The 56,743-nt window shown below is 40.2% G+C and carries 75 protein-coding genes, 1 tRNA gene and 1 pseudogene (1 of these 77 cut by a window edge); 66 read left to right on the top strand and 11 right to left on the bottom strand.

Annotation, left to right across the window (positions count from 1 at the left end):
• The 16 genes from smc to BQ2683_RS02555 all read left to right on the top strand — a co-directional run.
• A protein-coding gene (gene smc / locus BQ2683_RS02630) for a chromosome segregation protein SMC (protein ID WP_069987215.1) crosses the window boundary here: on the top strand, positions 1-1,615 show its 3' end. Its footprint begins 1,958 nt before the window's first position; the window shows 1,615 of its 3,573 coding nt (coding positions 1,959-3,573); its start codon lies off the left edge, out of view; it ends in the stop codon at positions 1,613-1,615.
• 13 nt (positions 1,616-1,628) lie between these two features.
• Positions 1,629-2,537, top strand: coding sequence for a signal recognition particle-docking protein FtsY (gene ftsY / locus BQ2683_RS02625; RefSeq protein WP_069987214.1), 909 nt, complete (start codon positions 1,629-1,631; stop codon positions 2,535-2,537).
• Positions 2,538-2,548: 11 nt separating this feature from the next.
• Complete coding sequence (gene rdgB / locus BQ2683_RS02620) at positions 2,549-3,151, top strand: RdgB/HAM1 family non-canonical purine NTP pyrophosphatase (RefSeq protein WP_069987213.1); 603 nt, start codon at positions 2,549-2,551, stop codon at positions 3,149-3,151.
• Positions 3,138-3,425 carry a YhbY family RNA-binding protein gene (locus BQ2683_RS02615; protein ID WP_069987212.1) on the top strand — a complete coding sequence of 96 codons (288 nt, stop codon included), beginning with the start codon at positions 3,138-3,140 and terminating at the stop codon, positions 3,423-3,425. The genes rdgB and BQ2683_RS02615 overlap by 14 nt, the downstream gene beginning before the upstream one ends.
• Positions 3,425-4,600 (top strand): nicotinate (nicotinamide) nucleotide adenylyltransferase, encoded by a 1,176-nt coding sequence (gene nadD / locus BQ2683_RS02610; RefSeq protein WP_069987211.1) that lies wholly within the window; start codon positions 3,425-3,427, stop codon positions 4,598-4,600. Before BQ2683_RS02615 ends, nadD begins: the two co-directional genes overlap by 1 nt.
• Positions 4,600-5,754: an LCP family protein gene (locus BQ2683_RS02605; protein ID WP_069987210.1), complete on the top strand. Its 1,155-nt coding sequence runs from the start codon at positions 4,600-4,602 to the stop codon at positions 5,752-5,754. The genes nadD and BQ2683_RS02605 overlap by 1 nt, the downstream gene beginning before the upstream one ends.
• Entirely contained in the window at positions 5,751-6,116 is a 366-nt protein-coding gene (gene rsfS / locus BQ2683_RS02600; protein ID WP_069987209.1) for a ribosome silencing factor, read from the top strand. Before BQ2683_RS02605 ends, rsfS begins: the two co-directional genes overlap by 4 nt.
• A 48-nt stretch (positions 6,117-6,164) precedes the next feature.
• The gene (leuS, locus tag BQ2683_RS02595) at positions 6,165-8,570 is read left to right on the top strand and encodes a leucine--tRNA ligase (protein WP_069987208.1); all 2,406 of its coding nucleotides are present in this window, start codon (positions 6,165-6,167) and stop codon (positions 8,568-8,570) included.
• A gap of 161 nt (positions 8,571-8,731) precedes the next feature.
• Positions 8,732-8,908, top strand: coding sequence for a 30S ribosomal protein S21 (rpsU, locus tag BQ2683_RS02590; protein ID WP_069987207.1), 177 nt, complete (start codon positions 8,732-8,734; stop codon positions 8,906-8,908).
• A 155-nt stretch (positions 8,909-9,063) separates the two neighbouring features.
• The gene (locus tag BQ2683_RS02585; protein WP_069987206.1) at positions 9,064-9,561 is read left to right on the top strand and encodes a YqeG family HAD IIIA-type phosphatase; all 498 of its coding nucleotides are present in this window, start codon (positions 9,064-9,066) and stop codon (positions 9,559-9,561) included.
• Between the two features lie 3 nt (positions 9,562-9,564).
• The gene (locus BQ2683_RS02580; protein ID WP_069987205.1) at positions 9,565-10,422 is read left to right on the top strand and encodes a TIM barrel protein; all 858 of its coding nucleotides are present in this window, start codon (positions 9,565-9,567) and stop codon (positions 10,420-10,422) included.
• A 17-nt stretch (positions 10,423-10,439) separates the two neighbouring features.
• A complete protein-coding gene (aroQ, locus tag BQ2683_RS02575; RefSeq protein WP_069987204.1) occupies positions 10,440-10,874 on the top strand; it encodes a type II 3-dehydroquinate dehydratase in 435 nt (144 codons plus the stop codon).
• Between the two features lie 13 nt (positions 10,875-10,887).
• Positions 10,888-11,955: a M24 family metallopeptidase gene (locus BQ2683_RS02570; RefSeq protein WP_069987203.1), complete on the top strand. Its 1,068-nt coding sequence runs from the start codon at positions 10,888-10,890 to the stop codon at positions 11,953-11,955.
• A 68-nt stretch (positions 11,956-12,023) separates the two neighbouring features.
• Positions 12,024-12,581 (top strand): elongation factor P, encoded by a 558-nt coding sequence (gene efp / locus BQ2683_RS02565; RefSeq protein WP_069987202.1) that lies wholly within the window; start codon positions 12,024-12,026, stop codon positions 12,579-12,581.
• A gap of 107 nt (positions 12,582-12,688) precedes the next feature.
• Positions 12,689-13,120 carry a CD1247 N-terminal domain-containing protein gene (locus BQ2683_RS02560; protein ID WP_069987201.1) on the top strand — a complete coding sequence of 144 codons (432 nt, stop codon included), beginning with the start codon at positions 12,689-12,691 and terminating at the stop codon, positions 13,118-13,120.
• Positions 13,121-13,803: 683 nt separating this feature from the next.
• Positions 13,804-18,417 (top strand): family 78 glycoside hydrolase catalytic domain, encoded by a 4,614-nt coding sequence (locus tag BQ2683_RS02555; RefSeq protein ID WP_069987200.1) that lies wholly within the window; start codon positions 13,804-13,806, stop codon positions 18,415-18,417.
• A 301-nt stretch (positions 18,418-18,718) separates the two neighbouring features.
• Here BQ2683_RS02555 and BQ2683_RS02550 read toward each other — a convergent pair whose 3' ends face one another.
• The 8 genes from BQ2683_RS02550 to BQ2683_RS02515 form a co-directional block, all read right to left on the bottom strand.
• Positions 18,719-19,123 (bottom strand): RES family NAD+ phosphorylase, encoded by a 405-nt coding sequence (locus BQ2683_RS02550; protein WP_069987199.1) that lies wholly within the window; start codon positions 19,121-19,123, stop codon positions 18,719-18,721.
• Positions 19,124-19,149: 26 nt separating this feature from the next.
• The gene (locus BQ2683_RS02545) at positions 19,150-19,470 is read right to left on the bottom strand and encodes a hypothetical protein (RefSeq protein WP_069987198.1); all 321 of its coding nucleotides are present in this window, start codon (positions 19,468-19,470) and stop codon (positions 19,150-19,152) included.
• Between the two features lie 253 nt (positions 19,471-19,723).
• Positions 19,724-19,915, bottom strand: coding sequence for a hypothetical protein (locus BQ2683_RS02540; protein ID WP_069987197.1), 192 nt, complete (start codon positions 19,913-19,915; stop codon positions 19,724-19,726).
• Positions 19,916-20,080: 165 nt separating this feature from the next.
• Complete coding sequence (locus BQ2683_RS02535) at positions 20,081-21,139, bottom strand: site-specific integrase (protein ID WP_069987196.1); 1,059 nt, start codon at positions 21,137-21,139, stop codon at positions 20,081-20,083.
• 114 nt (positions 21,140-21,253) lie between these two features.
• Positions 21,254-21,646, bottom strand: a complete 393-nt coding sequence (locus BQ2683_RS02530; RefSeq protein WP_069987195.1) for a hypothetical protein — start codon at positions 21,644-21,646, stop codon at positions 21,254-21,256.
• A 193-nt stretch (positions 21,647-21,839) separates the two neighbouring features.
• Positions 21,840-22,052, bottom strand: coding sequence for a hypothetical protein (locus tag BQ2683_RS02525; RefSeq protein ID WP_069987194.1), 213 nt, complete (start codon positions 22,050-22,052; stop codon positions 21,840-21,842).
• Positions 22,053-22,065: 13 nt separating this feature from the next.
• Positions 22,066-22,863, bottom strand: coding sequence for a hypothetical protein (locus BQ2683_RS02520; protein ID WP_069987193.1), 798 nt, complete (start codon positions 22,861-22,863; stop codon positions 22,066-22,068).
• A gap of 453 nt (positions 22,864-23,316) precedes the next feature.
• Complete coding sequence (locus BQ2683_RS02515; RefSeq protein WP_069987192.1) at positions 23,317-23,739, bottom strand: helix-turn-helix domain-containing protein; 423 nt, start codon at positions 23,737-23,739, stop codon at positions 23,317-23,319.
• Positions 23,740-23,883: 144 nt separating this feature from the next.
• Between BQ2683_RS02515 and BQ2683_RS02510 the strand changes: the two genes are divergently transcribed.
• A complete protein-coding gene (locus BQ2683_RS02510; RefSeq protein WP_069987191.1) occupies positions 23,884-24,066 on the top strand; it encodes a hypothetical protein in 183 nt (60 codons plus the stop codon).
• Between the two features lie 9 nt (positions 24,067-24,075).
• Positions 24,076-24,246 carry a hypothetical protein gene (locus BQ2683_RS13335; RefSeq protein ID WP_159427343.1) on the top strand — a complete coding sequence of 57 codons (171 nt, stop codon included), beginning with the start codon at positions 24,076-24,078 and terminating at the stop codon, positions 24,244-24,246.
• Between the two features lie 143 nt (positions 24,247-24,389).
• Here BQ2683_RS13335 and BQ2683_RS02505 read toward each other — a convergent pair whose 3' ends face one another.
• Complete coding sequence (locus BQ2683_RS02505) at positions 24,390-24,650, bottom strand: hypothetical protein (protein WP_069987190.1); 261 nt, start codon at positions 24,648-24,650, stop codon at positions 24,390-24,392.
• A 101-nt stretch (positions 24,651-24,751) separates the two neighbouring features.
• On the opposite strand from BQ2683_RS02505, the gene BQ2683_RS02500 reads away from it, so the two are divergent.
• Positions 24,752-24,946, top strand: a complete 195-nt coding sequence (locus tag BQ2683_RS02500) for a helix-turn-helix domain-containing protein (RefSeq protein WP_069987189.1) — start codon at positions 24,752-24,754, stop codon at positions 24,944-24,946.
• A 155-nt stretch (positions 24,947-25,101) separates the two neighbouring features.
• Here BQ2683_RS02500 and BQ2683_RS12800 read toward each other — a convergent pair whose 3' ends face one another.
• Entirely contained in the window at positions 25,102-25,317 is a 216-nt protein-coding gene (locus tag BQ2683_RS12800; RefSeq protein ID WP_243132043.1) for a YjzC family protein, read from the bottom strand.
• A 120-nt stretch (positions 25,318-25,437) separates the two neighbouring features.
• Between BQ2683_RS12800 and BQ2683_RS02495 the strand changes: the two genes are divergently transcribed.
• The 17 genes and pseudogenes from BQ2683_RS02495 to BQ2683_RS13885 all read left to right on the top strand — a co-directional run.
• Entirely contained in the window at positions 25,438-25,671 is a 234-nt protein-coding gene (locus BQ2683_RS02495; protein ID WP_069987188.1) for a helix-turn-helix domain-containing protein, read from the top strand.
• A 9-nt stretch (positions 25,672-25,680) separates the two neighbouring features.
• A complete protein-coding gene (locus BQ2683_RS02490) occupies positions 25,681-25,890 on the top strand; it encodes a helix-turn-helix domain-containing protein (protein WP_069987187.1) in 210 nt (69 codons plus the stop codon).
• A 232-nt stretch (positions 25,891-26,122) separates the two neighbouring features.
• A complete protein-coding gene (locus BQ2683_RS02480; protein ID WP_069987185.1) occupies positions 26,123-26,356 on the top strand; it encodes a hypothetical protein in 234 nt (77 codons plus the stop codon).
• A gap of 90 nt (positions 26,357-26,446) precedes the next feature.
• Positions 26,447-26,593, top strand: coding sequence for a hypothetical protein (locus BQ2683_RS13330; protein WP_159427342.1), 147 nt, complete (start codon positions 26,447-26,449; stop codon positions 26,591-26,593).
• On the top strand, positions 26,580-27,509 hold the full coding sequence (locus BQ2683_RS02475; RefSeq protein WP_083256340.1) for a YqaJ viral recombinase family nuclease: 930 nt from the start codon (positions 26,580-26,582) through the stop codon (positions 27,507-27,509). The genes BQ2683_RS13330 and BQ2683_RS02475 overlap by 14 nt, the downstream gene beginning before the upstream one ends.
• A complete protein-coding gene (locus BQ2683_RS02470) occupies positions 27,510-28,355 on the top strand; it encodes a recombinase RecT (RefSeq protein ID WP_069987184.1) in 846 nt (281 codons plus the stop codon).
• Positions 28,348-28,806: a single-stranded DNA-binding protein gene (locus BQ2683_RS02465; RefSeq protein WP_069987183.1), complete on the top strand. Its 459-nt coding sequence runs from the start codon at positions 28,348-28,350 to the stop codon at positions 28,804-28,806. Before BQ2683_RS02470 ends, BQ2683_RS02465 begins: the two co-directional genes overlap by 8 nt.
• Before the next feature lie 11 nt (positions 28,807-28,817).
• Positions 28,818-29,561 carry a DUF6291 domain-containing protein gene (locus BQ2683_RS02460; protein WP_069987182.1) on the top strand — a complete coding sequence of 248 codons (744 nt, stop codon included), beginning with the start codon at positions 28,818-28,820 and terminating at the stop codon, positions 29,559-29,561.
• Positions 29,545-29,907, top strand: a complete 363-nt coding sequence (locus BQ2683_RS02455) for a RusA family crossover junction endodeoxyribonuclease (protein ID WP_069987181.1) — start codon at positions 29,545-29,547, stop codon at positions 29,905-29,907. Before BQ2683_RS02460 ends, BQ2683_RS02455 begins: the two co-directional genes overlap by 17 nt.
• Positions 29,908-29,916: 9 nt before the next feature.
• Positions 29,917-30,429 carry a DUF2829 domain-containing protein gene (locus BQ2683_RS02450; protein WP_069987180.1) on the top strand — a complete coding sequence of 171 codons (513 nt, stop codon included), beginning with the start codon at positions 29,917-29,919 and terminating at the stop codon, positions 30,427-30,429.
• The gene (locus BQ2683_RS13325) at positions 30,419-30,583 is read left to right on the top strand and encodes a hypothetical protein (protein WP_159427341.1); all 165 of its coding nucleotides are present in this window, start codon (positions 30,419-30,421) and stop codon (positions 30,581-30,583) included. The genes BQ2683_RS02450 and BQ2683_RS13325 overlap by 11 nt, the downstream gene beginning before the upstream one ends.
• Positions 30,567-30,974 carry an RNA polymerase sigma factor gene (locus BQ2683_RS02445; RefSeq protein WP_069987179.1) on the top strand — a complete coding sequence of 136 codons (408 nt, stop codon included), beginning with the start codon at positions 30,567-30,569 and terminating at the stop codon, positions 30,972-30,974. Before BQ2683_RS13325 ends, BQ2683_RS02445 begins: the two co-directional genes overlap by 17 nt.
• 136 nt (positions 30,975-31,110) lie before the next feature.
• A tRNA-Ile gene (locus BQ2683_RS02440) sits at positions 31,111-31,187 on the top strand.
• Positions 31,188-31,507: 320 nt separating this feature from the next.
• Positions 31,508-31,999: a terminase small subunit gene (locus tag BQ2683_RS02435; RefSeq protein WP_069987178.1), complete on the top strand. Its 492-nt coding sequence runs from the start codon at positions 31,508-31,510 to the stop codon at positions 31,997-31,999.
• Positions 31,983-33,242: a PBSX family phage terminase large subunit gene (locus BQ2683_RS02430; protein ID WP_069987177.1), complete on the top strand. Its 1,260-nt coding sequence runs from the start codon at positions 31,983-31,985 to the stop codon at positions 33,240-33,242. Before BQ2683_RS02435 ends, BQ2683_RS02430 begins: the two co-directional genes overlap by 17 nt.
• Positions 33,243-34,601, top strand: a complete 1,359-nt coding sequence (locus BQ2683_RS02425) for a phage portal protein (protein WP_069987176.1) — start codon at positions 33,243-33,245, stop codon at positions 34,599-34,601.
• A 173-nt stretch (positions 34,602-34,774) separates the two neighbouring features.
• Positions 34,775-35,617, top strand: a pseudogene (locus BQ2683_RS13885) (minor capsid protein); the annotation flags it as partial.
• Positions 35,618-35,689: 72 nt separating this feature from the next.
• Here BQ2683_RS13885 and BQ2683_RS13880 read toward each other — a convergent pair.
• Positions 35,690-36,385, bottom strand: coding sequence for a helix-turn-helix domain-containing protein (locus BQ2683_RS13880; protein ID WP_420806768.1), 696 nt, complete (start codon positions 36,383-36,385; stop codon positions 35,690-35,692).
• A gap of 105 nt (positions 36,386-36,490) precedes the next feature.
• On the opposite strand from BQ2683_RS13880, the gene BQ2683_RS13875 reads away from it, so the two are divergent.
• From BQ2683_RS13875 to BQ2683_RS02280, 30 genes are all read left to right on the top strand, one after another.
• Complete coding sequence (locus BQ2683_RS13875; RefSeq protein ID WP_420806767.1) at positions 36,491-37,006, top strand: ADP-ribosyltransferase; 516 nt, start codon at positions 36,491-36,493, stop codon at positions 37,004-37,006.
• Positions 36,981-37,163 carry a hypothetical protein gene (locus BQ2683_RS02415; protein WP_069987174.1) on the top strand — a complete coding sequence of 61 codons (183 nt, stop codon included), beginning with the start codon at positions 36,981-36,983 and terminating at the stop codon, positions 37,161-37,163. The genes BQ2683_RS13875 and BQ2683_RS02415 overlap by 26 nt, the downstream gene beginning before the upstream one ends.
• A 48-nt stretch (positions 37,164-37,211) precedes the next feature.
• On the top strand, positions 37,212-37,394 hold the full coding sequence (locus BQ2683_RS02410; RefSeq protein ID WP_069987173.1) for a hypothetical protein: 183 nt from the start codon (positions 37,212-37,214) through the stop codon (positions 37,392-37,394).
• Between the two features lie 132 nt (positions 37,395-37,526).
• Positions 37,527-37,703, top strand: a complete 177-nt coding sequence (locus BQ2683_RS13155) for a CopG family transcriptional regulator (protein ID WP_141720169.1) — start codon at positions 37,527-37,529, stop codon at positions 37,701-37,703.
• A 126-nt stretch (positions 37,704-37,829) separates the two neighbouring features.
• Entirely contained in the window at positions 37,830-38,117 is a 288-nt protein-coding gene (locus BQ2683_RS02405; protein ID WP_069987172.1) for a hypothetical protein, read from the top strand.
• Positions 38,114-38,890, top strand: a complete 777-nt coding sequence (locus tag BQ2683_RS02400) for a BRO family protein (protein ID WP_069987171.1) — start codon at positions 38,114-38,116, stop codon at positions 38,888-38,890. The genes BQ2683_RS02405 and BQ2683_RS02400 overlap by 4 nt, the downstream gene beginning before the upstream one ends.
• Before the next feature lie 65 nt (positions 38,891-38,955).
• Complete coding sequence (locus tag BQ2683_RS02395) at positions 38,956-39,210, top strand: thioredoxin family protein (protein WP_069987170.1); 255 nt, start codon at positions 38,956-38,958, stop codon at positions 39,208-39,210.
• 11 nt (positions 39,211-39,221) lie between these two features.
• Positions 39,222-39,554: a hypothetical protein gene (locus BQ2683_RS02390; RefSeq protein ID WP_069987169.1), complete on the top strand. Its 333-nt coding sequence runs from the start codon at positions 39,222-39,224 to the stop codon at positions 39,552-39,554.
• Positions 39,551-39,847 carry a ribosomal-processing cysteine protease Prp gene (locus BQ2683_RS02385; protein WP_069987168.1) on the top strand — a complete coding sequence of 99 codons (297 nt, stop codon included), beginning with the start codon at positions 39,551-39,553 and terminating at the stop codon, positions 39,845-39,847. Before BQ2683_RS02390 ends, BQ2683_RS02385 begins: the two co-directional genes overlap by 4 nt.
• Before the next feature lie 54 nt (positions 39,848-39,901).
• Entirely contained in the window at positions 39,902-40,552 is a 651-nt protein-coding gene (locus BQ2683_RS02380; RefSeq protein WP_083256338.1) for a DUF4355 domain-containing protein, read from the top strand.
• Between the two features lie 10 nt (positions 40,553-40,562).
• Positions 40,563-41,762, top strand: coding sequence for a hypothetical protein (locus BQ2683_RS02375; RefSeq protein ID WP_069987167.1), 1,200 nt, complete (start codon positions 40,563-40,565; stop codon positions 41,760-41,762).
• Between the two features lie 2 nt (positions 41,763-41,764).
• Positions 41,765-42,106, top strand: coding sequence for a hypothetical protein (locus BQ2683_RS02370; protein WP_069987166.1), 342 nt, complete (start codon positions 41,765-41,767; stop codon positions 42,104-42,106).
• Positions 42,103-42,414, top strand: a complete 312-nt coding sequence (locus BQ2683_RS02365) for a hypothetical protein (protein ID WP_069987165.1) — start codon at positions 42,103-42,105, stop codon at positions 42,412-42,414. Before BQ2683_RS02370 ends, BQ2683_RS02365 begins: the two co-directional genes overlap by 4 nt.
• Before the next feature lie 4 nt (positions 42,415-42,418).
• Entirely contained in the window at positions 42,419-42,766 is a 348-nt protein-coding gene (locus BQ2683_RS02360; protein ID WP_069987164.1) for an HK97 gp10 family phage protein, read from the top strand.
• Positions 42,767-42,768: 2 nt separating this feature from the next.
• Positions 42,769-43,179, top strand: coding sequence for a DUF5072 family protein (locus BQ2683_RS02355; protein WP_069987163.1), 411 nt, complete (start codon positions 42,769-42,771; stop codon positions 43,177-43,179).
• Positions 43,180-43,189: 10 nt separating this feature from the next.
• Positions 43,190-43,996 carry a phage major tail protein, TP901-1 family gene (locus tag BQ2683_RS13775; RefSeq protein ID WP_069987162.1) on the top strand — a complete coding sequence of 269 codons (807 nt, stop codon included), beginning with the start codon at positions 43,190-43,192 and terminating at the stop codon, positions 43,994-43,996.
• Between the two features lie 12 nt (positions 43,997-44,008).
• The gene (locus BQ2683_RS02345; protein WP_069987161.1) at positions 44,009-44,317 is read left to right on the top strand and encodes a hypothetical protein; all 309 of its coding nucleotides are present in this window, start codon (positions 44,009-44,011) and stop codon (positions 44,315-44,317) included.
• On the top strand, positions 44,302-44,736 hold the full coding sequence (locus BQ2683_RS02340; protein ID WP_235843878.1) for a hypothetical protein: 435 nt from the start codon (positions 44,302-44,304) through the stop codon (positions 44,734-44,736). The genes BQ2683_RS02345 and BQ2683_RS02340 overlap by 16 nt, the downstream gene beginning before the upstream one ends.
• A complete protein-coding gene (locus tag BQ2683_RS02335) occupies positions 44,737-47,679 on the top strand; it encodes a phage tail tape measure protein (RefSeq protein WP_069987160.1) in 2,943 nt (980 codons plus the stop codon). It begins immediately after the preceding gene.
• A 2-nt stretch (positions 47,680-47,681) separates the two neighbouring features.
• On the top strand, positions 47,682-48,533 hold the full coding sequence (locus tag BQ2683_RS02330; RefSeq protein WP_069987159.1) for a hypothetical protein: 852 nt from the start codon (positions 47,682-47,684) through the stop codon (positions 48,531-48,533).
• Entirely contained in the window at positions 48,524-49,495 is a 972-nt protein-coding gene (locus BQ2683_RS02325) for a hypothetical protein (RefSeq protein ID WP_069987158.1), read from the top strand. Before BQ2683_RS02330 ends, BQ2683_RS02325 begins: the two co-directional genes overlap by 10 nt.
• Before the next feature lies 1 nt (position 49,496).
• Positions 49,497-50,330: a hypothetical protein gene (locus tag BQ2683_RS02320; RefSeq protein WP_069987157.1), complete on the top strand. Its 834-nt coding sequence runs from the start codon at positions 49,497-49,499 to the stop codon at positions 50,328-50,330.
• Between the two features lie 2 nt (positions 50,331-50,332).
• Positions 50,333-52,543: a BppU family phage baseplate upper protein gene (locus BQ2683_RS02315; protein WP_069987156.1), complete on the top strand. Its 2,211-nt coding sequence runs from the start codon at positions 50,333-50,335 to the stop codon at positions 52,541-52,543.
• Between the two features lie 10 nt (positions 52,544-52,553).
• Positions 52,554-53,213 carry a hypothetical protein gene (locus BQ2683_RS02310; RefSeq protein ID WP_069986655.1) on the top strand — a complete coding sequence of 220 codons (660 nt, stop codon included), beginning with the start codon at positions 52,554-52,556 and terminating at the stop codon, positions 53,211-53,213.
• A gap of 10 nt (positions 53,214-53,223) precedes the next feature.
• The gene (locus tag BQ2683_RS02305) at positions 53,224-53,451 is read left to right on the top strand and encodes a hypothetical protein (protein WP_069986657.1); all 228 of its coding nucleotides are present in this window, start codon (positions 53,224-53,226) and stop codon (positions 53,449-53,451) included.
• A complete protein-coding gene (locus BQ2683_RS02300) occupies positions 53,426-54,526 on the top strand; it encodes a right-handed parallel beta-helix repeat-containing protein (RefSeq protein WP_069986659.1) in 1,101 nt (366 codons plus the stop codon). The genes BQ2683_RS02305 and BQ2683_RS02300 overlap by 26 nt, the downstream gene beginning before the upstream one ends.
• Positions 54,523-55,227, top strand: a complete 705-nt coding sequence (locus BQ2683_RS13600) for a hypothetical protein (RefSeq protein WP_235843866.1) — start codon at positions 54,523-54,525, stop codon at positions 55,225-55,227. The genes BQ2683_RS02300 and BQ2683_RS13600 overlap by 4 nt, the downstream gene beginning before the upstream one ends.
• Complete coding sequence (locus BQ2683_RS13955; RefSeq protein ID WP_069986660.1) at positions 55,228-55,566, top strand: hypothetical protein; 339 nt, start codon at positions 55,228-55,230, stop codon at positions 55,564-55,566.
• Entirely contained in the window at positions 55,556-55,831 is a 276-nt protein-coding gene (locus BQ2683_RS02285) for a phage holin (RefSeq protein ID WP_083256300.1), read from the top strand. The genes BQ2683_RS13955 and BQ2683_RS02285 overlap by 11 nt, the downstream gene beginning before the upstream one ends.
• Positions 55,832-55,846: 15 nt before the next feature.
• A partial coding sequence (locus BQ2683_RS02280; protein WP_069987155.1) for a glycoside hydrolase family 25 protein occupies positions 55,847-56,743 on the top strand: 897 nt, incomplete at its 3' end.

The raw sequence follows: 56,743 nt of genomic DNA, 5'->3' as shown, positions 1-56,743 counted from the left end.
ATTGGTAAACGCAGGCGGTTCATTTACAGGCGGTTCCCAAAACAAAAACGCAGGCTTGCTCAATCGAAAAAATGAAATTTCAGAGCTGCAACAAGGGGTAAAACGTTTGGTTGAAAAACAGGAAAGTTATCAAGGGACCAAACAGCAGTTAGATTCCCAGGTGTCCCAACTGGAAGCACAGCTACAGGGCATTGACAGTGAAATGACCGTCTTGAATGAGGATATGATCCGTTATACTGGGGAGCAAAAACGTCTTTCTCAATTGGAGGAACAACAACAACAGCGTTTGCGGGACATACAATCACAAACTGATCGGTGTGCTTTGGAAATCGAACGTTTCCAGCAGGAAATCAAGCAGGCGGAGCAGGTTGTGGAACAGTCGGAAACCGAGATGAAAGCGGTGGAACAGGAGCTTTCTGGCTTGAAGGAATCCCGTGATGACCTGGTCGGACAACGAAAAGAACTGGATGACCAGATGAACCAATTGCGGATTCAACGTGCGGAACGTGGAAAAGAGCTGGAAAACGCCCAGATGTTTTTGCAGGAGTTGGAAAACCGTTCCCGTTCTGCTCAGGACCGTTTAGGGGATTTAGAGCAAAACATCCAAACCCACCAACAGCAAATCAAACAGTTAGAGCAGCAAATTGTCCTGTTGGAAGAAGAATCCAACAATTTTACAGAACAGCAGGCTATTTTAACCGCTAAAATCGAACAGTCTATTCTGAATAAAAATCAATTGGAACAACAGACAACCGAGTTGCGTCGGAAAGAGCAAGAACAAACCTCTTCCCGTGAAAAAATCGGACAAAATCTAGCACGCTTAGAGGAACGGAAAACTTCTATGCAAAAAGAGTATGATTCGATTATTTCTAGGATGTGGGAGGAATATCAGGTTGCCCCAACAGAAGCACAAGAAATCGCGGTGTCATTTGATGACCCATTCCAATTCCAAAAAGAACTGAATTTGGTAAAATCGAAAATTAAAGGGTTGGGTTCAGTCAATGTTGGCGCGATTGAAGAATATCAGGAAGTATCAGAACGGTATGAATTTATGAACAGCCAAGTTCAGGATGTGGAACATTCCAAACAGGAACTGGAACGTTTAATCCGGGATTTGACTAGCGATATGACCATGATGTTCCGGGCTACCTTTGACCAAATCAACCATCATTTTCGTGAAATTTTTGTAGAATTATTTGGTGGCGGTACAGCTAGTTTAAACCTAGATGATGAGGAAAATATTCTGGAATGTGGGATCGAGATTCAGGTACAACCTCCAGGGAAGATTATTAAAAATCTATCTGCTCTATCCGGTGGTGAAAAGGCGTTGGTAGCGATTGCTATTTACTTTGCCATCCTGAAAGTAAATCCATCTCCATTCTGTATTTTGGATGAGATTGAAGCGGCACTGGATGATGTTAACGTTGCAAAATTTGCGTCCTATTTAAAAACAATAGATGATAAAACCCAATTTATTGTTATTACCCACCGTCGTGGTACTATGGAACAGGCTGATGTTTTATATGGCGTTACCATGCAGGAGCAGGGGGTTTCTAAATTGCTGGAGTTAAAAGTGACAGAGATTGAACAAAAAATGCAGTTGCAGAATGCTTAGGAGGGATATTTCCGTGGGCTTTTTTGATAAGATTAAAAACGGATTAAAAAAGACAAAAGAGAACATGGTAAAACAGATGGAACATGTTTTCCATTCTTTTACCAAGATTGATGAAGAACTATTTGAAGAACTGGAAGAAATTTTGATCATGTCCGATGTTGGGGTAAATACCTCTATGCGGATTTGTGAACAACTCCGCAAAACCGTAAAAGAACGTGGAATAAAAGACCCTGCACAAGTAAGGGAGCTGTTAAAAGAAATTATGATTGATATGCTTTCCGGTGGGGAAGAATTGAATATTTCCACACAGCCATCCATGATATTAGTCATTGGTGTAAACGGGGTAGGCAAAACAACAACGATTGGTAAATTGGCAGCCCATTTAAAATCACAGGGGAAAAAGGTAATTTTAGGTGCAGCAGATACTTTCCGTGCAGCAGCTATCGACCAGTTAGAAATCTGGGCGGAACGCAGTGGGGTGCAAATGGTGCGCCATGATGAAGGATCTGACCCAGCAGCTGTGGTATTTGATACTATTGCAGCAGCGAAAAGCAGAAATATGGATGTTGCCATTTGTGATACTGCTGGGAGGTTGCATAACAAGAAAAATTTGATGAACGAGCTGAACAAAATCTCCCGTGTCATTGAGAGGGAAGCAGAAGGCTGCGATAAAGAAGTATTGCTGGTAGTAGATGCTACTACAGGACAAAATGGTGTCAACCAGGCAAGGGAATTTAAAGAAGCAGCTGGTATCACTGGAATTATTTTGACCAAACTGGATGGTACCGCAAAAGGCGGCGTAGTGATTGCCATCAAAGAAGACCTTGGCTTGCCGATTAAATACATTGGCGTTGGGGAGCAACTGGATGATTTACAGCCGTTTAATCCGACTGATTTTGTTAACGCACTGTTTGAAGAATAGGAGGGCTGGCTGTGAAAGTAATTATTGCAACAGGAAATCCAGGAAAGTTACGGGAATTTTCCCGTATTTTAAACCCATTGGGGTTTGAAGTTTGTTCCCAATCCGAAGCGGGTTTTACCGGTTCGGTAGAAGAAACGGGTACAACTTTTGCAGAAAACGCTTATTTAAAGGCGGACGCTATTTACCAACAATTCCACTGCCCGACCATTGCGGATGATAGCGGATTAGAAGTAACAGCTTTGGATAACCGCCCAGGCGTCTATTCCGCCAGATATTCAGGGGAACACGCTACCGATGAACAGAACAATGATAAATTGTTGGAAGAATTACAGGGAAAATCTAACCGTGAAGCCCAGTATGTCTGCTGCATCTGTTACCTTGACCAACAAGGACAAGCCCATTATTTTACTGGAACCTGTAAGGGAGAAATCGGCTTTGAACGGAAAGGGACGGAAGGATTTGGTTATGATCCTCTGTTTATGATTGGAGACCGTAGCTTCGGCCAATATACGGCGGAAGAAAAAGACGCTATTAGCCACCGTGGTAAAGCATTGCGGGCAATGGCGAAATATATCCAACAAAGTGAAAAGGAGAACCATTATGCTGACAAGTAAACAACGAGCAAAATTACGGGGAATGGCAAACCAGCTGCCAACCTTGTTCCAAATTGGAAAAAACGGTATTACTCCAGAGGTAGTGGCACAAGTAGAAGAAGCGCTATTGCCAAAAGAGCTGATTAAGCTGAGTGTGTTGGAAACTGCCCCTGTCTTTGCCAGGGAAGCGGCACAGCAATTGGCTGAGGCGTTAAATGCGGATGTCGTTCAGGTCATTGGAATGCGGTTTGTGTTATACCGTCCAAATCCAGAGGAGCCGGTGATTGAATTATAATGGCTAAGATTGGAATTTTTGGTGGCACATTTAACCCTGTCCATTTAGGACACCAGCAGATGGTCCAACAAATCAAGGAGAAAAAAGGACTGGACCAAATTTTGGTTATTCCCACTAACCGTCCCCCACATAAAACAGCAGAGGATTTGGTGGATAACCATCATAGGCTTGCTATGTGTCAACTGGTCTTTCCTGAAACAGAAGGCTATACTGTTTCGGATGTGGAGTTTCAACTGGGTGGGCAGAGCTATACCATCCGCACCTTGGAATATTTAAAACGGCAATATCCAAACGACCAGTTGTTTTTAATTGTGGGAAGCGATATGATTCTTACCTTTGACCAGTGGAAGGATTACCAAAAAATATTACAGCAAGTGATTGTTTTCGCTGGAGCTAGAGGAGAAAACGAATACCAAGCCATGCAGCAAAAAGCTAAGGAGTTAATGCGGGTGGCTGGTACTGTAGAAATTATATCCACAGATATATTGCCAATGTCTTCTACAGAAATTCGTAGAAAAATAAAATCAGGAGAATCTTGTGAAAAGTTATTGGACGTAAAAGTTCAGGAGTATATTCAGCATCACCATTTATATCAAACAATATCCTTTCCCGAATTACAGGATATTGTGCAACATGAACTGACGCCGGAGCGTTACCATCATACATTATGTGTTGTAAAAAAAGCAGTAGAGTTGGCGGAAATCCATCATGGCGATAAACAAAAAGCAAAACTGGCTGCATTATTGCATGATGTGATGAAAAATAAGGAACCAAATTATTTATTGCAATATTTTTTAACAAATGGTATAATACTAACTGATATTGAAAGAAATAGTCCTCCATTATGGCATTCCATTGCTGGCGCGGCATATATCCAAACCGAGCTACAAATCCATGATCAGGATGTGATCAATGCGGTGCGTTATCATACTACTGCCCGGAAAGGCATGTCTTTACTGGAAAAAATCATTTATATTGCGGATTGTACCAGTGAAGAACGTAATTATGATGGAGTGGAGGTTCAACGGAAGTTAGCAGAAAAAAATTTGGATTACGCTATACTATACAGTTTAAAATATAATTTGGGGATGCTCATACAAAAGCAGAAGCCACTTCATCCTGACAGTGTACAAGCTTATCATGATTTGATCAAGAAGATACCGGAGGTTTTATAATGGCAAAAGATATTTACAGCAATTCAAGACGTGTAAGAAAACAAGCGGCTTCCCCTACAAAAGGAAAAAAACAATATAAAAAGAAAAGGCGGAAAAGCCCTTTAATCGCAATTTGTATCGTCCTAATTGTGATTTCCGCTTTATCGATTGCGGGGATGGCATTTTGGAATTCCAGCTTGTTTGCCAATAATACGGATACTAATGGAGCAGGATTGGATGATTCCATCAAAAACGTGGAAGAGGATGTTATCAACTTTTTAGTGGTGGGGATTGACCAGGATGATGGACGGGAAACTAACCAATTGACGGATACTATTTTGGTGGTTAGTTTCCATGTAAAAGATAAAAATGTGACGGTATTGCAAATTCCAAGGGATACCTATATTGGAGAAGAATATACTAGTACAGGTAAAATTAATGCCCTATATGCCTCTTCTCATGTTGAGGAATATAAAGGGATTGAGGGGTTAGCACAGTTTATTTATGATAAGCTGAATATCCCAATTGACCATTATGCTACTATTACGATGAAAGGTTTCCGTCAGGTAATTGACCAAATTGGCGGCGTTGAAGTAGATGTTCCAAATCCAATTAATTTGGATGGGGTAGAATTAGACCCTGGTAAACAAGTGCTAAATGGAGACCAGGCAGAAAAATTTGTACGTCAACGACATGGGGAAGGCTATAGTAACGGTGATATTGACCGTTTGGAAATGCAACGTCTGTTTATGGCCTCTTTGGTAAATAAATTGCTTAGTACTAGCAAAACACAGTTAGTTACCATGCTTCCTGGTTTGGCAAAAGAAATGACAACTGATATGACAGTAGGAGATATGGCTTCCATTGGGTCAGAAGTATTGAAATTAAATTCTTCTAATATCACATTTACTATGGTACCAGGGGAAAGCGCTACGGTAAAAACCAGCTCTTATGGCAATCAGTCGGTATATAGTATCCATGCTCAACTGTTGGTAGACTTAATTAACCAGAATTTCCGTTATGGCTTGGCTCCAATTACGGTGGATGATTTGGGACTTGAGGAAATTGCGAATACGGTTAGCTATTTGGATAATGTTGGAGGAAGTGCAAATGAGTTGACCGGAGGAACGGATGATACATCTTCCGGAACTACAGAAGGGGGTAGTGACGAATGACTACTTTAGAATTAGTAAAAAAGGTTGTAAAAACCTTAGATGATAAAAAAGCAGAGGATATTCAGGTAATCCGTGTAGGGGATCTTACAATTTTAGGGGAATACTTTATCATTGCGGATGGTACGAACAGCACCCATGTAAAATCTTTAGTAGACGAAGTAGAATACCAAACCAAACAGGTTGGAAAAACACCAACTCGAATTGAACGGGATACTTCTGCCAACTGGATTATTTTGGATTACACCGATGTAGTAGTACATATGTTCTACAAAGAAGCACGAGAATTTTATGACTTAGAACGTCTCTGGAAAGATGGCGAACAGATTTCTGTATCAGAATTATTAGAAGAAACAAAAGATTGATTAAGAAACATTTGGTTTTTACCAAAATAAATATGGGAGTTGAAAAAATTGACGTACGATTTTGCGAAAATCGAAAAAAAGTGGCAGGATATTTGGGATAAAGAAAATACCTTTGCCGCAAAAAATGACTATTCTTTGAAAAAATATTATGCTCTGGTAGAGTTCCCTTATCCATCTGGACAAGGTCTACATGTAGGGCACCCACGTTCTTACACCGCTTTGGATATTGTTGCGAGAAAACGCCGTTTGGAAGGTTACAATGTGCTGTATCCAATGGGCTGGGATGCTTTTGGTTTGCCAACCGAAAACTTTGCGATTAAAAACCACATCCATCCGGAAATTGTAACAGAAAAAAACGTAGCCCGTTTTAAATCCCAGTTAAAATCTTTGGGATTGTCCTTTGACTGGAACCGGGAAATTAATACAACAGATCCAGGCTATTACCATTGGACCCAGTGGATTTTCCTCCAGCTGTTTAAAAAAGGTTTGGCTTATAAAAAAGAAATGGCTGTTAACTGGTGTACTTCCTGTAAATGCGTGTTGGCGAATGAAGAAGTAGTCAATGGTGTTTGTGAACGCTGTGGCAGTGAAGTGGTACATAAGAAAAAATCTCAGTGGATGTTGAAAATTACCGCTTATGCGGACCGTTTGATTGACGATTTAGACGATGTGGATTATATTAACCCAGTTAAAATTCAGCAACGCAATTGGATTGGGCGTTCCCACGGTGCGGAAGTGACCTTTACCACTACTCAAGGGGATGACCTGGTGATTTATACCACTCGTCCAGATACCTTGTTTGGTGCTACCTATATGGTTATTGCTCCAGAACATCCTATTATTGAAAAATATAAAGATGTCCTCACTAATTATGACGAAGTAAAATCTTATCAGGATGCTGCTGCCAAAAAATCTGATTTTGAACGTGCGGAAGTCAATAAAGATAAAACTGGTGTACAACTACAAGGTGTACGTGCTATCAATCCAGTAAACAATAAAGAAATTCCTATTTTCGTATCTGATTATGTACTGATGAGCTATGGTACTGGTGCAATCATGGCAGTACCTGCCCATGATACCCGTGACTATGAGTTCGCAAAAACCTTTGATCTGCCAATTATTGAAGTAGTCGCTGGTGGTGATATTACCAAAGAAGCCTTTACCGATTGTGCAACTGGCACAATGGTAAACTCCGGTATGTTGGACGGCTTAAGTGTAGAAGAAGCTAAAGTGAAAATTGTGGACTGGTTAAAAGAAAACGGAAAAGGCGAACCAAAAGTAAACTTTAAGCTGCGTGACTGGGTATTTGCCCGTCAGCGTTATTGGGGGGAACCAATTCCGATTGTTCACTGTGAACATTGTGGTGCTGTTCCAATCCCAGAAGACCAATTGCCTTTGAAATTGCCTGAAGTAGAATCTTATGAACCGACTCAAGATGGGGAATCCCCACTGGCAAACCTTCCGGAATTTGTGAATACAACCTGTCCAGTTTGTGGAAGACCTGCAAAACGTGAAACCGATACTATGCCACAGTGGGCTGGTTCTTCCTGGTATTTCCTCCGTTATTGTGATCCACACAATGTCAATGCCTTGGCAGCAAAAGAAGCGTTGGATTACTGGTTGCCGGTTGACTGGTATAATGGTGGTATGGAGCACACTACTTTGCACTTGCTTTATTCCCGTTTCTGGCATAAATTCCTGTATGATATCGGCGTGGTAAGCTGCAAGGAACCATACCAAAAACGTACTAGTCATGGTATGATTTTAGGTGAAAACGGCGAGAAAATGAGTAAATCCCGCGGCAATGTGGTAAATCCAGATGATATTGTGAAAGAATATGGTGCAGACACCATGCGTCTGTATGAAATGTTCATCGGTGATTTTGAAAAGGCAGCTCCATGGAGTTCTGCCAGCATCAAAGGATGTAAACGTTTTCTGGACCGTGTTTGGAACCTACAAAACAGCGTGATTGACCAGGATGGTTATCGCAAAGAAGTAGAAAGTGAAATGCACAAAACCATCAAAAAAGTATCTGAAGATATTGAAAACTTAAAATTCAATACTGCTTTGGCTGCTATGATGTCCTTGTTAAATGTAATTACTGCTACAGATGGCATTACCAAAGGGGAATTAAAAGCATTTTTGATTATGCTGAATCCATTTGCACCTCATATTACAGAGGAAATCTATCAGCAAGTAGGATTTGAAGGAATGTTGAACCAGCAGAGCTGGGTGACTTATGATGAAGCAAAATGTAAAGATTCCCAGGTAGAAATTGCTGTACAGGTAAATGGTAAAATCCGTGATAAGATTGTCATTGATGCGGAATCTTCCAAAGAGGACGCCTTAAACGCTGCAAAATCTTCCGAAAAGGTAGCAGCATCAATGGACGGCAAACAGATTGTAAAAGAAATTTATGTTTCAGGTAAACTAGTAAACATCGTAGTAAAATAATCTGGATAAATTTTGTATCTTTTTTTGTATAAAATGTCAATTGTCAGATTTGAACTTGACTTATTGATGGTAATAAGATATAATATACCTATGCTTTTTATTGGCATGTCTTTCTTGATAAAATAACACCTCTGTCTGTGTGGCAAAGGGAGGGAAATAAATTGGCAGAAATTCGTGTAAAAGAAAACGAGTCTTTGGACAGTGCGTTAAGAAGATTTAAAAGATCTTGTGCAAAATCCGGAATTATCTCCGAAGTTCGCAAAAGAGAACACTACGAAAAACCTTCTGTAAAACGTAAAAAGAAATCCGAAGCAGCACGTAAACGCAAATACAGATAATATTTGCACACAGAACCGTGTAATACTAAAAGCCCGATTTTTTCGGGCTTTTGTGTTTTTATGGGTTGACAAAAAGCCAAAGGTAAAAAAATTGTTTTGCCTTTGGCTTTTTTGTTGTGGTATAATAATAAAATAGATGAATAAGGAGGGATGGTATGTCTTTATTTTTACCTGAAATCGCAGTAAAGCATGTAATGGATATCGATTACAATCTATTGCAGCGTTTTGGCATTAAAGGGCTGATTTTGGATGTGGATAATACATTAACCACACATGGCCATCCGGAGCCGTCTCAAGGTGTGATAGAATGGTTGGAGCAGATGAGGCGGGACGGTATACAGTTGATGATTCTTTCCAACAATACTACCGAACGGGTTCAGCCCTTTGCAAAAAAACTTGGTTTAGAATTTATTTCTAGGGCATGTAAGCCCATCCCAATTGGATTAAACAAGGCAGTAAAGAGATTTGGCTTACAAAAAGACCAGGTTGCCTTGGTGGGAGACCAGATTTATACAGATATTTTAGGTGCAAATCTAGGAAAAACCCACAGTATTTTAGTGGAACCATTTTTACTGGAAGATGGAATCTTATTCCGTATTAAAAGAAAGTTGGAACGGCCTTGGTTAAATAAATATAAAAAGAAAGGAAATTAATATATGCCTGCTCTATTTGGACCTGCTGGGAACAGCGAGAGTTTTAAAGCACGAGGACATAAACATCTGCACGAAGTGCCTGATTATTTACTTTCGTTTGGCTTGGATTGTTTTGAATACCAATGTGGACGTGGTGTAAAAATTTCGGAGGAAAAGGCAAAAGCGTTTGGGGAACTGGCAAAGGAAAAAGGTATCCGTTTATCCATCCACGCCCCCTACTATATTTCGCTGTCCAGTGTTGAGGAAGAAAAACGGGACAATAGCATCCGTTATTTGGTAGACAGTGCGAAAGCAGCCAAAGCGATGGGCGCAACCCGGATTATAGCCCATTCTGGTTCCTGTGGAAAAATCACAAGGGAACACGCTTTAGAGTTGGCAAAAGATACTTTGTCCAGAGCGTTGGTTACCTTGGATGAACTGGGCCTTGGAGATATTACTGTTTGCCCGGAAACCATGGGAAAGGTAAATCAGCTGGGAAATTTGGAGGAAGTGTTGGAACTTTGCTCGTTGGATGAAAGGTTGGTTCCCTGCATTGATTTTGGCCACTTAAATGCCAGGACTTTTGGTGGAATCGCAACCCAACAGGATTACGTAGCTATTTTGGATGCCATTCAAAACAAATTAGGAAACGACCGTGCAAAAAGATTTCATTCTCATTTCAGCAAGATTGAATATACCTTAAAAGGAGGAGAAAAGGCACATTTAACCTTTGAAGACCAAACTTTTGGGCCAGAATTCGAGCCTTTGGCAGAATTGATTGCTCAGCGGGATTTGTCTCCCACCTTTATCTGTGAATCCGCTGGTACACAGGCGGAAGATGCCAGCAGTATGAAACAAATGTATCAAAAATATTTAAAATAAATGGAAGGAAGTCAAACATGAAGAAAAAAATTATTGTCATCCATGGGCCAAACATCAACCTGATTGGCGTACGTGAAACTGGGATTTATGGAAAAGAAAGCTTTCAAAGTATTAATGAGCAGATTTCCGCAAAAGCTGCTGAATTGGGTTTGGATTGTTCCATTTATCAATCCAACCATGAGGGGGATCTGATTGACACCATCCAACAGGCTAGGGAACAATTTGATGGTGTTATCATCAACGCAGGTGCTTATACCCATTACAGTTATGCTATTCGAGATGCCATTGCTGCCATTAAAATTCCTTGTGTAGAAGTACATTGTTCCAATATTCACGCCCGGGAAGAATTTCGTCACAATTCTGTTATTGCACCTGTTTGTGTTGGACAGATTGCGGGGTTTGGAAAATACAGCTACATTCTTGCGTTGCACGCAATTAAAGAATTAATTTAGGAAGTGATGAATAATGTTGCGTTTAAACCAATTGATGCAACAATTGCCACGAGAAATTGACTGTGGGGTCATTATGTCTCCTACCAATCGGCAGTATTTTACTGGATTTTTGTCCAGTGCAGGGATGCTAGTAGTAACCAAAGAGCAAGCTTATTTGATTATTGATTTTCGGTATTATGAAAAAGCCGCCCGTGAAATCCAAGGGTGCCAGGTGGTTTTACTGGAAGACTACAATAAACAATTGGAAGAAATTTTGAAAAAACACCAGTGTAAAACTATTGCGGTGGAGATTGAACGGGTTACATTGGCGGAATATCTCCGTTTAAAGGATTATTTTACCGACTATGCTTTTGATACTACATCCACTTTTAGTGATTTAATTAATCAGCTACGGATGGTCAAAACACCGGATGAAATTTATGAGATTTTAGCGGCGCAGGAAATTACTGAAAAGGCTTTTGACCATATTTTGAATTTTATCAAACCAGGGGTTACAGAAAAACAGGTTGCATTTGAGCTTGATCAATATATGCGTTCTCATGGAGCAGATGATATCTCGTTTGAAACAATCGCAGTATCGGGAAAAAATTCTTCTTCCCCTCATGGTACTCCAACCGAAAAGCCTTTGGAATCCGGTGATTTCCTCACCATGGATTTTGGAGCTATGGTTCACGGATACCATAGTGATATGACCAGAACTGTAGTAATTGGTAAACCCACTGAGGAAATGGAACATTTGTACCAAACTGTCTTGGAAGGTCAAAAAATGGGGTTGGAAGCAGTCTGCGCTGGAAAGAAAGGCCAGGAAGTGGATAATGTAGTTCGGGAATATTTTGATCAGCAAGGTTACCAAGGAGCTTTTGGACATAGTTTAGGGCATGGCGTTGGAATGGAAATCCATGAACAGCCCAATTTAAGCCCCCGTTCTCAAACTATCTTACAAAAAGGGATGGTAGTAACAGTGGAACCAGGTCTATATCTCCCGGGAAAATTTGGTGTAAGAATTGAAGATATGGTTGTTGTAACCGAAAATGGATGCCGTAACCTTACAAATTGTAAAAAAGAATTGATTTGTTTATAAATAGGGGTTGCAAATTGTTTGATTTTAAGATAAAATGGTTAAAGATAAGAACATTATGGAGGTAGTATATGATTTCAGCTGGCGATTTTAAAAATGGTGTTACTTTTGACATGGACGGCAACGTTCTTCAAGTTGTTGAGTTCCAACATGTAAAACCAGGGAAAGGTGCTGCTTTCGTTCGTGCTAAAGTAAAAAATGTTATTACAGGTAGCGTAATCGAAAGAACCTTTAACCCAACAGAAAAATTCCCAACAGCATATATTGAACGCCGTAACATGCAATATGTGTATGCGGATGGTTCCCTGTATTACTTTATGGATATGGAAACCTACGAACAGGAACCTATTGATGAAAGCAAACTGGGTCCAGCGTTCAAATTTGTAAAAGAAGAAATGGAAGTAAAAGTATTGTCCTACAAAGGCAATGTGTTTGGGGTAGAACCTCCAAACTTTGTAGAACTGGAAGTTACTGAAACTGACCCAGGCTTTAAAGGCAATACTGCAACAAACGCAACCAAACCAGCTACACTGGAAACTGGTGCGGAAATTAAAGTTCCTCTGTTTATTGAACCAGGCGATAAAATCCGCATTGATACAAGAACAGGCGAATATATGGAAAGAGCATAATCTTTTCTTAAAATATCCGTCATAAGGGGCTTTTATCAGGGGAATAATAACACAGGTAAAAGTTTTAGATACCATGCAGGTTTTTCTGCATAAGGGAGGTAAAAGGTATGAATTTAACAGAAAAAGTGGCATACATTAAAGGCCTGACCGATGGCTTGAAATTAGATGACAATAAAGATGAAGTAAAAGTACTCAAAGCAATTACCGATTTGCTGGAAGACCTGGCATTGACTGTGGCGGATTTAGAAGACGCTGCTGATGAAACAACAGAACTGTTGGATGTTCTGGATGAAGATTTGGGTGCAGTAGAAGAAGTTGTCTATGGCGAAGATTGTGGTTGTGGCTGTGAAGAGGACGACTGTGATTGTTGTGATGATGACGAAGATTTATATGAAGTAACCTGCCCAACTTGCGGTGATACAATCTGTGTCAACGAAGAAATGTTGGATGAAGGTGCAATTGCATGCCCAAATTGCGGCGAAAATTTAGAGTTTGATTTCGGTCCTGATCTGGATATGGAAGAAGAACCAGCAGAATAATGTTTGTAATGAATAGGCCTTGCGAAATTAGCAAGGCCTATTTTTCTATTTATTCTATTATGGATCATGATTTATCTGATATATAAGCATAAAAATTCGATTTGAATATAATAAGCCAAAGGAAATTATATCAACTTATTATTGGGATTAAGGTTTTCATTCGGTGTGCTAACATAGTAGATATTCATTAATAGGTACGATTCTCCTATAAAATAAAAACAAATGGTCTGATTGTAATATAGAATTTTCTTTTATTCTCATTTAAAATAGAATTATTCCAATTACTGTTTATTTCATAACAGATTTGGATTTTTCTTCTTTTCTCTTTTCCTTTTTAATAGAGCCTTTTAGTAGTGTCAATAAGGCACTCATGGAGTAAAACTCTTGTTACGTCAAAAATAATAGAACGTAACAAGGGTTTTACTTTTTGGTTTTTCAAATTGATAAAACGATTATCTTCAGTAAAAAAGTACGATTTGCCTATAAATGAGGAATTTCTAATACGATATTATTATATTTTTCGCATCAAAATCATGCTAAAATTTAACTATGCTCAACAAAGTTAAGTTGAGAGAGGAGATTGATATCAGCAAATATAACGAAAGGAGGAAAGTAATTATGGGTTCTGCTGATACAATCAAAATAAAAATCAAAAGATGAAGATAATTGAGGAGAGTATGACCATGAAATCAAAATTATTCATGAAAATTGCTGCGGTATGCGTCTCCACAGCCTTACTGGCAACAGTGGCTGTCCCTGTTGCATCAGCGGTAAATGCTGCTGCTGTTTCCAGTACATACAGCAGGGCAACCGAGATTTTAAACCTTAAAACCAATGATTATGATGTTCCTTTAGCTGTGGAAGATGAAAAACCTGTTTTTAGTTGGGAAATGGATTCTACTGTTATTGGGCAACAGCAAACCGCTTATCAAATTATAGTTACCAGGGATTCTGATGGTGCTACTATGTGGGACAGTGGTAAGGTTGAGAGCAATGAAAGCACTGATATTTACTACGAAGGGGAAGCATTAACAGCGGAAACAGCTTACAGTTGGGATTTGACTGTTTGGGATGCTTTTGGACAAAGCTATACCCAGGAAAGCAAATTTGAAACAGGTTTGATGAATCCGGACATCAGCGCTTGGGGTGAAAACGCTCAGTTTATCGGTACCAATGAAATGACATTGGATGCCGCAAGCGCTTGTGTATACGCGATTAACGCTGATGTTGAATTGACACAGGGTACAAAAGCAAGCTTGGTATTTGGTGCGGACGATTACCGTTTGAACGATCAATTCCAGAATGTATGGAATGCGGAAGGTGAAAACTGGGTTCGCCTGGAATTGGATGTAGATGGCGTACAAGCAGATGGAACAGGTGCTAAATTAAATGTTTATAAACAAGGCTATGATTATGTAGAAAATGATGGTACTGAAATTTTAGACCAAACCATTGATATTAAAGCTGGTATCTTTACTCCAGAAAATATGTATGGACCACATAACATCAATATTGATGTTTCCACAGGTTCTATTACTGTAAAAATTGATGGCCAAGCGATTAAAGAAGGATCTGGCAGAAATAGTTCCTTCTCTATCAGTGCAATGAGTACAGGCAACAACTACAATACTTTCCCAAACTTGGCATCTGTTGGTTTTGCCGCGAATCCAGGGGAAGAATTTGAAGTTACCAACTATGTAATTCATACTACTGGGAAAACGGATGAAGCGCATAAAGTAGTATTTGGCAAAGATACTGGTGCTACCTATGATATTTTTAGAGGCTTGAATGGTGTCAGCATTACTAATAATAAGGCGATCCGTGTATCCGGCGGTGCGGAAGGGATCTTGTCCTATGCGGATCCAAGTTATGGCTCTTTGAATATGGTTCGTACTACATTTAGTACAGATACTAGCAAAAAAGTAAAGAGCGCTAAAATGTATGCTACTGCAATGGGAATTTATGAAATGTACATCAATGGTGGACGTATGGGAGAAGATTGGTTTAATCCAGCGGATAGCCAATACCGTGATACTTTGACTTACCATGCTTACGATGTTACCGATATGATCCAGGATGGGGAAAATGCGATGGGCGCTATCCTTGCAGGCGGATGGTACACTGGCTATATGACATTCTCTCCTGGTAATATGAACTTCTTTGGTGATACAGAAGGACTATTATCCAAACTGGTTATTACTTATGAAGATGGTTCCACTCAGGTAGTATCCTCCAATCCTGACGATTGGAAAATGTTCAACGACGGACCAATTGAGTATTCTAGTTTCTTCCAAGGGGAAAGATACAATGCAAACAAAGAAGCTGCCATTTCTGTAAATGGAGATACCAATGGTTGGTCTACAACAGCTTATGATGATTCCGCCTGGGAACCATGTGAAGTAGTAGAACAACGGGATTGGATTGATTTTGACATTGTTGCCAGATACGATACGCCAATCCGGGAGTTTGAACGTTTGGATACAACTCGTATCTTAAATACCCACAGCAATGATAATGATACTTGGACCTATGATATGGGTGTCGCAATGGTAGGGGTTCCTTCCGTTACAATCCCAGCAGGTACCCTGAAAGAGGGAGATACCGTTATTTTCCGCTATGGTGAAGATATCTATCCAGGAAACGAAGATTCTCAAAATACAAATGAAGAATATACTAACCTATATGGACCGGATGGAGAATACCGTCCAAATGTAGCGGGTCGTGTCCTTCATGACACCTATCGTGCAGCTATGGCAACTGATTTTTACACCGCAACCAAAGAAGATGAAACCCGTGATGTAGTAATTCAGCCAAGCTTTACCTTCCGTGGATATCGTTATATTCAAATTACTGTTCCTGGTTTAGGGAAAGCCTTACCAGCAGAGAATGTAAAAGGCGTTGTAATATCTTCGATTGACGAATTATCTGGTACCTATGACGCTACCACAACTGATGATACGATTACAGGTTATGTTAACCAATTGTTTAAAAATATCCAGCGTAGTCAACTAGGTAACTTTATGTCTATCCCAACTGACTGTCCACAAAGAAATGAACGTATGGGTTGGACAGGGGATGCCCAGGCATTCTCTAGAACCTCCACTTATAATGCGAACACCTTGAACTTCTTCCGTCAGTGGATGGTAGCCCTCCGTGATGACCAGTACGGAAATGGTTCTATCGGTGATACTGTTCCAGAGTACAGCTCCAGTGATCCAAAACAAGAATTTGATAGCTTTGCGAACAGTACCACGTGGGGCGGCGCTGTTTGTATGGTTCCATGGCAGATGTATACCCAGTATGGTGATACCCGCATTATTGAAGAAAACATGGATGCCATGAAACTTTGGTTAGATGGTATGGATAGCTATGACTTAGAAGCAAAAGGCAAAACCTATACGGGCTTATCTAGCATGACAAACGGTAAAGCAGACTGGTTAGCAGTAGACGGCAGTACAGATTCTGATTTATTAAACAATGCAATTTATATTTACTTGATGGAAGCTACTGCTGAAATGGCACGTGTCATTGGTAGAACTGACATTGCGGATGAAATTCAATCCCGCCATGATTTAGCAAAACAAGAATGGAATGAAGTTTACTTTAATTCCGAATTAGGTATGACTACAGACAAAAATGGTGAAATTATGGATACTCAGGCATCCTATGCAGCACCATTGAACTTTAACTGTGTAAGTGATGAAAACTTAAAAGCGGCAAATGCACGTTTGTCTGTATTGGCACAGGATCCTAACCAGAGCAGCAATGGCGCAGGTGTTGTTCAAGGAAACAGTGGCCCTGGAGGAAGCAGTGGACAAAAATTGGATTGTCCAGCATACTCTATTACAACTGGATTTAACGCAACACCAAATATCTTACCAGCATTAACTCGAGGCGGTAATATTGATGACGCATATAATATGTTTACTTGTACAGAATACGCTTCTTGGCTGTATCCTGTAACAAAAGGCGCAACTACCATGTGGGAACGTTGGAACTCCTATGAATTAGCATTCCAAATGAACGGAAATAGCGCTATGAACTCCTTTAACCACTTTGCGTTGGGTGCTGTGGGCTCCTGGATGTATGAATACCAGATGGGTATTACAACTGACCACGCAAACGGTGATGCTGGCTACCAAGATTTTGTATTGCAGCCATTGGCTGGCGGTATTTATACTGGTTTGGAAGGTTCCTATGAATCCAACTATGGTACAATTGAAAGTGATTGGACCGCAACAGAAGGCACTATTGACACATATAGTGCAACTGTTCCTGCAAACACAACCGCAACCTTATATCTGCCTGTAGAAGATGAATCTGTAGTAGCAGATTTTGAAAACATCGCAGGTGTTACCTATACAGGTATGACAATCCGTAATAACGTACAAGTTGCAACATTTAGTTTAGCATCTGGTTCTTATGATTTTGCTGTAAAAGATGGCAAGTTGACAGTCTCTATCGCAGATGGTTATATTGTTGCTAGCACAGCCGATAAGACCATCCTGAACAAAGTAATCGCATATGCTGAAGATGAAATGGCGGACGAAAACTTTAATCAGGTAATTCCATCTGTACAGGAAAGCTTCAAAGCAGTATTACAGGAAGCAAAAGAAGTAGCAGCAGATATTACAGCAACCGAAACAGATGTTTACAATGCTTGGACAAAACTGTTGAACGAAATCCATAAACTTGGATTTGTACAAGGAGATAAATCTAGCTTGGAATCTTTGATCTCAGCAGCTGGAACCATCGAAGCTAATCTTGATAAATACGTTGATGAAGGGAAAGAGGTATTTATCACTGCTTTAGCAAATGCACGTACTACTTTCAATGATGGTGATGCAATGCAGGCAGAAATTGACGAAGTATCTACAGCATTACTGCAAGCAATGTTGAATTTGAGATTTAAAGCTGATAAGGCGATCCTTGACCAAGTAATCCAGAATGGTAAAGCGGTAGATGCAAATTCATATACAGCGGAAAGCTATGCGGTATTGACAGCAGCTTTGGCAACAGCTGAAGAAGTATACAATAACGATAACGCAACTCAGGACGAAGTAGATACAGCAGTAGAAAATGTGCAGGCTGCAATTAAGGGATTGGTGGCAGTGGACGGAGTAACAAATGGAGGAACATCTGCTACCGATAATAATGCAACACAAACCGGACAGGAGACGACTACTCCAAAAGCAAATGCAAGTAAGACTGGCGATGTTGCAGCTCCAGTAGCAGCAGTTGCTATGATTGCTCTAGCTGGTGCAGCTCTTGTAGCTACCAAAAAGCACAAAAAATAAAAACAATGTCTCTAATTTGCACGCATAAAAAGTGTTTCACTAGAGATGAAAACCACCATCCTTTTAATAGGATGGTGGTTTTTTATGGTATATTTAGACGTAGAAAAAGTAATAACGATGAGATTTATGCGAGTTGAAAAGTGAAAGGCACGAAAAAAATAGCGACTTAAAATAGTACTATGGAGCACAGCATTGCTTGATACTTTTATTTTTGGCAATAGATTGGAATAAAAAAGCCATACCAAAGCGAAAGCTGAGGTACGGCAATCTTCTTCCAATAATTATTTGCAATAAAAAAATATTATAAAGCTATTAATTGCTCTAAAACATAGCAATCAGTGTTCAATTTATCTAAATCATTATCAATTTGATGAAATTCAGAATGATTAGCTTCTAAACATATAACATTAGATTTAATAGCAGAACATTTTTGATAATTAAATATAACCACATTAAAACGTTCTAAATTTGTATTATTTATTTCTGGTGCTAGAGAACTTGTAAAAGCTATACCATCATATCCAAGATTTTTCGCATACTCCGCTATAAATTGAGTAGGAATATAGTCTAATGTATCGTCATCATTTGCTATTGGTTTAGAATATAAATTAGATAATTCTACAAATAGATTATATTTGGTTTCCGACATCTTCGTAGGTTTATTTTGGATAGTAAAATCTAATAGATTAATGTTTTGATTTACCAAAATAGTTGCAATGCTAATTTTAGCTCCTATTCGAGGTCGAACCTCTTATATGGATGATTAGAACAATACAAATAAGGAATGTACCGATAATTTGCTCGAAGATCACGGGTTATTCTCCATGGCGGTATAAAACTTTGTTCTGCATCATATCCATAGAATCCTGTTTTTTTATTAATTTCTTCTTCATTTAAAATAATTCGGCTACGATATAATTTTTCTCCCTGTTGAAATATTCTTTCCGGATTTGTAGATATATCATCTAATAATGCAAGAACTCTTGTTTCTTTTGGATTGCGATTTTTAAATTGTATTTCTTGAATAAAGTTTTTAAGAAGTCTAGATTTCACTGAACACCTCCAAAATTATTTGCACAAAATATTTTTTATTTAGAAAAAACAGAACAACCCTCAAACCACTATAGCTTAAGGGTTGTTCGCTTTAGTCTGACTGTTACGAAATAGATATCCACCGCAAATGCGCATACAAAACTTCAAAATAGAAAAACCCGTTGTGCATGCGTTACAAGCGAGTGCAACTCATGTTGACGTGTAATATCCCGTCACTACAGCTGCCGCTTATGGAATTTGCGGATTGCGGTTCTTATTCTGAAATGTTGTCCAGAGAATCCTCATTGTCATCAGGACTGGAAATAAACATTTCCTCTGTACTCTGTTGCGCCAGTTTCAGCTTTTCAGTAATGTCAACCAACGCATTGGTGGTAGCTTCCAGCGCATCAATAGCAGTCGCCATGCGCCCTGCCAAGTGATAATACATAGCCTTATAGTCTGGCATACAGATCTCTCCTAAGTAAATTTTGAATAATGGGCACTGCTTCATGAAGCAGTGCCCATTATTGTTTGGCGGAGAAGGAGGGACTCGAACCTTCATAAAACATCTATAAAGTGCCTAAAATAAAGGGTTTATTTTTGTTTGTGTTGTATTTCGTGTTGCATAGTATCAATTTTGCTTTTCAGAATCATCAGAAATCAAGTTATCAAAATATTGATTGACCTGTTGTTTTGCTCTGTTTGTCTCATCCTCGAAGGTGTATTGATACACTTTTTTCATCACGTTATCACTAGACCAGCCGCCCATTTCCATGATGTATTTATCTGGTACATTGCGAGCATGCATAATAGCAGCAAAACAATGGCGTAAAGAGTGCATTGTATACGGTGGCATATCATGAGATATAAGCAATCTCTTAAACTTACGCAAAACTTGCGAGGGTGTCGTATCAAATACCCAATCATTGGACTGTTTGCTGGCGCATAGCTCTCCCATTCTTTTTGCCAAATATTCTGGCATTAATACCGAACGCCATCCTGCATCTGATTTATTGGTTTCTTTGTATACCAGCTTATTATGTTCATCTGGTATCCTGGCCCCATGTACACTTAACAACTCCCCTTTTATATCTGCCGGAGTAATCGCCGCTATTTCGCTTTGACGTAAACTGCAAGTAATGGCTAGCAACGCCTGACATTCAATATCAGGTGCTTCTTTTAATAATTGCATAATCTTTTCAGCATCGTTTTTAGTAGGCACCAGGATACTGTGGTTTTCTTTTGGCTTAATTGCAATATCACTAATATGGTATTTAAAAAATCCCATTACTGCTGTAATAAAACCCAATTGATTTCTTAAGCTTTTCGCAGAATATCTTTTGGCATTCTCGTTCATTTGCTGCTGAATCAGAAAGCCGTCAGCCAATCTATCAATTTTGATATTTAATAAATTAGGAACAGAATTTCGTTGTATAATCCTATAGCATCTAATGGTAGATGGTGATAAGATGTTCTGTCGATTTTCTATATATTGGTCACTTGCTTCTTGAAAAGTAAGTTTTTCTCTGGTTGTATTTTTTCTTTTATAAATATATTCAGCTGCCAAAAATTCAGCTTCTTTTTTAGTAGGTGCTGTAAATGATTGATACATTCTTTTTCCGGACGCATCTTTTCCAGCGTATACTTGCACCCTCCAACTTCCGCTAGGCAGCTTTTTAGCGTTAGCCATTTCTTATCCTTTCTATTGCTTGTCATATCAGAATATGATATAATAAGCAAAGTACAAACTTCTTTGTTATTTATTGTTTTTCCGTCCAGTGTTGCAGCGCTGGGCGGTTTTTTATTACTCTCCCATAGCCTGAAAATGTCGTCTATACCGTTGCGGTATCTTGATATCTACAAAATAGCCCATCTGGGAAAGGAAATCAGCGATTGCGGTAAATCCATCCTTATAGAAAGCCATAATCCTTTTTTGTCTGTCCTTGATATTGCGGTAATCAGATGGACAAATAAAAGTCCAGTCACATCCCTCTTTATCAAAGATAATACGGAAATACTTATCAATATTTCGGCTATCCAATCCAGCTTTTTCTAGCAGAATATGGTGTTCCATTGCTTCGTCAATGTGGGAAACCACTGCTTCTTCCCCGTCAAATGAAATTACCGCCATCAATGGCTCATCTTGCTTTATCGCTTCTTCTACTGATAATACATCATTATATTTTATGATATTCATATTTATCCTCTTTCTATTTATTTGCTTTAATCTATACCATTTTGTCGGCGTTGGCAAAATGGTACAGCAGGCGGGGCGACACTCCCACATCTCCTAACAATGGGCGACGGCTGCCCGTTCCGTCCTCTACTTTTAATGTATAGTTATCATAAAACCCGCCTGATTACAATTTATCAAGCGGGTTGAATACTTATTACACCTTCCATTTATGCCCACAGTTTTGGCATACAGCATATTGAACTGTTTTGGATTTACGACCTTTTAGTAACATAAACAACGCAATCCATCCAATAATAGGAATACAAAGCAAAATAATATACAACAATACAGTAAAGCAACCACGACTTTTCATTTCTGATACAGCTTGAACCTGAACATTTTCACTATTACATTTTGGGCATGTCATTTTTGTTATCTCCTTATTGTTCTATTTTAGTACCACTTAATTTAATATATTGGCCATCGGTAAGAGTTTGATAAACGCTGCCTTCAACGTTTTCATTGGTAATAATAGAATCTAAAACATGAAGCGAATCAGAATCAACCTCGAAGTATGCGGTATCTCCCTCTTTAATAGGGGATATTTTATATTCACCTGCTGGAATATCTTTTCCAACCAAATACATGCCTTCTTCGTAGGCTCCTGTATAAGCGGGTGTTTCTGCCGCTGGTGTTGCTGTCCCTTGGAATTTAAAATACTGTCCATCAGAAACAGTTACATAGATTCTATTTTTATAGTTATCATTCGCCACAATAGAATCTAATGTGCCATTGGAATCAGAAGCAATTTCCATATAGGACGTTGAAAAATCGCTAGTTGCGGTAATTACATATTCACCTGCCGGCATATCAACGCCGATTTTATATGTTCCGGCTTTGTAGGATGTTGTTTCTGGTTCGCTAGTACTGGAAGCGGGTTCAGAAGATGGGGTAGAAGATGCTGGTTCAGATGAAACCTCTGAACTTACTTGGCTGCTAGAGGAAATAGAACTAGAGCTAGAAACGTCTGTTTGATTGGTGTCGCCTTGTGAACCTCCAATAGCGATTGCAATAATTAACCAAATTGCGGAAGCGGCTGTAAGAATCCCTTTTACTAATGGCGTTAGTTGTTTTTGGAATACCCAAAGTAAGATAATGCCCACCGGTGGGAAAATAATTAGCCAAATGATTGTAAACCATAAACTGCTATACCACTTTTTACTACTGTTTTCACTCATAAATTATTCTCCTTTTAAAATAATTATGTCAAATATAGGCTATTTGACGTAATAATTGTATCATTTACAGGAAAATAAGTCCATCCATAATTAATACGAAAAAAAGAAATAAAATTTTATTTTTCTGTTTTAATCTGATATAAATTGTTTGACATTAACAAAATGGCATAAAAAATAAAATCATGTAGAATTTTGGTAGTAATGTGTATTGTATAGCCTGTTAAAAAATGGTATGCTTAGTATGCAAGGATATCCTTTTGCTACTAACAAATAAAAGCCGTTGGTACTGATAGCAGAAAGGATTTAAAGTTATGCAAAAAAATAAGTGTAGAGGAATTATAAAACAAATTAAGACAATTATCAATCGTAATTGTAATGATAAAAAATTTCTCAAAGAATTGCTTACAACAGTAATTCAATTTGAAAAGGCTTATCATAAATACAAATAATTGTTTACTTACTGCCCGAGTTTTTACTCGGGCTTTTTTGTTGCTTTCCTTTTACGATTTTTTCTGCGATATCCTCAACTAATTTATCAACGATATCTTTTTTATCGTCCGGCAAATCCCAATAGACCATTAAGATTTGTTTAATTATTTCATGCTTGCCAGAGAATTTTAATTCTTGGCACACCAAATCAAACTGGGCATTTTCTGTTAATTGGATGCGCATTTCTCCTTCTCCAGTTCTAAGCCAGTTTTCATTAATATTAAATTCGCGGCAAATATCCGCTATGGTACGATCGCTAGGGATTTTTTTCCCTAAGCATAAATTAGATATAAAAGATTGTGAAACATTAATCTTGTCTGCAAAAGCTGTTTTAGTTAATCCACTTTCTTCTATACATTTAGCGATTCTTTGATTAATTGTTTCCAAATAAACACGCCTCCTTTTACATTTATTAAATCATATCAAAATAATAAAGTCAAGAAAAATATTTCCCAGACATAAAAAACGGCTTGACATCAGTTCTTAGACATGATATTATATATCTAGGATATAACAAAGGAGGTGAAAACAATGGGAAAAAGTGCGAAGCGAAAAACAAACATTGAACTGTTCGTTGACCCACAAAAATTAGAACGAACAGAAAAACTGGTAAAAAGCCTTATAAAAATTGAGGATGAAGGAGAAAAAGAAGCACTAAACTATATAAAAGGCTTTGAGGACTGTCTGGCAATGATAACAACAAAACCAGCCTAGGAGGTAGCAGTGAAAATGATAACTACTCCAAGAGAAGAAAATGAAAAAAGGGAGATAGCCCTAGAAGTTCTTAAAACGATAAAAAGGGCATGTCCCGATAAATTTCAAAATATTGCATCAATTTTGGATATTCTTAAATACGCCGAAAATCAACTGTATGAAACAAAATTAGAACTATAACATTTTATAGGAGGTGCGAGGTGAAAGAACGGGAACAAAAAAAGACTTCACCGGAAAAGTTGGATGAAGCCTTTAATAGAATGAGAAGCCAATTAGATTACTTAGTGGCAAACGCTAAGATACAGAACGATATGTTAAAAGAGTTATTGAAGGATAGATACAATAATTCCTACAATAGTGGCGATTAAAGTAAGAATAGAAATCACTAAAGTGGCAATAGCGATTTTTCTATTAATAGCATCTGTCTTTTTACTATCTTCAACAAGTTGGCTTATGATTTTATTCGTTTCTTCTTGAGTATTCTTTATATCATCTGCCATATCTTTGAAATACGTATCTTCATATTCACATGGTTCCGGCATTTCAATTTCAGGAAACTGAAGATGTATTGGGTTATAAAGCACTAAAAATCATTCCTTTCAAAATAATTAAACGTCAATCAATAATTATAGTATAGGAAATGTTTTGTAAAAAAGCAAGACAAACCAGTGCAGGAGGTGGTGAAATGGAAATAGAGAAAAATATCAAACTCTATTTAGTAAAACATGATATTAGCCAACGCTCTGTTGCCATAAAAACAGGTATAGCAGCTAATAAACTTTCGCTATCGTTGAACGGAAAACGGAAACTTGGAGTTGAAGAATTTGCAAAGATTATTAAGTGTTTAGACGTTTCCGCTGACCTGTTTTTGAAGGAATAAAGATGATACATCACTATATAACAAAATATAGACAGGATGGAGTATTATTTGTCGTTTCTTGGATACAAATTAATTTTTTGGGACAAGTGTTTTGTTTTTCAAAAAAGAAATTAAAAATAAAATAAGCCTACACAAAAAGTATAGGCTTATTCAAGCTAATTAATCTTTTTCCATTTGTGTTTAGGTTCAGAAGTCGGTGGTAAACGATCGCCAGGATCAATACTAACGATTCTAGGATCATTGACTTGACCACCTCTAGGACCAACTTCTATATAATCTCCTGCCGGTTTATTATCCTCTCCCGGCTTGTACAGAAAGTTATTAATACATACTACCTCCTTTCTATAATAAGATATAATTCGGTATATCACAACAAATATTAAATATCAATATATAGTGTAATATCTATTTTGTAAATTCAATATGTAGTATTTATGAACATGTGTTCTAAAATAAAATTTTTATAGATAATTAATAAAGGAGGCGATCCTGTGCCAAAACTGAAAAAATCCCCGGTAGAACAGCGGGATAATCTAATAATTGCCAAAATCAATTATTACGCTGAGCTACAGGGGGTTGCTATAGACAGGCTTGCAAACGCAGCCAGAATATCAGTTAAAACAATGTATACCAGGCGAAAGAATCCAGGACAATTCAGCGTTGAAGAATTGGATAGGATATGTAACTATCTACATATTCCAATCACAGAATTATTTCAGCGATAGGAGAAAAAAATGAAAATTGATGGAAACAAATTGATGGATGCAATGAGGTCCAAAGGAATGACCGTTGCAGACTTGGAAAGAGATAGCGGAGTATCACGCAAAACAATACAACTTGCTATGGACAACATAACCCAGCATACCAGCAAAGATACAATCAAAAAAATAGCCCGGGCACTCAATATAAGCCCAATTAGATTGGAGGGTGGAAAACAATGCTAATATGCAGCCAAAATGAAGAGAAACTTATAAATATGGACACATTGCAAACCGTTGAAATTACCTACGATCGAAGAAACGACCGTTACAGCATATCATGTGAATATCCCGATTACGCTGTACTTATGGGGGAATACAGAACATCATCTATGGCTAAACGAGTGTTGAGAGACATATACAGATCCTACAATGATGGGTATCGTGTGTTTTTCATGCCGCAGGATCAGGAGGAAGCATGAAACAGATCATTATAAAAACCGGACAAGTTGCCTTGATCGTCTTTGGCGTATTGTTGATCCAAGGTGCGTTAGGGGCATCAGATAACCTGGCAATATCATTTGGCGAATGCTTGATCCGTTGTAGTATCGGCATGGCAATGATAGCAGCTGTTATCTGGATACCACGGATAGCACAAGCAATCCGGTTGCATAAAAAATCAAAAGAAGAGGTCGACAACCATGCAGCATAAAAAAAGCTCCTGCAACGGCTGGCACCGTATGCAAGAGCAATTAACAAAATACAACACTGTTATTGTAACCCACTATGAGGAGGATGTCAAGTGGAATGGAACCAAATGATAGATGGATACTGGTCGGAAACGGAAATTTGCCCAAACTGTGGACAGACCTATGAGGGACGTGTATGCCTTGATTGCATGGAGCAGGAACAAGCTGAAATGATGGAGGGTATTTATGATGAATACTAAAATATCAAAGGCGGGGTTGTCTCGAGAACAGTGGCTTGACCTCCGGCACACTGGCGTTGGCGGCTCTGATGTTGGGGCGATTATGGGGTTTAACCCCTGGGCTGGTATCCTTGATATCTACCTGGATAAGCTCAACAAACTTCCCCAGAATGAAGAAAACGAATATATGTATTGGGGGAACATTCTGGAAGATATCGTAGCGAAGGAGTTTTCCAAACGCACAGGGAAAAAGGTGCGGAACTCTAACTTTATGTTCCGCAGTGAAGAATATCCCTGGATGGTTGCGGATGTGGACCGTATCGTTATTGGGGAAAACGCTGGATTGGAATGCAAGACAACAAATGCCTATGGAAAAAGGCAGTGGGATGGCGAAGAGATCCCCCCATCATATATTTTACAATGCCAACATTATATGGCTGTTATGGGGTTTGAAAAGATGTACATAGCCGTCCTAATCGGCGGGAATCAATTTACATGGAAAGAAATCCAGAGGGACGAAGAACTGATTTCTATTATTATAGAAAAAGAAAAGGATTTCTGGCTGAACTTTGTCCAGAAAGGGATACCGCCAGCAGCGGATAAAGCAAGCAAAAAAGCGCTGGAAATCATGTACCCTATTGATTCTGGTGGGGTTATCAACCTGGACGATGAGGATGAAAACCAGCTGCGTATCTTGTCCCAGCTGATGGAATCCAAATCCGCTATTGAGGGCCAGATCACAGAACTACAGACAAGAATCAAACAAAAAATGAAAGACAGCAGTTACGCTCTGGGGGCAGAATACAAAGTAAGCTATAAATCATCCACTAGGAACGTTGTGGACAGTAAAAAGCTAAAAGAAAAATATCCAGAAGTTTATAGTAATGTGTGCAAGGCAAGCACAACTAGGCGTTTCTTATTGAAGGAGGTAAAATAAATGGCAACGAATACAAGCCTAAAGCAAAGTATAGAATCAAAACCAGCAAATCCATTGACAAATGTGGTGAAGCAGCAGCTGAACGCACAATTTAAGGCAATTAAAAATATTGTACCCCGGGGAGTTACACCAGAACGGCTGTGCCGTGTGGCATTAAACGCCCTGACACGGAATGAGAAGCTACAGCAGTGTTCTGTGGAAACAATCGTGGGCGCAATCATCGCTTCCGCTTCATTGGGGTTAGAGCCTAATCTGATAGGACACGCATATATCGTGCCATTTTATAACGGCAAGACAAAGCAGATGGAAGCGCAGCTACAAGTGGGTTATAAAGGGTTGATTGAACTAGCCCGCAGAAGCGGACAGGTCCAGACTATAGCGGCCCATGAAGTATACGAAGGGGATAAATTCGAGTATTCCTATGGGTTCGATGAAAAGCTGGTACATATCCCCTGCGGGGAGGATGACCCTGAAAAGATTACCCATTTCTACGCCTACTATACCTTACATGGAGGTGGGCGTGGATTTGCGGTAATGACAAAAGATCAAGTAAACCGCCACCGGGATAAATTCACGAAATCTAGGGATAAAAGCGGAAATGTATTTGGTCCCTGGTCCGACCATTATGTCAGTATGGCGCTGAAGACTGTATTGATTAAAGCATTAAAGTATGCCCCAATGTCAATTGAGCCAATGGAATCCACAGCAATTGAAAAGGCTGTTGCTTTTGATGGAAGTACAATCACAGTTTCCCAAAATACACCTGAAACGGAAGCAGTTGTGATTGACGATGTAGTCACCGTTGATAAATCAACTGGGGAAGTGGTAGGTGGACCAGATGAATAATGTATCCTTAATGGGCCGGCTTACCGCCGACCCTGAATTGAAACAAACCTACAACGGCGTTTCGGTATTGTCCTTTTGTATCGCAGTTGACCGCCCATATTCCAAAGATGGCAACCAACAGGCAGATTTTATCAACATTGTTGCATGGAGACAGACGGCAGAGTTTGTCAGCAAATACTTTAGTAAGGGGCAAATGATCGCTTTGGAAGGATGTATCCAAACAAGACCTTACGAAGATAAGAACGGGAACAACCGCATTGCGTTTGAGGTAATAGCAAGACGTGTATGTTTCTGCGGCGGCAAAAGCAACGATAATAGACAGGCGACTAACGGCAATGTAACCAAAGACAATAGCCAGCCTGATAATCAATCCAGCCCAAATATAAAGCCTTTCGATAGTCTGGACGGTTTTGAGGAAATTGGAATGCCTGATGATGATTTGCCATTCTAGGAGGTGATAGAATGGCTGAAAAGAAACGTTTCAATTTTATCATGCTGTTCTTTGACTGTAGGCAACATTTAGAACTGCTTACAGATGAACAACGAGGAAAGTTGTTGCTAGCGTTGTTCGACTACGCAGAATATGGAATCGCCCCAGAATTAGACCCTGCTTCACAAATGGCGTTTTCTTTCCTCTCAGCACAAATTGACCGGGACCGGAAAGCATATGATAAAAAATGCCAACAGGGTAAGGAGAATATTTCCAAACGATGGAATACAAATAATACGGACGTATACGACTGTATTTCTGATGATACGAACGATACTAAGACAAAGAAAAAGACAAATACAAAGAATAAGACAAAGACAAATACTATACAAGGGGGTAATATTTCCCCCTGTTCCCCCTCCCTTGCTAATCAGGTGATGGAGCTATATAACCAGATTTGCGTATCTTACCCACGCTGTACGAAATTATCAGATTCCCGCAAAAGGGCTGTTAACGCTAGGCTTAACAGTGGTGTTACCTTGGATGATTTCAAGAAGGCGTTTGAGAAAGCTCAAAGCAGTGATTTCCTGCGTGGTAAGAATGCAAGGGATTGGACTGCTAACTTTGACTGGATGATCAAAGATGCCAATATAGCTAAAATCCTGGACGGCAATTATGATAATAAGCCGGAGGACACCGGAACATTTGGCGGCACACCGCCGTCCTATGATCTGGAAGAACTTGCGAAACGAGGTATGTATGTGCCAGAAATATAAATACATAATCCCAGAAATCCCGCCTAGCAATAACAAATATATCGGACGTAACGCCCGATGGGAATACCAAACAGAGAAAAAACGCTGGGCGGATTTGATTGCTTTACTTTGCAAGCCAAGACCACAAGGGCCAATTCCCTACGCCAAAGTAACATTGACGTATTATTTTGGCGATAGGCGGCGGCATGACCCGGACAATTATGCGGGTAAAATGATTTTGGATGGATTGGTTAAGAGTAGTATTATCCAAGATGATTCATTCAGCTGCATTCAGCTACAGCTGAATGGGCACTATGACAAAAATTATCCAAGAACGGAAATCACAGTAGAAGTTGAGAATAATTGAGGTGTTATTATGAATTTTACAAAAGCGTTAAGACAGATGAAAAAAGGTATTCCAATGAAACTCCCATCGTGGGGTGGATATTGGTGTTGGGACAATGATACCAATACAATTATCGTGTATACGAAGGACCATCAAAGAATAGATATCAGAGAAACAGAAAACGTAGAGTCTACGCTACATAACGTGCTTTCTGATGAATGGATCTCGGCGGATGGAGAAAATTGCTCAATTCTAGGTGGCGTTCCTGCGTTTGGTTTTGGCGATGCAATCAAGTATATAAAACGAGGATTTAAGGTAAAACGCTTAGGCTGGAACGGCAAAAACCAACATATCGAACTAGCAAAGAACATTAGCTATATTTCTCCGGACGGAGTGGTCACAAATTGCAATCATCGGGCGATTGGGAATTATGCTATCGCTTTTGTTGGAACATCTGGTATACAGATGGGATGGCTTGCATCACAAGCAGATATGTTAGCGGATGATTGGGTGTTTTATAAAGAGGAAGAAAATGCTGAATGAATACATAATATCCCCATTATGGGCTGTTGTCACTCTGGTATTGTGCGGCACGATCTTTGGCAGCTGTACCGTTGCCCTAATCTGCACGATTTATCACGGACTAAAAGAAAGGCGAAAGAATCAAAAGGAGCAAATCGATGACGACAGCAGATAAAAAACAATGCCTACTACAGCTTAGAACATTGGAGGAACAAATCAAAAAAGCAGACGAGGAACGGATTGAAGCTATTGCTGCATTAAACAGCACTGCTATCAATTATTCCGGCTTGCCTAGCGGGAATGGTAAACACAATAAAATTGAATTAGGGATAGAGAGAGTACAGGCAGCGCAAGAGGAAGTCAATCGACTGATAGACCAGAAAGAAGCAATAAAAAAAGAACTGTTGGAACGGATTAAACAATGTCCCACAAGGGAGTGCAGAATCTTGTTAAGGTGCAAATACATAAAGTTTATGACATGGGCAGCGATTGCTAGAAAATTAGGTGTAAGCAAAAACCACGCAAGGCAATACATACACAAAAAAGCATTAAAAGAGTTTAAATAAAAACACAAAATATTGTATTTACTATTGACTTAATCACCTATATGTAGTATAATTGCTATTATAGGGAACATGGATGAAACACCGAAATCCTCCTTAGTTAGTTTTAACCCGCCAGCCCCAATGCGGCGGGTAATATGGGCTTTTAACTCAATTGGTTAGAGCATCCGGCTCATAACCGGAAGGCTCCGGGTTCAATCCCTGGAAAGCCCACCATTGTCCTCACTGACTTTTTCCTTTATTCTACCGCCCGTTTGGGCGGGATATGCAGCGGAAACCGCATGAAGTCAACGCTGTACCCGATTTTCATATTTTTATTTTCCTTTTTTAGCCCGTTGATTATAGCGGGCTAATATGGGACAATTGGATGCAGAAAACATATTTTTACGGGGTATATGTTATTCCTGCAGCGGGTTCGATTCCCACTTGTCCTACCAGCCTTAAAGGCATCCAACAAATACTCATACCATAACACCACAAAAAGCAGAGGATTACTTATCCTTTGCTTTTTATTTTACAAAGAGAGGTGAGCTTGCGTGACAGAAAAACAAAAACGATTTTGTGAAGAATATCTGATTGATTGTAATGCCACAAGGGCTTACAAAGCGGCATATCCGAATATCAAGAAAGATGAAACAGCTAGAACAAACGCAAGTAGATTGCTAACAAATGCTAACATCAAGAAATATATAGAAGATACGTTGGAAAAAATTAGGTCTGATAAGATTGCGGATATTACAGAAATCATGGAATACCTTACCGCCGTAATGCGCAGGGAAAAGAAAGAATATATCGTTGTCACTTTAACGGATGAAATCTCAAACTATGTTCCAGATGAAAGAGGGATACCAAGGAAACAGACAATAAAAAAGGAAACCCCTCAGATTGTAGAAATCCCTGCTAAACTATCAGACGCGAACAAAGCAGCTGAACTTCTGGGCAAACGTTTTGGGATATTCAAGGACAACATCAATATTGATGGAGCCATCCCTATTGTCATAACAGGGGAAGATGAACTTGAAGAATAAAATCGTTATCAGCCTTCCGAAGGTAGTCGGAAAAGGCTATAGAGATTTTTGGAAGTTCAAAGGCCGCTACAGGGTTTGTAAAGGCAGCCGTGCATCCAAAAAGAGTAAGACAACAGCCCTATGGTTTATCACCAATATGATGAAATACCCAGGAGCAAACCTATTAGTAGTCCGAAAGGTATACAGGACCCTAAAAGATTCCTGTTTCACAGAATTGCAATGGGCAATTAACCGCTTGCAGGTACAAGCCTATTGGGAAATTAAAGAATCCCCTCTAGAAATGACCTACAAGCCAACCGGTCAGAAAATCTATTTTAGAGGGTTGGATGATCCACTGAAAGTAACATCCATCACGGTAAAGACTGGTTATCTATGCTGGGCGTGGGTAGAGGAATCTTACGAGATTACCAATGAATCCGATTTCAACATGCTGGATGAATCCATTCGTGGGGCCATCCCAGAAGAAACAGGGCTGTTTAAGCAGATTACCATTACCTTTAACCCATGGAATGAAAAACACTGGCTGAAAAAACGGTTTTTTGATAACCCAGACGATGAAGTCCTTGCTATGACAACAAATTACATGTGCAATGAATGGCTGGATAAATCAGATTTAAAAGTCTTTGAAACCATGAAGAAAAATAACCCTCGAAGATACCAGGTTGCAGGGCTTGGAAACTGGGGTATTGTAGATGGGCTTGTTTATGAAAATTGGAAAGAACAAGCGTTTACATTAGATGAAATAAAGGAACTGACTACAATCAGCGGGCTGGATTATGGCTATACCAATGATCCAACCGCTTTTTTCATTGGATTTTTAGATGAACATCAAAAGAAGCTATACATTTGGGATGAAATCTATCAAAAAGGGATGAGCAACCGCAAAATATTTGAGGAAATACAATTAGCGGGATATTCCAAAGAAACTATCATCGCGGATTCCGCAGAACCAAAGTCAAATGATGAACTACGCAGATACGGGCTAAGGATTCAACCAGCAGTGAAAGGGAAAGACAGCATTTCTTACGGTATCCAGTACATACAGGATTTTGAAATCATTATCCACCCCCGATGTGTAAATTTCCTGACAGAGATCAGCAACTACACCTGGGATAAAGACAAATTTGGAAACAGTATCAACCAACCTATAGATGATTTTAACCATTTAATGGATGCTATGCGGTACGCAGTCGAACGATTTAGCAGAAGGGCAAGATATAGTTCCATCAAAGGAGGAATTTAGTTGTTTAAATTACCAGCAAGTGAAGAATTAACAGACCAAAAGCTAGGGGAATTTTTACAGTGTCACAATTCAGAAATTATGTTCCGATACCGTCCGCTTATGGACGCGTATATGACAAATTATCCGATATTCCACAAAACACCGAAGCCAGATTGGAAGCCGGATAGCCGCATCGCTGTAAACTTCGCCAAATATATTGTAGATACCATGAATGGATTTTTTATTGGTATCCCAATTAAAGTGACAAGTGATGATGATAAGGTGGCGAAATATGTTGAACTACTTGACCAGTATAACGACCAGGATGATAACAATGCTGAATTATCTAAGCTGTGCGATATCTACGGGAAAGGATATGAAATGTATTATGTGGACCAAGAAGGAAACCTTTGCATTACATACGTATCCCCCATAGATGGGTTTATGATTTATGACGATTCCGTATTGGAACGCCCCAGGTATTTCATTCATACCTATGTGGATTCTGATAATGTGCTGCATGGCAGCATATCGGATGAAACAAAGGTACGGTATTTCGTTTTAAAAGGAAAAATAGAATGGCTGGACGAATATGAAAAAGTGCATGGGTTTGATGGCGTCCCAGCAACAGAATACCGAGAAAATGAGGAAGAAATCGGGATTTTTGAGCCTGTGCTTGCTATGATTAACATATACAACGAAGCAATCTCCGAAAAAGCCAACGATGTAGCATATTTTGCAGATGCCTACCTTAAAATCCTTGGGGCGCAGTTAACTGAATCGGAGTTGGCACAGCTTAGGAGCAATAAGGTTATTAACTTTGAAGGCAACTATGATGGCAACTTGATTGTAGAGTTCCTACAAAAGCCAAATGGAGACACAACGCAGGAAAACCTGCTCAACCGTTTGGAGCGCCTTATTTTCCAAATATCCATGGTAGCGAATATTTCGGATGAAAATTTTGGTACATCTTCTGGCATCTCTCTAAAATACAAACTACAGGCTATGAGCAACCTCGCCAAGACAAAAGAACGGAAGTTCACAAGCGGAATGAACAGGCGGTATAAGCTGTTATTCAGCAATCCAGTATCTGGAATGAAGAAAGATGACTGGGTGAAGTTGTCATACCAGTTTACACAGAACTTCCCCGCCAATGTGTTGGAGGAATCCCAGATCGCCGGCAACCTGGCGGGTATTACCTCAAAAGAAACACAGCTGAAAACATTATCCGTTGTGGATAATGTCCAGCAGGAACTGGAACGGATTGAATCAGAACAGGATACAGAAGGATATAGCACGGACTACCCAACGAACCGGACTATAGAAACAGGAACTGCACCAGAAAATGAAATCCCGCCTGAAACTATCGGGGGGGGGTAACGGAGGTACAAGGGAAAGCACTTAATGGGGCGCAGACCCAAAGCTTGCTTGCCATTATGGCACAATTTACAGCGGGTAGTTTATCAGAAGGACAGGCTATTAATCTAATATCAACAGCAATTGGTATCAGCAAAGAAGAAGCTAGGTCAATCTTAAATGGAGAATTATAGCATATGACATACTGGCAGAACCGTCAACAACAATTGAATAGGCAGATGGAAAAGGACGAAGCTAAATTGAAAAAACGGCTATCGTCCTTTTATGATGCTGAATTTGCGCGTCTGGAAAAGGAAATAGCTGCTTACTATCAAAAATACGGTAAAGACAATGTGATTGAATACCGCCGGCTGATGGAAAACTTGCCTGACGCGGATAAAAAGCTGTTGATAGAACAGATGGATGAATTTGAGAAGAAATACCCCCAATACTCTGATTTAATGCCAGTTAGGGAATCTATTTACAAATTAAACCGGCTGGAGGGGCTACAGTATTCCATTAGGATGCAACAGCTTGAAATAGGCGCTGTCAACAATGAACAAATCACAGCGTATTTGAACAAACAGGCGGAGCGCGGCGTGAACGCAGCAGCGGAAGCGATGGGGTTTGGCAAGAATTTTTACGCAAACAACCCAGATATCACAAAACTGTTTGTAAATGTGGCCTGGAATAATGGCAAGAGTTTTTCACAGCGTATATGGGAAAATGTTGATAAACTTTCCAACTATTTGAGGACAGATATAGCACAGGCATTTGCCCGTGGGGATTCCTATGACAGAATTGTGCGTCAGCTTCGGGAGAGGTTCAGCAAAGTCACCCGTAACGATGCTTACCGTTTAATTTATACCGAAGGTACTTATGTGATGGCAGAAAGCACAATACAGCCCTTCATGGAAGATTTTGAAAAGTACAAAATTTCAACTGTTGAAGATGGCAGGGTATGCCCTATTTGTAAATCTATTGCCAAAGAAACATTTCAAATATCAGAACGCCAGGCAGGCGTTAATTTTCCGCCATTCCATCCCTGGTGTGTTTTGCCGGATACAAAAGTCATTGCCCCAAATATAGAAGCAATGACTAAAAGTTGGTATTCAGGTGATGTAATCAAGATTACTACTTCCAACGGCCGTCGGCTTACCATCACCCCGAATCATATAGTGCTTACATCTCGTGGATGGGTCAGAGCGAAGAATCTTATCAAGGGAGACAAGGTAGTCAACTATTGTGGATGGAGAGAATCTATAGTTAAACCCAACCCAGCACATAACGATGGTGTACCCACAATCGAAAAGCTTTTTGCTTCTCTCGTTGAATCTGGAGCGGTGTCGCCCGTAAGCGTGCCAGCCACCCCCAAAGACCTCAAAGGCGATGTTGTCACCAATAGCAAAATCGATATTATAAATATCAATAGCGAACTGAGGGACAAACTCAATATTTCTCTTAATAAGTTCGTTAGCGATATCTCTTTCGTAGGGGCTCCTGTACCCAGTAAAGTTAGCTTGTCTGCTTATCGCAGTCTTGAGCTTTTGCTCACGGGGGCGGGGCTTGCCGCGGACGGCATTGTGAGCGGCTCGGACGTTGTGCAAGTTCTCCTCAATGGTTCTTTTACTCATCATAAGTTGATTAGCTTCCGTTTGCCCACGGACTACGATGCCAGAATTTTTAAGTCTTCGAGTGATAGTCGGGCGAGAAACGTTAAAGATATTGGCGAGTTCGTTGATGCTTTTCCCGGAATTGTAGAGTTTGATGATCTTATTAGTGTCGAGCACGATTCTTTCTTTGGGCATGTGTATGATGCCTCCTCTCTATCTACATTATATATTGCCAATGGAATTATTACAAGTAATTGCAGATGTACCTTTGAAATTGTCGTTGATGATTGGGATACCTGGATGGATCAGTATGTAGCAGATAAGGTTTTAACAGACGATGAAGAATATTCGCTAAAGCAGTATGTAAGTGGGAAAGCCTATATTATCAACGACAAGTTAAGGAACAACACTCCATTGAACGATGAAGATGAGGAATACATACACCATTTGGATAACGCATTGCGTAAAATGCCAAAATATCAAGGCAATTTAAATAGGTCTTTATTGTTTGACTATGATGAGGACAGGAAAGAATTTCTTAAACAATATCAAAAGGGCAAAACGAAAACATATAATGAATATATTTCAATGACAAAGGACGCTATTCCTTATGACGCAAGTGGACAGGTCCAGATATATGTGATACAATCAAGTAGAGGACGGGATATTTCCACGTATAATAAGAACGAGTTGGAAGTCCTTTATCCAAGAAAGAGCAGCTTTGAAATACTTGACGTTTCCGTGGATGATGATGGTGTTACGAACATCATTATGAAGGAGGTAATAACTGATGCCGGAAAAGAAACCATATTCTGACCGCCGCTGGCATGTCCCTATGAAAGGCGTTACTACAGGCTATAGAGAAATTTCTAAAGAGGAACAAATGGCAGCCCGAAAAGAACTAGCGGAAATTTTAATTAAAGCAGGCCGGATCAAAAGTATTGATGAATTACATTCTATCGATGAGGATTGAGGTGTTTCTATGTCACCGGAAAAGAAACCGTTTTTAGGAGGTCATGCGATGAATGAAGATATAATCGACATCAAAGAGCTTGCGGAAAAGGTAGAGGACTTTTTATATGACAAGCTTGAGAAAAGGCAATATACATCTGGCGTTTTGCGAGAAATATACAACCGTCTCCTTAAAAATTTGGACGGATGGCCGCTTGTACCGAATAGGGAAATCCACAGTTGGAAAAAGTAATTGGAAAGCTATAAATAAAAGCACACTTTCGGGTGTGCTTTTCTTATGGAAAAATTTTTGAAAACCTCTTGACTTTTCTTTGTAGCTACATTATAATTAGATTGTACCCACAAAGAAAAGGAGGAAAAATTTTTGGGAATAAAAAAAGGCACTAAGTTGACCGATTCCCCTAAGTCTCATATGTTACGTGTACGAATGGATAATGAATCCATGATGAAACTAGACGTAATATGTGAAACTAAAAACATTACTCGTTCCGAAGTAGTACGAGAAGGAATTGAACAGCAATATGCCAAATTAAAAAAATAGCAATAACGCCGCACGACCAAGCACTAACGTTATTGCTATACACAAAGAAGTTACCTTCTGTAAATCCATTATACTACAGAAGCGTACTTCTTGCAACCATTTTTAAATTGCAGGAGGTTTTTTAATATGTTAAACAGTAAACAAGTACAAGAATTATTTGAAAAAGAAGCGATATTGATAAATGATCGTGATGTAATTCCACAATACGCAGTAGAAAAATTATTCGGTAAAGCTGCTATGGAATTTGCGAAAAGTTTTCAGGATTATAAAAATCTTGGTTACTGGAGCGAATATTACATTGATGGCGGAAGTTATAAGCTTGCTTTTCTTACCTATAAAGGCTTTCGCATTGCAGCCACTTACAGTAACATTGACGAAACACGCAACAAAACAAGCCAGGAGGTTATAGCATGAACGAATTACAAATCTTTAAAAACGAACAATTCGGAGAAATCAGGACTGTAACTATTGATAATGAGCCATATTTTGTGGGGAAAGATGTATCGGAAATCCTTGGTTATGTCAATCCAAATGAAGCTATTCAAGATCATGTCGATGTAGAAGATAAACTCAATAGCAAAATGCTACCGAGTTTTGAATTAGATTTAGGGCAGCGTGGCGGTTGGCTCATCAACGAATCTGGTCTTTATAGCTTAATCCTTAGCAGCAAACTTCCAAAGGCAAAACAATTTAAACGGTGGGTTACTTCCGATGTTCTTCCTTCCATCCGCAAACACGGCGCATACATGACACCGGAAACCCTGGAAGCAGCCTTGCTAAACCCTGATACCATTATTAAAATTGCCACAGCCCTAAAGGATGAACAGGAGAAAAACAAGGTATTGCAAGCGGAAAACAGTGCCTTGACTGTTGACAACGCTATTATGCAGCCTAAAGCGGATTATTTTGACGAACTCGTGGACAGGAACTTGCTAACAAACTTACGGGAAACCGCTAAAGAATTAAACGTTAAGGAACGCAAGTTTATCCAGTTCCTAATCAACCATAAATATCTGTACCGTGATAAGAAAGGTAAACTCACGCCATATGCGCAGCATGTTCAAAAAGGGCTGTTCCAACTCAAAGAACAGTACAACGAAAAGACAAACTGGAGCGGGACACAAACCCTCATTACCCCAAAAGGAAGGGAAACCTTCCGGCTGCTGTACTTAAAAGCGGTATCCTAAACAATTAAATAATCAAAGCACTTTGCGCAAGCAGGGTGCTTTTTTGATACCTATATGGAGGTTTTATGAAAAAACTGTTATTCTTCCACGCGCCTTGGTGCCCTCCCTGCCGGCTGGCAGAACGGGAAGTGATTACACCACTGGAACAGGAAATAGGCAGTGAAAAAATACAGCGTATTAACGCTCAAAATGAGCCGTTTTTAGCTGACCAATATTTAGTGGACAAATTACCTACCATTGTTGTGATAGATGGCAAAACGGCTATTTTTAAGGCTGCTGGAGTTGCGCCTGTAGAAAAATTGAAAGCGTTGCTGATTTAGGAGGTGACTTTTTGAAAGTAAATATATTAGGGATTGAATATCAAATCTATTTTGATGTAAATGAATGCGATATGCCTGAATCTTGTGACGGATGTATGGACCAGTCGGTTAAAGCAATCAAAATCGCTAAATTCTCATATGACAGGAACTCACTGAAAGATTTAGATGAATACAGGAAAAAGGTTTTAAGGCATGAAATTATTCATGCCTTTTTGTATGAAAGCGGGCTTTGGAACAACAGCGGCACCGCATACGCATGGGGGCAAAGTGAAGAAATCACCGATTGGATTGCAATACAATCCCCAAAAATCTTTCAAGCATTCCAGGAAGCGGGCTGTTTATGATTGTTGTGGAAAAATCAGAACGTAGTGTTTCCATTACTGGGCACGCTGGGTACGCTGAACAAGGAAAAGATATCGTTTGTGCCGGTGTATCCACATTGGTTCAAACGTTAATCAAATCCATTGAAACATTAACACGGGATAAAATTGAATATTCACTGTCCGCAGGGAAATCAGTGATAAAGTATAGGAATCTATCAGAAAGCAGCAAGCTTTTAATTGATTCCTTTTTTGTTGGTATTCAAATGATAGCAGAGGAATACCCCTGCTATGTCAAAATAATTAGTCCGAAATGACGTTAAACTAGCAACGGTTCGGACTTAGGACGGAACGGGGCAGAAAGGAGCGTTATGCTGAACAAATTTTATTTGCAGCTTTTCGCGGAAGATGAAGCGGCTGGGGCAGACGGCAATAGCAGCGGCACAGAAGCGGAAGCATCAAACACAGAAGAAACGCAATCAAATAATCTTACTACTTTTGATGATTTCTTGAAAGATTCTGATAATCAGGCAGAGTTTGACCGCCGTGTACAAAAAGCCATTAAAACAGCTGTATCAAACGCTGAAAAGAAATGGAAAGCCACAACGGATGACCAGCTTTCAGAAGCCGAAAAACTGGCGCAGATGACCAGGGAGGAAAAAGCGGAATACCGGGCAAAGAAGCTGGAAAAAGAACTCAATGAGTTAAAACGTCAGAACGCGGTTTCCGATATGGCGAAAACAGCCCGAAAAATGCTGGCCGATGAAGAAATCAACGCGCCGGACGAAATTATCATGAACCTGGTATCCGAGGACGCGGAACAGACAAAAGCGGCAGTTGAAGCGTTTACCAAGAATTTTAAAGCTGCTGTACAGGCAGCAGTCAAAGACGCTCTGAAAGGGAATGTTCCTAGAACAGGTACATCCTCCAATAATGGGATCACAAAAGACCAGATTATGCAGGTGAAAAACCCTGCTGAAAGACAGAAATTGATTGCGCAGCACATTGATTTATTTCAATAGGAGTGATGAAATGAACAAAAAATTTGATTTACAATTATTTGCCGCACCGGACAACATGACTGGCACGGCACAAATCCAGGTAAAAGCAAGGGAAATTGACTTTGTAACATCTTTTTCAAAAAACATCCAATCCTTGCTGGACATTATGGGGATTACCAGGATGATCCGCAAACAAAATGGTTCTGAACTGAAAGTTAGAACCGCTTCAGGTGTATTACAATCCGGAGATGTTGCGGAAGGAGATATTATCCCCTTATCTCAGTATTCTGTATCAGAAAAAACATTTGGGAAGATTGCTATCAAAAAATACCGCAAAGGAGTAACTCTGGAAGCCATTTCCGACAAAGGCTATGAGGCTGCTGTGGAAATGACGGATGAAGAATTTAGGGCTGACCTGCGGGAAGCTGTTTTAAATAATTTTTATAACGTCTTGAGAATGGGTTCCTTGGTAGGACATGAATCCAGTTGGCAGCGGGCAGTCGCTATGTCTATTGGCATGGTAAAAGATAAATTCAATAAAATGCACCGTACTTCTACCGGTGTGGCTGTGTTCGTTAACACCTTAGACCTGTATAAATATCTGGGCACTACACCGATTACTGTCCAAACAGCATTTGGAATGGATTACGTAGAAAACTTCTTGGGTGCTGATATCGTGTTTATTACCTCCGAGATTGCGGAAGATACCGTAGTTGCGACACCACTGAATAACTTAATCGCCTATTATGTCGATCCAGCAGATTCAGAATTTGTACAAGCAGGCTTGTCCTATACTACAGATTCAGAAACCGGGTTTATCGGGTTCCATATCCAAGGTAACTATGAACGGGCGATTTCCGACATGTACGCAATTATGGGTGTACAGCTAATGGTAGAATATTTAGACGCTATTGCACATGTATCTGTAGGGGAATCTGATACTCAAACTCTTGGTACACTTACTGTAACATCTACGGAAGGACCAGAATCCGGAACAACCAATATCGCTGTTGCTGAACAGTTGCTATCTATGAACAATGTATTCAAATACAAAGAAAATGCTGGTTCCGCTACAGATGTAACTTACGGTATGGATGTAAAAACATGGACTAGATGGGACGGTGTATCCCCAATTAAAGCCACAGCAGCCAATCATATCACTGTAGTAGAAGCGGACCCAAATTATAAAGCGGTACGTTCTGGCGATGTAGAAGCACAGGTTAAAGCGTAGCAATGTGTAACACAAAGATATTAGGACGGGTTAAAACAAGGATACCGGAAGATACGGTATCCTACGACCTTTTGGAAGAATATATCCAGACGGTATCTGACCGCCTTTGTTTGCGACTGGGGACTAATGAACTTCCCAAGGTATTTGAATCTATCTGTACAGATGCAGTTGTTAAAATGGTACGGCGTACCTATTACGAAGGGATTAGTTCAGAGGGAGTAGCGAACATTTCCACTTCGTTTGTTGAAAATATCCTAGGGGAATATGCTCAGGAAATAGAGGATTGGAAAAATACCCAAGCAAACAATGGCCTGTATAATGGTAAGGTGGTGCATTTCCTGTGATTTGGAAACCGTGCAAACTGCAAGTAAAGGCCAACCAGACAGAAGATGAACTGGGTAATCCAACAGGTGGTGAGTGGCAAACGGCGAAAGAAACAGTCTGCCGGTTTACCCCCTGGACAGATGGCCAAATCTCGCTGGAAGGGCGGGAAATTACCAAAAACGAGCAGCGTTTCGTCCTCCCTTTCCCTTTTCCTTCTTTTCCAGAGTGTACCCATGCTATGATTGACGGTATCCGGCAAGAAATCACGCAGAAAATTGACTTGTCGCCCCGTTACACAGTAATACAAGTAAAAGTTTATAAAAGGTGATACTATGGCCGGTGTTAAAATAAGCATTGATGGCATTCCAGAACTTGAAAGAGAACTACAGCGTTTAAATGGAATTAGATTTGATGCTGTTACAAAAAAGCAAACTACACAAATGCTAAATAGAGCGCGACAATCAGGAGGGACGCCAGTAGACACTGGAGAATTAAGAGCATCATCTAGTACAACTAATGATGAAATTGGATATACAAAGGAATACGCTCCACATGTTGAATATGGACACCGTACGGTAAACGGCGGATGGGTTCCCGGGCAAAGATTCTTAAAAGCGAACGTAGATACACAAGCGTTTATTTATTATCAAGACTTATTAAAAGCTATTAGGAAAGGATGAATATGTATAAACAACTTGGATTAGTAGACCTGATCAAAGCAATACAAACAAAAGTTGAAAATAGAACAAGGGTTAAATGTTACGATTGTGTCCCGGATAATGTGCCAAGCCCGTTCTACTTTGTAGAAGTGATCGGGAAGAGACCCGCACATAGTAAAACAATGTATCGGGATATTTTCACGGTTTGGATTCATGCCATTGCGGAACCAAAAGATTCTTCTGTACCAATTTACCAGTTAATCAATAATCTTGAAGAAGCTTTGACGGAAGATATAGAACTGCCTGATTGGGTACAACTGATTATGCAGACAAACAATGGCGTACAAACCATAAAAACAGATGAATCAAACGAAAAGCACGCTGTAATTGCTTATGAGTTTATGGTTTGCTATGGTTTTAAATGCAAAATTTAGGAGTGATTAAATGAATAAAAAACTTGATTTACAGTTGTTTGCTTATGACAACAACGAATATTGCGACTTTATAAGCTCTGCCGCAAAAGCAGTAGCAGGACAAGATGTTATTCTAGCGGTATATAATTCAGACGGCTCAAAACTACTAGCTATTTCTGGGCAGCAAGGGTTAACCATTAACCGTTCCGCTGATAGTATTGAGGTAACTTCAAAAGATACCGCAGGAGGCTGGAAAGCGAAAATTGCGGGGCCAAAGGAATGGAGTATTGATACGGACGGGCTGTTTTCTCAATCTGACGAAAGCCACAAAATTTTGTCCGCTGCCTATAGTAACGCTGATCCAGTGTGTTTGAAAATTATTAATAAAAAATCAAAAAAAGGCATGTTCGGTGGCCTTGCTGTCATTACTGATTATTCTTTAGAAGCTCCACACGATGATTCTATGACATTTAGTTTATCGTTTGAAGGGATGGGGGCTTTGGCTGATTTGACAGAAGAACCGGTAACGCCGGATACCATGCCAGAAGGGAGCGCCGCTTTATCCCCTTTAACGGTAGTGTCCGTAGCTGGAACTTCAAGTGGTGATACAGCGGTTTATGTTAATCCTGTTAAGCCTGGAAGTAATATTTATAAATACAAGACTGGATCGTCTAGCATTGCTTATCCCGCATACCAAGAAGATTGTTCCGGCCTTACCACCTGGGATGGCACAACGGCTATCAAAGCAACTACAGGCAATCAAATTATGGTAGTGGAATGCGATTCCAGCAATAAAGCTTTAAAAGCTGGTATTGCAACTGTAACTGCAAAAGCATAATGGAGGGTAAATATGATTGAATTTAATGGAAAACAGTATGTACTTAGATATAGCCAACAAAGAATTGAGATGATTGAAAGCACTACTAATGCGCCGATACTAGCTAATTTAGCCAAAAACAATAATATGTTAAGTTTATCGGATTTAAAAACTTATTTTGCGTACGGATTAAAAGAAAATGGAGAAGATATTTTTGTTCCGATTAAAAAAGCGCTTGAGGTTGCACAGCAATTAGTGGAATCCCTTGGCTATGCCGGTTTGTTACAAGCGGTACTTGAAGCATTGGAAAGGGATTGCCCTTTTTTGTGCCAAACACCCTAATTGACTTTGAATATTTTGGAGGTAGCCTTCCTACAAAAAAAGAACAAGAAATAGCGAAGCCGTATCAGAGAGAGATAGACTTCGCTTTTTTTGTAGCCAATTTCGGGTATTCAAAAGCGGATTATGATGCTATTACCCCAAAAGAAAAAGCGTTTATTTATAAAGCGTGGGAAAACAAAACCATTTCCGACAGTTATCTTCTGTATAATGCGGTGTTTACCGCTGTTTACAACGCAAACCGCCCAAAACGGAAAAAACCTTTGAAGCTCTGGAAAAAACGGGGACAAAGAATAGTTGATATGGAAACAATTAATGAAAATTTGAAAATAGTTAAGCAAATAGATCAACAAGAAGGTGACAGTTGGGTAAGAAAAGTATATCAAGCAAATAATATTCCATTTAAGAAAGGGGGGAGATAATTGGCTGATTATACTTTAAGCGCAAAGATTACAGGGGACAGCAAAGGGTTCGAAAAGGCATTTTCCTCGGCTCAAAAGGCCGCAAATAGTTTTGAAGCAAAGATGAAGTCTGTTTCGTCAAAAATAGCAAGTGTAGGAAAATCGTTTACTAGCCTTGGGACAAAAATGACAGTAGGGATAACCGCTCCACTTACTTTAGCTAGTAAGAAAATAGTGACTGCCGCAAGCGACTATAACGAAAATCTCAATAAAATAGATGTTGCGTTTGGCAATTCGGCAAATACGGTTATGGAATGGGCAGAAAATGTAGATTCTGCCTTTGGACTATCCCAAAATCAGGCGTTAGAAGCTGCATCCCTTTTTGGGGATATGGCAACTTCTATGGGGCTGTTGCAACCGGAAGCGGCTGCGATGAGCACTTCACTGACCGGGCTTGCCGGAGACCTTGCCTCCTTTAAAAACATAGGAATTGACCAGGCTATGACGGCATTAGCGAGTGTTTTTACAGGCGAAACAGAAAGTCTAAAACAGTTAGGTATTGTTATGACACAAACCAATTTAGACGCTTTTGCTTTGGCGAACGGATTTGGAAAAACAACCAGTGAAATGACACAAGCTGAGCAGGTTCAGTTGCGATACGCTTATGTAATGGAAATGACAAAAAATGCCCAAGGTGACTACGCTAGAACATCAGACGGAACAGCCAACAGCTTAAGAACATTCCAGGCTGCTGTAGATGATTTAAGCGTGGCGTTAGGGCAAAACTTGCTACCTTCTATTACGCCATTAGTGCAAAACGCTACCAATTTAGTAAAGCAATTCGCGTCACTCAATCCGGAAGCACAGCAGACTGCAATTGAGGTAGCTGGTGTGGCGCTTGCGATGGGACCAGCCTCAACCGCTTTCGGAACGTTTATAACAACAATAGGAAACGTGACCAGGACAATAGGGAATGTATCTAAAGCCGTGTCCGATTTTTCCAAATCAGCTACTTTTGCAAGTATTAAAGCATCAGCGGCAAATATGGCAAAAAGCGTATCTAATTCTCTGACAACCTTAAAAGGCGGGCTATCAACCGCAGGAAGCAACATCAAAACATTTAGCACTAATACCATCAATTCCTTTAAAAATATCGCTACTCGTACAGCGAGCAGTATTGCCACAACCGCAAAAAATGTAACAACGTCTTTTACTTCTATGGCAACTACAGCAGGAACATCAATCGCGTCATTTGCCACCACAGCAGGATCGCGTTTGGCTAGTGTATCTAAGACAGTAGGAACCTCCATGCTTTCTATGGGTAAATCAATTGGAGCAGCAATATTGCCTATATTGCCAGTAGTAGCAATTATTGCCGCTGTAGCCGCTGCGTTGGTATATCTTTGGAACACCAACGAGCAATTTAGAGATACCGTCATATCATCATGGGAGCAAATCAAAGCAGCATTTGAACCAGTATTACAATCACTACTAACTATGGTTCAACAAGTTTGGGCGCAATTGCAGCCGGTAATCGCTGAATTAGGAACAACCTTTGCGAATTTAGCTACAACTTTGGCACCTGTGTTTGCCCAATTAGCGTCTACAATTGCTACAGCATTTGCTTCCCTAGCACCTGTTGTTACACAATTAATTACTACACTGGTTGGCATTATTCCAACTTTAATGCCTGTTATTACCCAGTTAATTAATACAGTAATGCAGTTGGTAACCTCGTTGTTGCCTGTTGTATCAACTCTTTTATCTGCTCTTGTACCAGTAATAGGAATGATCGTTGAAGCGGTTGGAAATCTTTTAGCCCAACTAGCTCCTGTTGTTACGATGCTGATATCATCGCTGGTGCCAATTATCACTCAATTGTTTAATACTCTTACCCCAATTATTACAACAATCGTTTCTAGTTTAATACCCACTATCACTAATATAGTAACAGTACTGCTTACAACTTTAATTCCTGTAATTACAAATATCATCACAATTGTAGCTGGTGTGATCAATACCGTGATTCAGGTGATTACTCCGATTATTACATTTATTGCAGGGCTAGTGGCTCAAATTATCAGCTTTTTATCCCCTATTATTACATTTATCGCTGGATTGATAGCACAGATTATCAGCTTTATTTCTCCTATCATCACGTTTGTTGCTAATGTAATCGGAACTATTATTTCATTTGTTTCTGGTCTGATTTCAACGATTATGTCAGTGATTCAACCTATTATCAATTTTATTTCAGGTGTTATTAACACGATTAAAGGTATCATTGATGCTGTGGTTGGTGTTATTGTCGATTTTGTCATGTCCAGAATAGAAGCTGCTAAAAAATCAATTGAAGTAATCAAAAATGTAGTTTCTACAGTTTTTAACGCTATAAAAAATGTCATCAAAACGGTTATGGACACAGTAGGAAGTATTTTTTCAAAAGTTTTTGACGGAATTAAAAACGCTTGGGAAGGTTTGACTGGTTTTGTAAGTGGGATTATTGATGGAATCAGAGGTGCGTTTGACACTGTAGTAAACGCTGTAAAAGGTGTAATTAATGGCGTTATTGATGGCATTAATGGAGCTATCTGGGTTATCAATTTAATTCCAGGCGTAGAAATCGATCCTATTGGCCATTTGTTGCATGGTACTGACAGCTGGCGGGGAGGATTCGCGTACATGAATGAAGGTGGACGCGGAGAATTGACCTATCTGCCAAATGGAAGCCAGGTTATTCCACATGATTTATCTGTACGATATATGAAAGAATCCGCTAAAGCGAACGCCCAAGCTGAACCTTTGGATGTATACGCGTTGGGCACGTATATCGTGGAAGCCGTTACTGCCCAAGGCGAACAAATCGCGAATGGCGTACAAAACGGGATCGGAAAAATGCGCATGGTAGCAAACAACAGAGAACAAGCCAGATTTATTGCTGATTTAGGATTTGTTAGGGGGTAATCATGGATTTTTATTATGTTAATTCAGCTGATCAAAGGGTTAATTTTTATGATTATCCATATTTGTTCCAAGAAGGAGATTTATTGGATTACTCCCATAGTTATTCTGTAGCAGAGAATACCAATAAAATAGAATATACATCAAAAAGTCAGGAAAAGACCGTTAAATTGGCGGTCTTACCTGATTTTTCTCTGTCATTGGAACAACGCCGGCAGGCGGTAAAACAACATGTAGATGAACTGTTGGAATTGTTAGAATACGATGTTGTAAACAATAAATTGGGGAAGCTGTATAGTTCTACCGGATATTATCTGGAATGCAATATATTCGCGAGCAAAAAAAGCGATTGGAATCTGGGGATTCCATTTCTGTTTAATCAGTTTTCGGTAATTGCTCCAAAACAAAAATGGATTAAGGAAATTACCTACAATTTTTACCCACAAGATGGAGAATCTCAGGAATCAACAGAAGTAAAACAGTACCCTTTTTTGTATCCATATCTTTACGGTGATGATTCCAGGGCACAGCCGTTTGATAACGACCATTTTTCTGCGTCCGACTTTAAACTAATTGCTTATGGCCCGTTTTCTGATTTTTATGTTCAAATCAATGACCACTTGTATCAAGTAGATTATGAGCTGGAATCCAATGAATATATGACAATAGACAGCCGTAACAAAACCATTATCATGACAAATCAATATGGGGAGCAGACAAATTTGTTCCAATATCAGGATTTTTCTTCTGATGTTTTTAAAAAGATAGAACCTGGCAATAACACCATCAGCTATTCCAGGACATTTGGTATTGACCTTATCATATACCAGGAAAGGAGTGAACCAGCATGGACATGATTTTATGTGATAGGAATAGAAAACCAATTGGTATTTACACTGCCAATATAGACATGGAAATAGGCGATACCGAAGCCAGCAACGATTTTGAAACTTCCACAGAGAACGTCCAGTTTGGTTACTCTATCATCTGCCCCGGCACAGAATACGGCGGTATTTTCGGCCAGCAAGTCAAAAACACTGGTTCCACCCAGCAGACATGGAACGGGTTAACTTGGCGCGGCTTGTTAAAACAGGACATCATCATCCCTCCGGCCGGAAATGATTATAGGATCGTTTCAGGCGAAGCGAATACGATTATTAGAAGCCTAGTATCGGATGCTTTTGGCGGTTTTTTTAAAGTGCCAGAAGAAGATTCCGGGCTGAACATATCCTCATACCAATTTATCATCTACACAACCCTCTTGGAAGGTTTGATGGATATGCTGGCCGTTCACAATTACCGGTTAAAAATATGGTCAGAGTTAGGGGAACCAAATGAACCCTATCAAGTGTACCTTGCCGCTGTACCAGTTACTAAAAATCAGACAGAATACACAGATAACAGTAAAATCAATGTACAGACAACAGATTACCGTATGGGGATTAACCACCTAGTGTGCATGGGAAGTGGTAAGCTACAAGCTAGACAACGTGTTGATTTATATGTACAGTTGGATGGCAGTATATCGCAATCTAAATATTATACTGGGTTCGATGAGCGCACCGCTTATTATGACTACGGGAACGCGGAAAGCTTAGATGATTTAATCGATAATGGAACAAAGAAACTACAGGAATTAGCCAATTATCAAAAATTAGAGATTGTATCGGTAGAAGATATTGACTTGGAAATTGGCGATATTGTAGTAGGCTGTGATAGGGACCATGGTATTTATATAGAGAAACCTGTCACAAGAAAAATACTGACAGTATCGTCCGGTATATGGACAGTAGATTATCAAATCCGAGGGGAGGAATAATATGGCGTTAAGGCTAGTTACCGGGAAAACCGGTGAGAATGTAACAGCGGCACAAGATGCTGCTTTGTATGCCGGATTGGCAGGGCTGGAAGCCAGTATCTTGCCAATTGGCGAAAAGATGCGCGCTAGTAAGATTAGCAATAACAGTATACGAATTTATGATGGATGCGTAATCGATCAGGGACGGTTGTATATGATTGATCCAAACACTTATCAAAACTATACGATTGATTCTGGTAATCAAGGCGTAATCCGTTATGACATTATAGGACTGCAATATACCAAATCGGGTGCCGGGGACGAAAGTGTAAGTACATTTGTAAAGAAAAACGCAGGTGAAAATGGAACGGTCACCACAAACAGTTTGTGGGATGGCGCGTCTACTACACAAATAGGATTGTACCGTGTGAAGTTGAATGGTCTGGCAATCGAATCTATTATACCAATGTGTAAAACACTTACCAATGCTGATAATGCAGCGTGGACAACCTCCAAAACAACCAGTCGTGATCCTTGGATATTAACTTATCGAAAAATTGGATATAAACTAATGCAATTCCAACTGCAAGCAGTTTTTCGTGGTTCGCAATTAGAACACAATACGGATGAAGTGGTTGGGTATACTCCAATATTCGTAAAAGAAGCGTTTTATTTCCCTGTATGGATGACGGTAGCGGGTGGAGTGGCAGGAATAGGGGTTGGAATGGTCAACGAAAAACAAGAAATCCGCCTTAGCACCCCAGCATTTGGAAGCGATGTACAGTATGTAGGTTTTGGGATTGCCAGTGTGATTGATGATTTGGATGATGTGGATTTGGACGAAGAGGATGTATAGCCATGAAGAACATACAATCTATCACAGTTGATGTTGTTCCAGATTTAATCCCAACCCCAAGGGTTAATGTCATCAAAGGAGACAGCGAAACCAGATACATAGGTGTCACTGTTCTCAACAACGGTGAGCCGTTGGAACTAGAGGACGGTGTCACAGTCTCTTATGTATATCTTAAACCGGATTGTACCCAAGTGATCAATCCGGTTACCATATCCGAAAATGTTGTAACCATAGAGTTAAGTGACCAATGCTTGACAGTTGCCGGGCTTTGCTCCTGCGAAATCCAATTTTACAAGGGCAGCCAACAACTTACCAGCGCAATGTTTAAGGTATCCGTACATCCTGGTGTATACGATGCGAACGCACTGGAAAGCAGCGACGAATACTTGTCACTATCCAAGGCAACAAATAATGCGGAGGAAGCTGCGGACAAAGCAAACGCAGCAGCAGAAAAAGCAAACCAGGCAGCGGCTAACGTTAAGGATGGCACTACATATATTCCCTCTGTTTCTACCGAAGGGGTTATCAGCTGGATCAATGGGCAAGGACTCCCCAACCCTGACCCTGTAAATATTAGAGGGCCTGCTGGTCCTCAGGGCGAACAAGGTATACAAGGGGAAACAGGACCGCAAGGAATACAAGGTCCAGCAGGGCCACAGGGAGAACCGGGCACACCTGGGAAACCTGGGCAACCAGGGGCAGATGGAAAAGCCGCCACCATCCAGGTTGGAGCGGTTACCACTCTAGCACCAGGGCAGCCTGCTATGGTAACTAATACTGGGACACCCACAGACGCAGTGCTGAATTTTGGCGTCCCCCGTGGTGAAGATGGATCCGGCGGTGATACTATCATTGTGACCGCAACCGGGACAACTATCCAGTTAACCGATAGTAGCGACAGACCTCTACAAGGGCTAACTATTTATGGGAAATCCCAACAAGTTCAAACAACTGGCGCTCAATTATTGGCTGCCCCAGAAGAACAAGTTGAAGGTACTACCTCATATCATTACGTTAACGGTATATTGTCAACAACCGGTGCAGGCGATGATGTGGCTACTACGTTTTCTGGTAAGTTTGTCTTACCGGCTGGTACCTATACATTTTCCGGTGAGGCAAAAGAGACACAATATACAACCATTAGCCTTGTAGATTCCTCTGGAACCAGTATCACTACTGGAGGCAATCTGAGTTTTGCAACTAACACAAAATCAGAAAAGGAAATTGTCCTGACAGAGGAAAAAACCGTGTTCCTCAAGGTATGGACAAACACAGCGGCAACAGATGCCAACAACACCATCAAGCTGATGTTAAACGCTGGTTCTTCCGCTCAACCTTGGGAAGAATATTTCAACGAAATTCCCTCCCCTACTCCGGAATATCCGCAGAAAATCCATCACGTTGGAGATAGTGGCAGTATTACTATAACTGTTGACGATGACAGTACAAGTACCCAACCGCTTGTAGTGGATACTACAGGGGGATTACCTGGTATTCCGGTAGCCTCCGGCGGAAACGTGACAATAGAGGGTCAGCAATATATATCAGAGACTATTCAACTATATTCTGATGGTACCGGCAAACGGGTTAGCCCTGTGAAAACCATTGTGCTGGATGGTTCGGAAACCTATTCGGTCAACGCTTCATCTACCAATACAACCAGATTTTACATTAGTGTTGCCGATATCAAAAGTTCCCTTGCACCAGCGTTATGTAGCCACGCCAAATATAAAGAAATTTGGGGTGGAGATGAGGTTGGATTCTATTTAAGTTCCAACTATATTGTGTTCCGCATGCCAAAAGCAGTGGTTGGTGAAACAAAAGACAGTGTCCAAAAGTGGATTGCGTCCCAACACAGCGCAGGTACTCCGTTAACAGTAATCTATCAGATTGCCACACCTACCGAATCAGAACTGGAAAAGGGCGAGGCGCCGAATGTCCAATCTGTACATACCTATTATTCCGATACCAATATCGAAAACGATAGTGATACTCATATGGATGTCCGGTATGTTGCGGACACAAAATTATATATTGATAACCACTCCGGCGGTGGAACGTCTTATAAAATCGGCGATGGACTTAAGCTGGAGGGTAACAAATTATCTGTAGACACTGCCACGGAAGTAGAGCGGGACAATACTAAGCCAGTTACATCGGCTGCGGTATATGCCCAAATTGGTAATATAGCAGCCTTACTGGCAGAAATTTAGGAGGGCAGACATGGAAGATGTAAAAATACAAATCGAACGTTTGCAGGGAGAAAAAGAAGCATTGCGAACAAAATTAGTAGGAATGGGACTTGCTAAATCTAGTGATGATCTAGAGGCATGTGTAACGGCTGTGGAAGGGATTGCGGATAATGGTGCAGTGTCCGGTAATATCAGTGCAGTGGCGGAACAATACTCTGTTCCAGCAGGCTACCACAACGGCACTGGGAAAGTACAGATTGCCAGTGTCGAACAAGCTAAAATCATTGCCGGCAATATCAAGAGCGGTGTTACCATTTTGGGGGTAGCCGGCTCATACGCTGGCGAAGGCGTAGACTTACAGGAAAAGACGGTAACCCCAACAAAAGCCCAACAGAATATTACTCCTGACGAAGGATATGATGGGTTATCCAAAGTAACGGTAGAGGCAATCCCTGCTAACTATGCAGATGTAACAGGAGTAACAGCAACCGAGGCGGACGTGCTAGCGACCAAAACATTTGTGACGGCGGCGGGCACAAAAACAGCAGGTACGATGGTTAACAACGGGGCTGTATCCGCTACGATTGACGGACTAACCACAGGCAGTTATACCATTCCAGCGGGATATCATGACGGCAAGGGGACAATATCCCTTACTGACGATATTGCGAACGCCCTAGCGGCTATCTAGGGGGGATAAGGTGAAATATGAGCGGGAAGAAAGATTTCTTATGACACTATCTCAAAACAAGCCATTAGGGACAATCGACAAATTTTTTTATCGAACAATTGAGACAAAAATAAGATTTTTGGAAGTTTTTGAAAAATACGGTATCGCCACACCTGATGGAGTAAGACTTGATGAGTTGCCAATAATATTGGCTGACTATTTGGAGGGATTAAATGCGGAACGAAAAAATACAGATTGATAGGCTTAATAACGCCAAAGCTGCTATAGCTGAGGCGATTGCAGCAAAAGGCGTACAAGTGCCAGAATCAACCAAACTGGATGGCTATCCTACTCTAATTAGTCAAATATCGACCAGTGGCTCTGGTGGCGGCAAGTCCATCCGTACCTGCCGAGTTGTCGTTGGCACGGCAGTAGCCGGATGGACAGAAAATGACTGTGATTATTTATGTGATGGAACATCAGATGAAGTGAAAATTCAGGCTGCTATTGATGCCCTACCGGAAGATGGCGGAGAAATTGTGCTGCTTGATGGACGATATGTTGTTACTGGAATTGATTTAAAAAATAACACACAACTTATTGGTAATGGATTGTCAACACAAATATATTCGGACACGAGCATTGGCCCTCAAGGAGTGTTGGTGTACGCTGGGTCAAATTGTGCATTGCGAAATATATCGCTATTGTTGGAAACCACAGACCTGAGTGGGACGGCTACTGCTATAAAAATTACGGGGAGCAATACCGAGGTGCGTAATGTACATTGTTCGGGGTTTATAGGAAATACAATTGAAATCGCTTCTTTTACAGCCGGAGCCATTAATAATATCAGTATTATTAATAATGTACTTGTAGGAGGAGCAAACAACTTGTCTGCTATTAAGATAAATAGTTGTACCAATTCGATAATTTCCGGCAATTATATTATTGATCACGAAGAAGATGGTATATCAATTATCAACAATATGTGCAAACACCTCAATGTGTCAAATAATGTGATTTCCAACGTGAAGGGATACGGGGTGCTTGTACAATCTGGATCGTGGTATAACATTGAAAATAACATCATTGAAACCAAGCAATCGGAATCAAGTGGTATTGCTTTTGGAGGAAGTTTTGGAAATATTTCTGGAAATACTATAGGCGGCGACCATGCCATGGCAAATTCCATCAAAATGTTGCCATCCAGTGTTAAATCATTCGTCACTGGGAATTTAGTGTTTGTCACAGGAATAGTGACCGGAGGAAAAGAAATTGTCGTAGAAAATAATGTCGTCATAAAAAACCAAGCTTCTGGGGGTGGAACAGATTGAAATATGAAGAAAAATTTTGCGTGCAAGGATTAACAATATTGTTATATCGGTATGTTGTTGCTTGGCAAGAGGACGAACAACATAAACAGTATTATTGTGTAGACAAACAGGAAGCAAACCAATACAGTGATAGATATGACGATGCGACAGTGCAACCAATAGAGGTTGATCCATCGGATGAATGGATAGATGGTATTACTATCCCAGAAACAACACATCCAATGGATGATGCGATTAAAATTTATGAAGCTGGGGAAAATGCCTGGCTAAATAGCAAATACATACCAAGTGCGGAGCAATCCGCACAGGCGTTAGCAGGAATACTACTTAACACCATAAAACCAGAAAACGACACCCAAAAATTAGAGTTATCAGGGTTGTACCCAGTATGGGTGGAAGGAAATCATCCATCCGGTGATATATGCAACGCTAGAGGTCAGACGTGGGAGTGTTATCAATCCCACGATACAGCAACCTATCCTGATATCACGCCAGATAACCCAGCATGGTATACCTTCTGGCGATCGTTACACGGGACAAGTCCGGAAACAGCCCGCCCATTTGTGCCAGTACAGGGCTCTCACGATATATATCATAGTGGCGAATACGCAATTTGGGAGGACGGCAATGTGTACAGATGTAGACAGGATACAAATTTTAGTCCCGGCGAATACCCGCAAGCGTGGGAGGTGGTAGAATAAGTGGATTTTATAATCGAATATTGGGTGGAATTTTTGTTCGGGGTACTTGCCGTAGGATTAACCGCTGTGCTATCTACTGGATATCATAGGCTAGCCAAAAAAGTGGAAGAACAGGAAAATGTTAAGGATGGCATACTGGCAATACTCCACGATAGGTTATATCAGTTATGCCAATACTATTTAGGGCAAGGGGTAATCACCCCAAATGCCCTTAAAAACGTAGAATACCTATACCGCAGCTACCACAGTTTGGGCGGGAACGGCACAGGCACAGAGCTATATACAAGGGTAACAAAATTACCCCTGGATTTGGAAGGAGTTGATGACAATGAAAATTAACTGGAAAGTACGAATCAAAAACCCTGTATGGTGGGCACAGATCATCATTGCTATTGTGTCCCCTATTTTGGTTGGGTTGGGGCTGCAATGGAGTGATATGACAACCTGGAAATCACTAGGACAAGCGTTATATGACGCTATCTGTAACCCTGTAATTGTAGTATCCGTCATTGCGTCCGTATGGACCGCCATCACAGACCCTACCACTAAGGGTACATCCGACAGTACACAGGCACTTACATATGACAGCCCAAAACAAGATTAATAGGAGGTAAATAATATGAGCATTAGAGGAATTGACTTATCTTATCACAATGGTACAGTAGATTTTGCGGCAGTGAAAGCAGCAGGCGCACAGTTTGCGATGCTACGGGCTGGGGTTGGCAGTGATATCGCTAGCCAGGATGATAAAAAATTTGTGGAATATATTACAGGCTGTGAGACAAACGGTATTGAATGGGGAGCGTATCTATACAGCTACGCTATGAATATGGACGAAGCAGACAGCGAAGCTAATCACATGCTACGGCTGTTACAAGGCCGTAAACCATCCTATCCAATTGTTATTGACATGGAGGACGCGGATGGATATAAGGCTAAAAGGGGTGGTATTTCCCGCCAAATGGCTACCGATATCATCAAACACTTTTGCCAAAAACTTGAATCCGCCGGATATTATGTAATGTGGTATGCAAATAAAGACTGGTACGAAAACAAATTATATCCAGGCCAGCTTACCGCATATGATTTCTGGTATGCCCGCCCTGATAAATCCGCGCCAGATAAATCTTGCGGTATTTGGCAGAATGAAATTGGTGAAACTGGCGGGCATTGGCCAGGTGTAAAAAATAATGCTGTAGGAGGATGTGATACCAATATTGCGTACAAAGATTATGCCGCAATGATCAAATCAGCAGGGTTAAACGGGTGGGTTGCTGGATCTTCCCCTACCCCACCCCAGCCAACAGGGACACAATATAGTGTTGGCGATGTAGTAACCGTATCCAGCTACTACGCATCTAGCACAGAAACAGACAGCAATAAGGCAGTAATTCCGTCCGAGTGGAAAACAGGCACGATTACCCGTATTGTAGAAGGCGCACGCAATCCATACTTACTGAATAACGGTAATTTAGGATGGTGCAACGACGGCGATATCAGAGGACGTGGGAGCATT

Origin of the sequence: Massilioclostridium coli (assembly GCF_900095865.1) — a bacterium.
GTDB lineage: Bacteria > Bacillota > Clostridia > Oscillospirales > Ruminococcaceae > Massilioclostridium > Massilioclostridium facile.
The sequence above is the reverse complement of the archived record's forward strand: the minus strand, read 5'-3'. Positions and strand labels throughout refer to the sequence as shown.

Coding starts and splice junctions, on each gene's coding strand:
- BQ2683_RS02615 (WP_069987212.1), top strand. CDS start 3,138: ATGCTGACAAGTAAACAACGAGCAAAATTACGGGGAATGGCAAACCAG.
- nadD (WP_069987211.1), top strand. CDS start 3,425: ATGGCTAAGATTGGAATTTTTGGTGGCACATTTAACCCTGTCCATTTA.
- BQ2683_RS02605 (WP_069987210.1), top strand. CDS start 4,600: ATGGCAAAAGATATTTACAGCAATTCAAGACGTGTAAGAAAACAAGCG.
- rsfS (WP_069987209.1), top strand. CDS start 5,751: ATGACTACTTTAGAATTAGTAAAAAAGGTTGTAAAAACCTTAGATGAT.
- BQ2683_RS02585 (WP_069987206.1), top strand. CDS start 9,064: ATGTCTTTATTTTTACCTGAAATCGCAGTAAAGCATGTAATGGATATC.
- BQ2683_RS02580 (WP_069987205.1), top strand. CDS start 9,565: ATGCCTGCTCTATTTGGACCTGCTGGGAACAGCGAGAGTTTTAAAGCA.
- aroQ (WP_069987204.1), top strand. CDS start 10,440: ATGAAGAAAAAAATTATTGTCATCCATGGGCCAAACATCAACCTGATT.
- BQ2683_RS02570 (WP_069987203.1), top strand. CDS start 10,888: ATGTTGCGTTTAAACCAATTGATGCAACAATTGCCACGAGAAATTGAC.
- efp (WP_069987202.1), top strand. CDS start 12,024: ATGATTTCAGCTGGCGATTTTAAAAATGGTGTTACTTTTGACATGGAC.
- BQ2683_RS02560 (WP_069987201.1), top strand. CDS start 12,689: ATGAATTTAACAGAAAAAGTGGCATACATTAAAGGCCTGACCGATGGC.
- BQ2683_RS02555 (WP_069987200.1), top strand. CDS start 13,804: ATGAAATCAAAATTATTCATGAAAATTGCTGCGGTATGCGTCTCCACA.
- BQ2683_RS02540 (WP_069987197.1), bottom strand. CDS start 19,915: ATGCCAGACTATAAGGCTATGTATTATCACTTGGCAGGGCGCATGGCG.
- BQ2683_RS02535 (WP_069987196.1), bottom strand. CDS start 21,139: ATGGCTAACGCTAAAAAGCTGCCTAGCGGAAGTTGGAGGGTGCAAGTA.
- BQ2683_RS02530 (WP_069987195.1), bottom strand. CDS start 21,646: ATGAATATCATAAAATATAATGATGTATTATCAGTAGAAGAAGCGATA.
- BQ2683_RS02525 (WP_069987194.1), bottom strand. CDS start 22,052: ATGACATGCCCAAAATGTAATAGTGAAAATGTTCAGGTTCAAGCTGTA.
- BQ2683_RS02520 (WP_069987193.1), bottom strand. CDS start 22,863: ATGAGTGAAAACAGTAGTAAAAAGTGGTATAGCAGTTTATGGTTTACA.
- BQ2683_RS02510 (WP_069987191.1), top strand. CDS start 23,884: ATGGGAAAAAGTGCGAAGCGAAAAACAAACATTGAACTGTTCGTTGAC.
- BQ2683_RS02500 (WP_069987189.1), top strand. CDS start 24,752: ATGGAAATAGAGAAAAATATCAAACTCTATTTAGTAAAACATGATATT.
- BQ2683_RS02490 (WP_069987187.1), top strand. CDS start 25,681: ATGAAAATTGATGGAAACAAATTGATGGATGCAATGAGGTCCAAAGGA.
- BQ2683_RS02480 (WP_069987185.1), top strand. CDS start 26,123: ATGAAACAGATCATTATAAAAACCGGACAAGTTGCCTTGATCGTCTTT.
- BQ2683_RS02475 (WP_083256340.1), top strand. CDS start 26,580: ATGATGAATACTAAAATATCAAAGGCGGGGTTGTCTCGAGAACAGTGG.
- BQ2683_RS02470 (WP_069987184.1), top strand. CDS start 27,510: ATGGCAACGAATACAAGCCTAAAGCAAAGTATAGAATCAAAACCAGCA.
- BQ2683_RS02465 (WP_069987183.1), top strand. CDS start 28,348: ATGAATAATGTATCCTTAATGGGCCGGCTTACCGCCGACCCTGAATTG.
- BQ2683_RS02460 (WP_069987182.1), top strand. CDS start 28,818: ATGGCTGAAAAGAAACGTTTCAATTTTATCATGCTGTTCTTTGACTGT.
- BQ2683_RS02455 (WP_069987181.1), top strand. CDS start 29,545: ATGTGCCAGAAATATAAATACATAATCCCAGAAATCCCGCCTAGCAAT.
- BQ2683_RS02450 (WP_069987180.1), top strand. CDS start 29,917: ATGAATTTTACAAAAGCGTTAAGACAGATGAAAAAAGGTATTCCAATG.
- BQ2683_RS13325 (WP_159427341.1), top strand. CDS start 30,419: ATGCTGAATGAATACATAATATCCCCATTATGGGCTGTTGTCACTCTG.
- BQ2683_RS02445 (WP_069987179.1), top strand. CDS start 30,567: ATGACGACAGCAGATAAAAAACAATGCCTACTACAGCTTAGAACATTG.
- BQ2683_RS02430 (WP_069987177.1), top strand. CDS start 31,983: ATGAACTTGAAGAATAAAATCGTTATCAGCCTTCCGAAGGTAGTCGGA.
- BQ2683_RS13880 (WP_420806768.1), bottom strand. CDS start 36,385: ATGCCCAAAGAAAGAATCGTGCTCGACACTAATAAGATCATCAAACTC.
- BQ2683_RS13875 (WP_420806767.1), top strand. CDS start 36,491: ATGGATCAGTATGTAGCAGATAAGGTTTTAACAGACGATGAAGAATAT.
- BQ2683_RS02415 (WP_069987174.1), top strand. CDS start 36,981: ATGCCGGAAAAGAAACCATATTCTGACCGCCGCTGGCATGTCCCTATG.
- BQ2683_RS02410 (WP_069987173.1), top strand. CDS start 37,212: ATGAATGAAGATATAATCGACATCAAAGAGCTTGCGGAAAAGGTAGAG.
- BQ2683_RS02405 (WP_069987172.1), top strand. CDS start 37,830: ATGTTAAACAGTAAACAAGTACAAGAATTATTTGAAAAAGAAGCGATA.
- BQ2683_RS02400 (WP_069987171.1), top strand. CDS start 38,114: ATGAACGAATTACAAATCTTTAAAAACGAACAATTCGGAGAAATCAGG.
- BQ2683_RS02395 (WP_069987170.1), top strand. CDS start 38,956: ATGAAAAAACTGTTATTCTTCCACGCGCCTTGGTGCCCTCCCTGCCGG.
- BQ2683_RS02385 (WP_069987168.1), top strand. CDS start 39,551: ATGATTGTTGTGGAAAAATCAGAACGTAGTGTTTCCATTACTGGGCAC.
- BQ2683_RS02380 (WP_083256338.1), top strand. CDS start 39,902: ATGCTGAACAAATTTTATTTGCAGCTTTTCGCGGAAGATGAAGCGGCT.
- BQ2683_RS02375 (WP_069987167.1), top strand. CDS start 40,563: ATGAACAAAAAATTTGATTTACAATTATTTGCCGCACCGGACAACATG.
- BQ2683_RS02370 (WP_069987166.1), top strand. CDS start 41,765: ATGTGTAACACAAAGATATTAGGACGGGTTAAAACAAGGATACCGGAA.
- BQ2683_RS02360 (WP_069987164.1), top strand. CDS start 42,419: ATGGCCGGTGTTAAAATAAGCATTGATGGCATTCCAGAACTTGAAAGA.
- BQ2683_RS02355 (WP_069987163.1), top strand. CDS start 42,769: ATGTATAAACAACTTGGATTAGTAGACCTGATCAAAGCAATACAAACA.
- BQ2683_RS13775 (WP_069987162.1), top strand. CDS start 43,190: ATGAATAAAAAACTTGATTTACAGTTGTTTGCTTATGACAACAACGAA.
- BQ2683_RS02345 (WP_069987161.1), top strand. CDS start 44,009: ATGATTGAATTTAATGGAAAACAGTATGTACTTAGATATAGCCAACAA.
- BQ2683_RS02330 (WP_069987159.1), top strand. CDS start 47,682: ATGGATTTTTATTATGTTAATTCAGCTGATCAAAGGGTTAATTTTTAT.
- BQ2683_RS02325 (WP_069987158.1), top strand. CDS start 48,524: ATGGACATGATTTTATGTGATAGGAATAGAAAACCAATTGGTATTTAC.
- BQ2683_RS02320 (WP_069987157.1), top strand. CDS start 49,497: ATGGCGTTAAGGCTAGTTACCGGGAAAACCGGTGAGAATGTAACAGCG.
- BQ2683_RS02315 (WP_069987156.1), top strand. CDS start 50,333: ATGAAGAACATACAATCTATCACAGTTGATGTTGTTCCAGATTTAATC.
- BQ2683_RS02310 (WP_069986655.1), top strand. CDS start 52,554: ATGGAAGATGTAAAAATACAAATCGAACGTTTGCAGGGAGAAAAAGAA.
- BQ2683_RS02300 (WP_069986659.1), top strand. CDS start 53,426: ATGCGGAACGAAAAAATACAGATTGATAGGCTTAATAACGCCAAAGCT.
- BQ2683_RS02285 (WP_083256300.1), top strand. CDS start 55,556: ATGAAAATTAACTGGAAAGTACGAATCAAAAACCCTGTATGGTGGGCA.